The 56,878-nt window shown below is 59.2% G+C and carries 51 protein-coding genes (2 of these 51 running past the window's edge); 28 read left to right on the top strand and 23 right to left on the bottom strand.

The window, feature by feature from the left end:
- Positions 1 to 443, bottom strand: the 5' end (the start) of a protein-coding gene (locus GRI41_RS12005; RefSeq protein ID WP_160605216.1) for a M28 family metallopeptidase. The gene continues 1,225 nt to the left of window position 1, outside the view; only the first 443 of its 1,668 coding nucleotides appear in the window; it begins with the start codon at positions 441 to 443; its stop codon lies beyond the left edge, outside the window.
- Between the two features lie 102 nt (positions 444 to 545).
- Between GRI41_RS12005 and GRI41_RS12010 the strand changes: the two genes are divergently transcribed.
- The 7 genes from GRI41_RS12010 to GRI41_RS12040 all read left to right on the top strand — a co-directional run bounded on the left by GRI41_RS12010 (position 546) and on the right by GRI41_RS12040 (position 9,094).
- Positions 546 to 3,269 carry a bifunctional [glutamine synthetase] adenylyltransferase/[glutamine synthetase]-adenylyl-L-tyrosine phosphorylase gene (locus GRI41_RS12010; protein WP_160605217.1) on the top strand — a complete coding sequence of 908 codons (2,724 nt, stop codon included), beginning with the start codon at positions 546 to 548 and terminating at the stop codon, positions 3,267 to 3,269.
- Positions 3,266 to 3,730, top strand: coding sequence for a peroxiredoxin (locus tag GRI41_RS12015; protein WP_160605218.1), 465 nt, complete (start codon positions 3,266 to 3,268; stop codon positions 3,728 to 3,730). Before GRI41_RS12010 ends, GRI41_RS12015 begins: the two co-directional genes overlap by 4 nt.
- Before the next feature lie 17 nt (positions 3,731 to 3,747).
- The gene (locus GRI41_RS12020; protein ID WP_268893207.1) at positions 3,748 to 4,530 is read left to right on the top strand and encodes a ferritin-like domain-containing protein; all 783 of its coding nucleotides are present in this window, start codon (positions 3,748 to 3,750) and stop codon (positions 4,528 to 4,530) included.
- Positions 4,531 to 4,746: 216 nt separating this feature from the next.
- Positions 4,747 to 5,391 carry a M23 family metallopeptidase gene (locus GRI41_RS12025; RefSeq protein ID WP_160605220.1) on the top strand — a complete coding sequence of 215 codons (645 nt, stop codon included), beginning with the start codon at positions 4,747 to 4,749 and terminating at the stop codon, positions 5,389 to 5,391.
- 138 nt (positions 5,392 to 5,529) lie between these two features.
- A complete protein-coding gene (locus GRI41_RS12030; RefSeq protein WP_160605221.1) occupies positions 5,530 to 7,068 on the top strand; it encodes an acyl-CoA synthetase in 1,539 nt (512 codons plus the stop codon).
- Positions 7,065 to 8,360: a cytochrome P450 gene (locus GRI41_RS12035; protein ID WP_160605222.1), complete on the top strand. Its 1,296-nt coding sequence runs from the start codon at positions 7,065 to 7,067 to the stop codon at positions 8,358 to 8,360. The genes GRI41_RS12030 and GRI41_RS12035 overlap by 4 nt, the downstream gene beginning before the upstream one ends.
- Positions 8,357 to 9,094, top strand: coding sequence for an SDR family NAD(P)-dependent oxidoreductase (locus GRI41_RS12040; RefSeq protein WP_160605223.1), 738 nt, complete (start codon positions 8,357 to 8,359; stop codon positions 9,092 to 9,094). Before GRI41_RS12035 ends, GRI41_RS12040 begins: the two co-directional genes overlap by 4 nt.
- Positions 9,095 to 9,118: 24 nt before the next feature.
- Here GRI41_RS12040 and galU read toward each other — a convergent pair whose 3' ends face one another.
- Positions 9,119 to 10,003: a UTP--glucose-1-phosphate uridylyltransferase GalU gene (gene galU / locus GRI41_RS12045; RefSeq protein WP_160605224.1), complete on the bottom strand. Its 885-nt coding sequence runs from the start codon at positions 10,001 to 10,003 to the stop codon at positions 9,119 to 9,121.
- A gap of 101 nt (positions 10,004 to 10,104) precedes the next feature.
- Between galU and murA the strand changes: the two genes are divergently transcribed.
- Positions 10,105 to 11,388, top strand: coding sequence for a UDP-N-acetylglucosamine 1-carboxyvinyltransferase (murA, locus tag GRI41_RS12050; protein WP_160605225.1), 1,284 nt, complete (start codon positions 10,105 to 10,107; stop codon positions 11,386 to 11,388).
- A gap of 3 nt (positions 11,389 to 11,391) precedes the next feature.
- Here the strand turns inward: murA and GRI41_RS12055 are convergent, their stop codons facing one another.
- On the bottom strand, positions 11,392 to 11,625 hold the full coding sequence (locus GRI41_RS12055; protein WP_160605226.1) for a ribbon-helix-helix domain-containing protein: 234 nt from the start codon (positions 11,623 to 11,625) through the stop codon (positions 11,392 to 11,394).
- 296 nt (positions 11,626 to 11,921) lie between these two features.
- Here GRI41_RS12055 and GRI41_RS12060 point away from each other — a divergent pair, with 296 nt between their 5' ends.
- A complete protein-coding gene (locus tag GRI41_RS12060; protein ID WP_160605227.1) occupies positions 11,922 to 12,689 on the top strand; it encodes a DUF4019 domain-containing protein in 768 nt (255 codons plus the stop codon).
- A gap of 56 nt (positions 12,690 to 12,745) precedes the next feature.
- On the opposite strand, the gene phbB is transcribed toward GRI41_RS12060, so the two are convergent.
- Both phbB and GRI41_RS12070 read right to left on the bottom strand, forming a co-directional pair.
- Positions 12,746 to 13,468, bottom strand: coding sequence for an acetoacetyl-CoA reductase (gene phbB / locus GRI41_RS12065; RefSeq protein WP_160605228.1), 723 nt, complete (start codon positions 13,466 to 13,468; stop codon positions 12,746 to 12,748).
- Between the two features lie 121 nt (positions 13,469 to 13,589).
- Positions 13,590 to 14,357 carry a hypothetical protein gene (locus tag GRI41_RS12070; RefSeq protein WP_160605229.1) on the bottom strand — a complete coding sequence of 256 codons (768 nt, stop codon included), beginning with the start codon at positions 14,355 to 14,357 and terminating at the stop codon, positions 13,590 to 13,592.
- A 388-nt stretch (positions 14,358 to 14,745) separates the two neighbouring features.
- Here GRI41_RS12070 and GRI41_RS12075 point away from each other — a divergent pair, with 388 nt between their 5' ends.
- Genes GRI41_RS12075 through GRI41_RS12090 form a run of 4 tightly spaced genes read left to right on the top strand, consistent with a single transcriptional unit; the run spans position 14,746 to position 19,297 of the window.
- On the top strand, positions 14,746 to 15,198 hold the full coding sequence (locus tag GRI41_RS12075; RefSeq protein WP_160605230.1) for a DUF3576 domain-containing protein: 453 nt from the start codon (positions 14,746 to 14,748) through the stop codon (positions 15,196 to 15,198).
- A 49-nt stretch (positions 15,199 to 15,247) separates the two neighbouring features.
- On the top strand, positions 15,248 to 17,764 hold the full coding sequence (gene leuS / locus GRI41_RS12080; protein WP_160605231.1) for a leucine--tRNA ligase: 2,517 nt from the start codon (positions 15,248 to 15,250) through the stop codon (positions 17,762 to 17,764).
- A complete protein-coding gene (gene lptE / locus GRI41_RS12085) occupies positions 17,761 to 18,255 on the top strand; it encodes an LPS assembly lipoprotein LptE (protein ID WP_160605232.1) in 495 nt (164 codons plus the stop codon). The genes leuS and lptE overlap by 4 nt, the downstream gene beginning before the upstream one ends.
- Before the next feature lie 10 nt (positions 18,256 to 18,265).
- Entirely contained in the window at positions 18,266 to 19,297 is a 1,032-nt protein-coding gene (locus GRI41_RS12090; protein WP_160605233.1) for a DNA polymerase III subunit delta, read from the top strand.
- A gap of 124 nt (positions 19,298 to 19,421) precedes the next feature.
- Here the strand turns inward: GRI41_RS12090 and GRI41_RS12095 are convergent, their stop codons facing one another.
- From GRI41_RS12095 to GRI41_RS12105, 3 genes are read right to left on the bottom strand one after another with little or no spacing between them, the layout of a single operon-like run.
- The gene (locus tag GRI41_RS12095) at positions 19,422 to 19,994 is read right to left on the bottom strand and encodes an LptA/OstA family protein (protein WP_160605234.1); all 573 of its coding nucleotides are present in this window, start codon (positions 19,992 to 19,994) and stop codon (positions 19,422 to 19,424) included.
- Positions 19,994 to 20,659 carry an LPS export ABC transporter periplasmic protein LptC gene (lptC, locus tag GRI41_RS12100; protein WP_160605235.1) on the bottom strand — a complete coding sequence of 222 codons (666 nt, stop codon included), beginning with the start codon at positions 20,657 to 20,659 and terminating at the stop codon, positions 19,994 to 19,996. Before lptC ends, GRI41_RS12095 begins: the two co-directional genes overlap by 1 nt.
- Before the next feature lie 18 nt (positions 20,660 to 20,677).
- The gene (locus tag GRI41_RS12105) at positions 20,678 to 21,301 is read right to left on the bottom strand and encodes a ribonuclease D (RefSeq protein WP_160605236.1); all 624 of its coding nucleotides are present in this window, start codon (positions 21,299 to 21,301) and stop codon (positions 20,678 to 20,680) included.
- A gap of 78 nt (positions 21,302 to 21,379) precedes the next feature.
- Here GRI41_RS12105 and ung point away from each other — a divergent pair, with 78 nt between their 5' ends.
- Positions 21,380 to 22,057 carry a uracil-DNA glycosylase gene (gene ung / locus GRI41_RS12110; protein WP_160605237.1) on the top strand — a complete coding sequence of 226 codons (678 nt, stop codon included), beginning with the start codon at positions 21,380 to 21,382 and terminating at the stop codon, positions 22,055 to 22,057.
- A 16-nt stretch (positions 22,058 to 22,073) separates the two neighbouring features.
- Here the strand turns inward: ung and GRI41_RS12115 are convergent, their stop codons facing one another.
- The 5 genes from GRI41_RS12115 to GRI41_RS12135 all read right to left on the bottom strand — a co-directional run bounded on the left by GRI41_RS12115 (position 22,074) and on the right by GRI41_RS12135 (position 33,115).
- Entirely contained in the window at positions 22,074 to 23,375 is a 1,302-nt protein-coding gene (locus GRI41_RS12115) for a carbohydrate porin (RefSeq protein ID WP_160605238.1), read from the bottom strand.
- A 241-nt stretch (positions 23,376 to 23,616) separates the two neighbouring features.
- Complete coding sequence (locus GRI41_RS12120) at positions 23,617 to 25,053, bottom strand: glutamate synthase subunit beta (protein WP_160605239.1); 1,437 nt, start codon at positions 25,051 to 25,053, stop codon at positions 23,617 to 23,619.
- 5 nt (positions 25,054 to 25,058) lie between these two features.
- On the bottom strand, positions 25,059 to 29,711 hold the full coding sequence (gltB, locus tag GRI41_RS12125; protein ID WP_160605240.1) for a glutamate synthase large subunit: 4,653 nt from the start codon (positions 29,709 to 29,711) through the stop codon (positions 25,059 to 25,061).
- 297 nt (positions 29,712 to 30,008) lie between these two features.
- Positions 30,009 to 31,835: a hypothetical protein gene (locus tag GRI41_RS12130; protein ID WP_160605241.1), complete on the bottom strand. Its 1,827-nt coding sequence runs from the start codon at positions 31,833 to 31,835 to the stop codon at positions 30,009 to 30,011.
- A gap of 38 nt (positions 31,836 to 31,873) precedes the next feature.
- Positions 31,874 to 33,115, bottom strand: a complete 1,242-nt coding sequence (locus GRI41_RS12135; RefSeq protein WP_160605242.1) for a TIGR04063 family PEP-CTERM/XrtA system glycosyltransferase — start codon at positions 33,113 to 33,115, stop codon at positions 31,874 to 31,876.
- Between the two features lie 67 nt (positions 33,116 to 33,182).
- Here GRI41_RS12135 and GRI41_RS14265 point away from each other — a divergent pair, with 67 nt between their 5' ends.
- From GRI41_RS14265 to GRI41_RS12155, 5 genes are all read left to right on the top strand, one after another.
- Positions 33,183 to 33,350, top strand: a complete 168-nt coding sequence (locus tag GRI41_RS14265; RefSeq protein WP_202388802.1) for a hypothetical protein — start codon at positions 33,183 to 33,185, stop codon at positions 33,348 to 33,350.
- Positions 33,343 to 34,737 carry a DUF5935 domain-containing protein gene (locus tag GRI41_RS12140; protein WP_160605243.1) on the top strand — a complete coding sequence of 465 codons (1,395 nt, stop codon included), beginning with the start codon at positions 33,343 to 33,345 and terminating at the stop codon, positions 34,735 to 34,737. Before GRI41_RS14265 ends, GRI41_RS12140 begins: the two co-directional genes overlap by 8 nt.
- 92 nt (positions 34,738 to 34,829) lie before the next feature.
- Positions 34,830 to 35,279 carry a MaoC family dehydratase gene (locus tag GRI41_RS12145; RefSeq protein ID WP_160605244.1) on the top strand — a complete coding sequence of 150 codons (450 nt, stop codon included), beginning with the start codon at positions 34,830 to 34,832 and terminating at the stop codon, positions 35,277 to 35,279.
- A 52-nt stretch (positions 35,280 to 35,331) separates the two neighbouring features.
- The gene (locus GRI41_RS12150; RefSeq protein ID WP_160605245.1) at positions 35,332 to 36,510 is read left to right on the top strand and encodes an acetyl-CoA C-acyltransferase; all 1,179 of its coding nucleotides are present in this window, start codon (positions 35,332 to 35,334) and stop codon (positions 36,508 to 36,510) included.
- A gap of 81 nt (positions 36,511 to 36,591) precedes the next feature.
- Entirely contained in the window at positions 36,592 to 37,203 is a 612-nt protein-coding gene (locus GRI41_RS12155) for a DUF4126 domain-containing protein (protein ID WP_160605246.1), read from the top strand.
- 3 nt (positions 37,204 to 37,206) lie between these two features.
- On the opposite strand, the gene GRI41_RS12160 is transcribed toward GRI41_RS12155, so the two are convergent.
- The gene (locus GRI41_RS12160) at positions 37,207 to 38,442 is read right to left on the bottom strand and encodes a polyhydroxyalkanoate depolymerase (protein ID WP_160605247.1); all 1,236 of its coding nucleotides are present in this window, start codon (positions 38,440 to 38,442) and stop codon (positions 37,207 to 37,209) included.
- 307 nt (positions 38,443 to 38,749) lie between these two features.
- Between GRI41_RS12160 and GRI41_RS12165 the strand changes: the two genes are divergently transcribed.
- The 3 genes from GRI41_RS12165 to GRI41_RS12175 all read left to right on the top strand — a co-directional run bounded on the left by GRI41_RS12165 (position 38,750) and on the right by GRI41_RS12175 (position 43,718).
- Positions 38,750 to 40,480, top strand: coding sequence for an ABC transporter transmembrane domain-containing protein (locus GRI41_RS12165; RefSeq protein WP_235901271.1), 1,731 nt, complete (start codon positions 38,750 to 38,752; stop codon positions 40,478 to 40,480).
- A 161-nt stretch (positions 40,481 to 40,641) separates the two neighbouring features.
- Positions 40,642 to 42,789: a M13 family metallopeptidase gene (locus GRI41_RS12170; protein WP_160605249.1), complete on the top strand. Its 2,148-nt coding sequence runs from the start codon at positions 40,642 to 40,644 to the stop codon at positions 42,787 to 42,789.
- 83 nt (positions 42,790 to 42,872) lie between these two features.
- Positions 42,873 to 43,718, top strand: coding sequence for an undecaprenyl-diphosphate phosphatase (locus GRI41_RS12175; protein ID WP_160605250.1), 846 nt, complete (start codon positions 42,873 to 42,875; stop codon positions 43,716 to 43,718).
- A 5-nt stretch (positions 43,719 to 43,723) separates the two neighbouring features.
- Here GRI41_RS12175 and phhA read toward each other — a convergent pair whose 3' ends face one another.
- Positions 43,724 to 44,662 (bottom strand): phenylalanine 4-monooxygenase, encoded by a 939-nt coding sequence (gene phhA / locus GRI41_RS12180; RefSeq protein WP_235901220.1) that lies wholly within the window; start codon positions 44,660 to 44,662, stop codon positions 43,724 to 43,726.
- 73 nt (positions 44,663 to 44,735) lie between these two features.
- Here phhA and ppk2 point away from each other — a divergent pair, with 73 nt between their 5' ends.
- Positions 44,736 to 45,515 (top strand): polyphosphate kinase 2, encoded by a 780-nt coding sequence (gene ppk2 / locus GRI41_RS12185; protein ID WP_160605251.1) that lies wholly within the window; start codon positions 44,736 to 44,738, stop codon positions 45,513 to 45,515.
- Here ppk2 and GRI41_RS12190 read toward each other — a convergent pair.
- The 6 genes from GRI41_RS12190 to GRI41_RS12215 all read right to left on the bottom strand — a co-directional run bounded on the left by GRI41_RS12190 (position 45,512) and on the right by GRI41_RS12215 (position 50,695).
- Positions 45,512 to 46,366, bottom strand: a complete 855-nt coding sequence (locus GRI41_RS12190) for a MaoC family dehydratase N-terminal domain-containing protein (RefSeq protein WP_160605252.1) — start codon at positions 46,364 to 46,366, stop codon at positions 45,512 to 45,514. The two genes, ppk2 and GRI41_RS12190, sit on opposite strands and share 4 nt — an antisense overlap.
- On the bottom strand, positions 46,366 to 47,598 hold the full coding sequence (locus GRI41_RS12195; RefSeq protein WP_160605253.1) for an acetyl-CoA C-acetyltransferase: 1,233 nt from the start codon (positions 47,596 to 47,598) through the stop codon (positions 46,366 to 46,368). Before GRI41_RS12195 ends, GRI41_RS12190 begins: the two co-directional genes overlap by 1 nt.
- Positions 47,599 to 47,601: 3 nt before the next feature.
- A complete protein-coding gene (locus GRI41_RS12200) occupies positions 47,602 to 48,828 on the bottom strand; it encodes a CoA transferase (RefSeq protein WP_160605254.1) in 1,227 nt (408 codons plus the stop codon).
- The gene (locus GRI41_RS12205) at positions 48,828 to 50,000 is read right to left on the bottom strand and encodes an acyl-CoA dehydrogenase family protein (protein ID WP_160605255.1); all 1,173 of its coding nucleotides are present in this window, start codon (positions 49,998 to 50,000) and stop codon (positions 48,828 to 48,830) included. The genes GRI41_RS12200 and GRI41_RS12205 overlap by 1 nt, the downstream gene beginning before the upstream one ends.
- A gap of 37 nt (positions 50,001 to 50,037) precedes the next feature.
- Entirely contained in the window at positions 50,038 to 50,235 is a 198-nt protein-coding gene (locus GRI41_RS12210; protein ID WP_160605256.1) for a hypothetical protein, read from the bottom strand.
- Positions 50,236 to 50,326: 91 nt separating this feature from the next.
- Entirely contained in the window at positions 50,327 to 50,695 is a 369-nt protein-coding gene (locus GRI41_RS12215) for a hypothetical protein (RefSeq protein ID WP_160605257.1), read from the bottom strand.
- A gap of 146 nt (positions 50,696 to 50,841) precedes the next feature.
- On the opposite strand from GRI41_RS12215, the gene recQ reads away from it, so the two are divergent.
- The 5 genes from recQ (at position 50,842) to asd (ending at position 55,873) form a co-directional block, all read left to right on the top strand.
- Positions 50,842 to 52,635, top strand: a complete 1,794-nt coding sequence (recQ, locus tag GRI41_RS12220) for a DNA helicase RecQ (protein WP_160605258.1) — start codon at positions 50,842 to 50,844, stop codon at positions 52,633 to 52,635.
- Positions 52,636 to 52,709: 74 nt separating this feature from the next.
- Entirely contained in the window at positions 52,710 to 53,603 is an 894-nt protein-coding gene (locus tag GRI41_RS12225; RefSeq protein WP_160605259.1) for an SPFH domain-containing protein, read from the top strand.
- Between the two features lie 20 nt (positions 53,604 to 53,623).
- A complete protein-coding gene (locus GRI41_RS12230; protein ID WP_160605260.1) occupies positions 53,624 to 53,833 on the top strand; it encodes a toxin-antitoxin system HicB family antitoxin in 210 nt (69 codons plus the stop codon).
- A gap of 125 nt (positions 53,834 to 53,958) precedes the next feature.
- Positions 53,959 to 54,930, top strand: coding sequence for a right-handed parallel beta-helix repeat-containing protein (locus GRI41_RS12235; RefSeq protein WP_160605261.1), 972 nt, complete (start codon positions 53,959 to 53,961; stop codon positions 54,928 to 54,930).
- A 115-nt stretch (positions 54,931 to 55,045) separates the two neighbouring features.
- Positions 55,046 to 55,873 carry an archaetidylserine decarboxylase gene (gene asd / locus GRI41_RS12240; protein ID WP_202388804.1) on the top strand — a complete coding sequence of 276 codons (828 nt, stop codon included), beginning with the start codon at positions 55,046 to 55,048 and terminating at the stop codon, positions 55,871 to 55,873.
- Here asd and GRI41_RS12245 read toward each other — a convergent pair.
- Both GRI41_RS12245 and ribA read right to left on the bottom strand, forming a co-directional pair.
- A complete protein-coding gene (locus GRI41_RS12245; protein ID WP_160605262.1) occupies positions 55,870 to 56,373 on the bottom strand; it encodes a GNAT family N-acetyltransferase in 504 nt (167 codons plus the stop codon). The two genes, asd and GRI41_RS12245, sit on opposite strands and share 4 nt — an antisense overlap.
- A protein-coding gene (ribA, locus tag GRI41_RS12250) for a GTP cyclohydrolase II (RefSeq protein ID WP_160605862.1) crosses the window boundary here: on the bottom strand, positions 56,370 to 56,878 show its end. 517 nt of this gene lie beyond the right edge of the window; only the last 509 of its 1,026 coding nucleotides appear in the window; its start codon lies off the right edge, out of view; the stop codon is at positions 56,370 to 56,372. Before ribA ends, GRI41_RS12245 begins: the two co-directional genes overlap by 4 nt.

The following is a 56,878-nucleotide window of genomic DNA, read 5'->3' on the forward strand; positions in this document are numbered from 1 at the left end:
CGTTCCGGCGCGTTGATCCCGTAACCGACAAAAACAAGTTCGCTGTCTTCAAGCGACGTTGCGGCATCTTCGCGATAGGTCACACCGACCCAATCCTTGCGCGCTTCCAGGCTGATTTCCTCATCGCCGCCTTTGATGGTCAGCGGCGAGAAATCCTTCCCGGTGATCTCGACCAGCGGAACTTTCTGGACCCAGCTGTCGCCATTGCCCGGTTTGAGCCCCGCCGCTTCAAACTTCTCGATCAGCAACGCGACGGTTTTTTCTTCGCCAATCGTTCCCGGCATCCGCCCGTCAAACTCGTCCGAAGACAAAGTGCGGGTGATATCGACCATGGTTGCTTCAGAAATGTCGCCGGCTTCAGCATCCGGAATATCGAGCTCGGCGGCAGTATTGCATGCAGCGAGTGTTAGCGCGGCCGAGGCGGCCAGTAATGTGCGGATCATGTGAATTCCTCTTCCTCGCTGCCGGCTCCTCATTCTAGCCGAAAGCGGTTTTGTGATGCGCTTCCATTGCAAACGGAACCGATTGGGGCAAGGGCTATGCCGATGGGCAGCGCGCATTCCTCTCCTGACTGGCAATCGGCACTGGACCGCGCGCGCGCGCATTCGCCCTTTCTGTGCAAGGCATTGGATCGCCAGCCCGAACTGGCCGAATTGCTAGAGCAAGGCCGCAGCGGAGAAGCGATGGACCGCGCACGCGGCCTCGGTGCGCAAAGTGGCGAAACCGGTTCCGATATCGGGGTGGCTTTGCGGCGGGAACGGCTGGCCATTTCAACACTACTGGCAATTGGCGATCTGGCAGGTGCGTTTCCGGTCGAAATGGTAATGGAGGAACTGTCCGATTTGGCCGACCGGGCATTGGACAGCGCGATTACTGCGGCGATGAGGAAGCGGGTTCCCGACTGTGAACCAGGGGGCATGATCGGGATTGCCCTTGGCAAGCATGGCGCGCGGGAGCTGAATTACAGTTCGGATATCGATCCGATTTTGCTGTTTGACCCGGAAACCTTGCCGCGGCGCGAACGCGATGATCCGGGCGAGGCGGCGCAGCGTTATGCGCGAGAAATCGTGCAACTATTGTCCAACAACACGGCCGAGGGATTTGTTTTTCGCGTCGATTTGCGATTGCGCCCCGCTTCCGAAGTGAGCCCCTTGGCGATCCCGCTCGAAGCAGCGCTTTCGCATTACGAATCCTCTGCGCTAGCGTGGGAACGCGCCGCTTTCATCCGGTCACGAGCCGCAGCAGGGGACATTGCCGCGGGCGAGCAATTTTTGACCGCGATACGGCCATTTGTGTGGCGCCGTAGTCTAGACTTTGGTGCAATAGATGAAATCAGCCGCCTGACCGCGCAAATCCGCACCACCTATTCAGGCCCGGGCGAGCCAGGGCCGGGTTTCAATGTCAAACAGGGACGGGGCGGAATTCGCGAAGTCGAGTTCTTTACGCAGACGCATCAGCTGATCCATGGGGGCCGCAACCCCTCACTGCGCGACCGCGGAACACGCGCTGCTCTAGACGCCTTGGCCGATGCGGAGATCATCAAGGCGGACGATGCGCGGGAACTTGGCGAAGCGTACAATAGATTGCGTACTATCGAGCACCGGCTGCAAATGGTTGAAGACCACCAGACGCATACATTGCCAGCGGGCGATGCCTTGGAAAACGTTGCGCGGCTTGGTGGATATACAGATGCAGCCGCGCTGCTTGATGATCTGCGCGGACTAACCGAAACTGTCGCGGGCCGGTTCGACAAATTGATCAATGTTGACGATTCGCAGCCGGTGGCGATGCCCGGCGGCGATGCATTAAAGGACAATCTCGATCAGCTCGGGTTTCCAGACCCCGGCGATCTGTCAAAACGTATCCGTTCATGGTCCGACGGCAAAATACGCGCATTGCGCAGTGCCGCGGCGATCGCGGCGTTTGAGGCAATCCTTCCTGAATTGCTCGAGGCATTGTCGGAAGCAACCGATCCGATGCGCGCATTGCGGCGCTGGGAAGCGTTCCTGACCAAGACGCCGAGCGCGATCAATCTGTTTCGCCTGCTCGAAGCGCGTCCGGGCCTGTTTGACCAATTGGTGCGCGTTCTGACGCTTGCTGACCCGCTGGCTGATGAACTAAGCCAGCGGCCCGAATTGCTCGATAGTCTGATTGATCGCAGCGCTCTCGACCTACCTGGCGAGGTTTCCGAACTGGCTGCTAGCATGGCCCGCAAAGAGGCGGGAGACGATTACGAACGTGTGCTTGACCGGATTCGTATCGTAACCGGTGAAAAGCGCTTCTCGCTGGGCTTGCAGCTGATCGAAGCCACGCATGATCCGCTTGATATTGCCGCTGCCTTGTCGCGCCTCGCTGAAGCGTCGCTTTGCGTCGCGGTCGAGGCAGCGAGCAATGAATTCGCGCAGCTGCACGGACGCATCAGAGGCAGCGAATTGGCGGTGATTGGCCTCGGGCGGCTTGGCGGCGGCGCGCTGACCCATGCTTCAGACCTTGATATCATCTATCTGTTCAGCGGAGCACATTCTGCGGGATCCGATGGAGAGAGACCGCTCGGCGCGACGCTTTATTATAACCGGCTCGCCCAAAGAGTGACTGCGGCGCTCAGCGTACCGACCGCGCAAGGTGCGCTTTATGAAGTGGATACACGGTTGAGGCCGCAAGGTGCGCAAGGTCCGCTCGCGGTAAATATGGAAAGCTTCGCCAAATATCAGCGCGAAGATGCCTGGACGTGGGAACATATGGCGCTGACACGGGCGCGCGTCGTAGCAGGGTCGGGCGATGCGCGGTCAAAGCTTGATACAATCATTGCCTCGGTCCTCGAAAGCGAAAGAGACCCGGTGAAGCTTAGGCGCGATGTGCTGACAATGCGCGAAGACATGGCTGCGCACAAACCCGCCAAAGGTCCGCTCGATGCCAAGCTGCGCCGCGGTGGGTTGGTCGATCTGGAATTTCTTGTCCATTATTTGCAGCTGCGCGAACGGACCGCTTTTTCACCCGATTTGCGGCGCGCGCTGCCTTTGCTGATGGAACAGGACCTGATCCCCGAAGACATCGTGCACGCGCATGATATGCTGACCCGGCTTCTCGTTTCGGCACGGCTGCTCGCGCCCGACCTGTCCGAACCTGCGCGCGGACCGGCAAAGGCGCTTGCCAATGCTTGCAACTGTGCAAGCTACAACGATCTTGTAAGCGCGTTCGATGCCGCGCGCGGCGCGGTGGCCGATTGCTGGCGCAGAACTTTCGATGTGAAACTGGAGACTGACTTATGACCGAAGCCGGAAACGTGATGCCGGATATTGCGATGGAAACACCCGATGGTGGAAGCGTGAAGCCGTCCGATTTCAAGGGAAAGAAACTGGTCCTGTTCTTCTACCCCAAAGACAACACGCCGGGGTGCACCAACGAGGCGAAGGATTTCTCGGCATTGAAAGCCGACTTCGCGAAAGCGGGTGCGGACATTCTTGGCATCAGCAAATGTTCGCCCAAGAAGCACCAGAACTTCATTACGAAGCACGATCTTACAGTTGCGCTGGCGACTGATGCTGAACAGGGCGGGCTGTCGGATGAACTTGGTATCTGGACCGAGAAGAAGAACTACGGACGAACATATATGGGTATGGTTCGCACAACATATCTGATCGGCGAGGATGGCAAGATTGCGCAGGTATGGAACAAGGTTCGCGTGAAAGACCATGCAGCAGAAGTCCTGAAGGCAGCGCAAGCTCTTTGACCGGCGCAAAGCCATCTTTGAGCGGTGCCATCCGCGCCGCATTGCTCACCGCCGATCCGCGAAGCAAAGCGATGGCTGCGCGCGAGGTCGCGCGTAATTGGCGTTTGGGGAAGCTGGATTTCGCTTTCGATGTGCCGATGCCCGACAAGCCGGCCTGGCCTGCTGCCCCGCAGCTGCTGGATCCGCGCAATATGCCGCGCCGGGGCAAGGGTGGATCTGAGAAAGGCCGGTTGGCGCTATGGCATGCGCTCGCGCATATCGAATTTGTCGCCATCGATCTGGCTCTCGATATGGCCGGGCGGTTTGGCGGCGAAATGGGCAAGGACTTTGTCGACGATTTCCTGGCGGTCGCCGCCGATGAAGCCATGCATTTTGCTTTGCTCGACCGGAAATTGCGCAAACTGAGTTCGCATTACGGCGCATTGCCTGCCCATGCGGGCCTATGGGAAACAGCCGAACGGACTTCGCATGATGTCGCAGCCCGTCTGGCGATAGTACCCATGGTGCTCGAAGCGCGCGGTTTGGATGTTACCCCGGCGACTTTGCAGCGTGTCGAGTCGCAAGGCGACAAGGATGGGGCAAAGATCCTTGGCCGGATACTTGACGACGAAATCCGCCATGTCGCGATTGGCACCAAACATTTTGTCGCAGTTTGTGGAAAAACCGGGGAGTCGCCCGAAAAACGTTGGAAATCCTTGGTTCGCGAGCATTTCAGAGGCGGTCTAAAGGCGCCATTTAACGACTCAGCGCGCAATGCAGCCGGTTTATCGCGAGACTTCTACGCGGAACTTGCTTCGTAAATTTTTGTATTCATAACCCACGATTAACGAAGCGAATGGCGATTTCATCCAAGTGGCCGCGCGTTTCTGCTGGCTTTTTCCTGAGGGGGATCGGGTCGGTTTAGAATAGGGATCCTCCAGGTGCGAAGCACCGGAAACAAAGGACGGTTTGTGGTCGTATCAACTATTAAACGTAGTTTGGCAGCTTCGGCGCTTGGTCTTGCGGGTTTCGCATCCATGGCAGCCAGCCCTGCTCTGGCAAATACCAGCGCAACTTCGGCGGATATTCCCGCCCAGATCGAAAATGTCGAAGCCAATTCGGTTACCGGCGGTGATCAGACTTTCAAACAGCTCTTCGCAAAATGGGAAGCGCTGGACGGTGTGCGCGATGCCGGAACACAAACCGAAATCGCCCCGGCGCCGATTTCTGCAGTTTCCATTCCATCGCGGATGCCGCTTGACGGGTCTTACATGAGCAGTGGTTATGGCATGCGTACGCATCCGGTTACCGGAGGCCGTCGCCGCCACAAAGGTATCGATCTGGCAGCGCCCACCGGCACGCCGATCTATGCAACTGCTGATGGCACGGTCAGCCGCGCTTCGCGTTTCAGTTCATACGGCCTCTATGTTTCGATGGAGCATGGCGCAGGTCTGCAGACCCGTTTTGCCCACATGTCGCGGATCGCGGTTGCCGATGGGCAGCGTGTGCGTAAGGGCGAAATCATTGGTTATGTCGGCTCGACCGGACGTTCCACCGGCCCGCATCTCCATTATGAAGTCCGGATCGACGGCAAAGCGGTTAATCCGGTTCCTTACATGGTCGAATCGCAAGCGCAGCAGGCATTTGCGGCAGCCAGAGAAGGCGGCCGCGGCGGTCAGTAAGGCCACGTTACCGGTTTAGACATCGGGAGAGGGTGTCTAATGGGGCTGCGGAGCAATCCGCGGCCCTTTTTCTTTGCGCTTTCCCCTTGCCGCTGACGATTGTGCCAATAGGATAGGTTGCCGAGAGGAACCTATAATATGCACCCGATTCAATTTGCGCAGAGCAAGCCCGACCATCCTGCAGTCATCATGGCGGGTAGCGGAGAAACCGTGACCTATGGCGAATTGGATAAAGCGGCCAACCGCATTGTCCACTGGCTGCGCGGGCAGGGCCTGGGCGATGGCGATGCCTTCGGCGTGCTGATGGAGAACAACGCATATTATCACAAGCTGTTCTGGGCGATGCAGCGCGCGGGCATGGTAATGGTGCCGATTTCCACCCATCTGACAGCCGCAGAAATTCTCTACATCCTCGATGATAGCGACGCGCATCTGATCATCTCTACGCGCAAGTTTGACGGTATATTGGAGGTGATCAAGGAAGAACGCAGCGATCTGGGCATGCTGGTCTTTGGCGGCGAGGGCGAGCTCGATGCGGAAGCCGCCTTTGCGTCGCAATCAGCCGATGCCCCTGTTGACCAAAGCGTTGGCCGGTTGATGCTCTATAGTTCCGGGACGACCGGGCGACCGAAAGGTATCCTTCCCGCACCACCGGAAGATCCGGACGTTCAGGCCGCTAATCCGCTGATGGGCCTCGCGACAATGGGCTTTGCCGTCGATGGGGACGGGAGCTGTGTCTATCTCTCCCCCGCGCCGCTTTACCATGCTGCGCCCTTGGCCTGGTCCACGGTCATTCACCGGCTGGGAGGGACTGTGGTTGTGATGGAAAAATTTGACGCTGAAAACGCGCTTGCCGCGATCGAGAAATACAAAATCACTGCCAGCCAGTGGGTCCCGACGCATTTTGTCCGGATGCTCAAACTGCCAGAGGAGACACGCGCCAAATATGATCTCTCCTCGCTCAAATCGGCGATCCATGCCGCTGCGCCGTGCCCCTCGGACATAAAAAAAGAGATGATCGAATGGTGGGGGCCGGTGATCTACGAATATTACGCGGGTAGCGAAGGCAACGGCATGACCGCTGTGAACAGCGCTGACTGGATGACGCATCAAGGCACAGTTGGCCGCGCGATTCTTGGCACGGTGCATATCTGCGGTGACGATGGTGAAGAGCTGCCGGTTGGCGAAGAAGGCGGCGTCTTCTTCGAAAGCCCCTATCCGTTTCAATACCACAAGGACGAAGCCAAAACGAAGGAAGCAACGCATACAAAGGGGTGGACCACGCTGGGCGATATCGGAAAACTGGATGAGGACGGCTTCCTCTATCTAACCGACCGGCGGACCAACATGATCATTTCGGGCGGGGTGAATATTTACCCGCAAGAGGTGGAAAATCTGCTCATCACGCATGACAAGGTAATGGATGCTGCGGTGATTGGCGCGCCTTGCCCTGAAATGGGGGAAAAAGTCGTCGCGGTCATCCAGCCGGTTTCGATGGACATTGCCGGGGATGAGCTGGAGGCCGAATTGGCTGAATATCTCTCGGGCGAACTGGCGCGGCTCAAAATGCCCAAACTTTTCGACTTCCGAGCCGAATTGCCGCGCGAAGCCAATGGCAAGCTCTACAAGCGTAAGCTCAAAGAGGAATTTTTGGCCAAAGCACGGGAGAGCGCATGATGGCGAGCAACCCGGCAATTCTGCCCGGAGATGTCGCTCGCGAGATTATCGCGCCTGAAAGCTATGCCGCCTGGGATCCACTGCTCGACACTTTCGACCATCTGCGGGACACGATGCCCGTTGCGAAAGTGGTTGCAGAGGATGACGTATTCGAACCGTTCTGGCTGATCACCCGCTATGACGATGTGATGCGGATATCGAAGGACAACAAGACCTTCCTCAACAATCCCAAGCCAGTGGTGTTTGCCACCCGCGAGGCGACAGAGTTTGCGCGCGCGGCGACAGGATCGAACATGCTCGTTGACAGCCTTGTTGTCTTCGACGCGCCGATCCACCCGAAATACCGCAAACTTACGCAAGACTGGTTCATGCCGCGTAATCTGAAGCTGATCGAAGGCGAGATTCGTGCGCTGGCAGACAAGCTGGTTCAGGCGATGATCGACGCAGGTCCGGACGTGGATTTTGTCAAACATGTGGCCGCGCCGATGCCGCTCCACGTCATCATGCAAATTCTCGGTATTCCCGAAGAGGACGAACCGCGCATGCTGATGCTGACGCAGCAGATGTTTGGCGGCCAGGATGCGGATCTATCGGGCAGCGGTATGGAGAACATGACGCCCGAACAAGTGCTTGAATTGGTGTCCGGCGCGGTCAAGAACTTCGAAGAATATTTTGCTGGTATCGCAGCTGAGCGGCGGGCAAATCCGACCGATGATGTCGCCAGCGTTATCGCCAATGCGACTGTCGATGGAGAACCGCTCCCCGATCGCGATATGGCCGGATACTACATCATCATGGCGGCGGCCGGTCATGATACGACCTCTGCAACGATGTCAGGGGCGATGCTCGCTCTTGCGCGCGACCCCGAACAGTTTGCGCGCGTGCAAGCGGACCGCTCGCTTCTTCCCGGGTTGGTCGAAGAGGCGATCCGCTGGACCACAGCGGTCCAGCATTTCATGCGCACCGCGGCACAGGACGTTGAAATAGGCGGGCAGCAGATAAAAAAGGGCGATTGGTTGATGCTCAACTATGTCGCCGCCAATCACGATCCGGCGCAATTTGAGCAGGCGCGCAGCTTCGACGCGAGCCGCAGCCCCAACCGCCACATGGCGTTTGGCGCCGGCGCGCACCAATGTCTCGGACTGCATCTCGCGCGCCTTCAAATCCGCATTCTGTTCGAAGCCTTGCTCGACCGGATTGATTCAGTCGAACTGGCGGGCGATCCTGTGCGTTCGAGCTCGACTTTTGTCGGCGGGCTCAAGACGCTGCCTCTGCGGTTTGCATCGCAATGAACGACCTCCTCGATTTTTCGGGCAAGACAGTGCTGGTGGTTGGCGGCTCCAGCGGCATCGGCAACGGAACGGCACAAGCGTTTCGCGCGCGCGGCGCCGATGTGCATGTCTGGGGAACGCGCCCGAATGCTGCAGACTATGCGGGTGAAGAAGGCTCCGATCTCGCCGGTCTTCATTATGACTGCGTTGATGTTTCCGATCCGGAAGCGGTCGATGCGGCACCGTCTTTCGAGAAACTCGATGTGCTGATCCTGTGTCAGGGTGCAGTACGCTATGGCCGCGCTGAATTCACCCGCGAGGGATGGAATGAAGTGATCAGTGTCAATCTCAATTCGGTGATGGATTGCGCGCGAAAATTCCATCCTGCGCTCAAGCAAGCGGGCGGATCACTCCAGATCATCAGCTCGACTGCGGCCTACCACGCGACAATCGGTAATCCGGCCTATGGTGCCAGCAAGGCGGGCGCCGTTGCTCTGGTGCGTAATCTCGCCGTCGCATGGGCGCGCGATGGAATTCGCGTCAACGGCCTCGCGCCCGGCTTTGTCAAAACCAAGATGACCAAAGTCACTTTTGACGATGAGACGCGGGCCGAACAGGCGGTGCGTAAAATTCCGCTGCGCAGGACTGGCGAGCCATCGGAGCTGGCCAATGCCGCGCTTTTCCTGGCCTCGCCCATGGCGTCCTATATTATTGGCCAGACGATCCCCGTTGATGGCGGATTATCGCTCGGATAAATTCTGCTGTTGGCGGCGCGGGCGCTAGCCGAGCAAGCGCTCCGCAATGGCGCGGACCTCTTCGCCCATATCTTCGCGCTCGAGAGCCAGCGCGAGCGTGGCTTCGACAAAACCGGTCTTGCTTCCGCAATCGAAACGGCGCCCGGCGAAAGTGACCGCATTGAAGGGCTGATTGCCGATCATTTTTGCCATCGCATCCGTCAGCTGGATCTCTCCGCCCGCGCCCTTTTCCTGATTTTCAAGAGTGCGCATGACCTCGGGCTGCAAAATATACCGGCCCGAAACGATCTTGTTGGACGGTGCCTGATCTACCGGTGGTTTCTCGACCAGTCCTTTGACTTCGGTCAATGAACCATCGGTAGCGCCCGGATCGATGACGCCATAGCTTGAGACTTCCTCATGCGGCACTTCGAGCACGCTGATCAGGTTCCCACCGACTTCGTTATAGGCTTCGACCATTTGCTTCATGCAGCCCGGGCCTCCATCTGCATTGGCGACCATCAATTCGTCGGGCAGCAAAATCGCAAAGGGTTCGTCGCCCACGATGGCGCGCGCGCACCAGATGGCATGTCCCAGACCGAGCGGAACTTGTTGGCGCACGGTGATGATATCGCCGGGTGTCGCGCGGGTGGCATCGAGCACGGACATATCCTTGTCGCGTTCGGCCATGGTCGCCTCCAGCTCGAAGGCGACATCAAAATGCTCCACAATTGCGGTCTTTCCGCGCCCGGTGACAAAGATGATTTGTTCGATCCCGGCTTCGCGCGCTTCATCGACTGCATATTGGATCAGCGGGCGATCGACGATGGGGAGCAGCTCCTTCGGGATGGCCTTGGTGGCGGGAAGGAAGCGTGTGCCGAGTCCCGCAACGGGGAAGACGGCTTTTTTGATCGGTTTGCGTTGGCTCATGCCGCTGCGATACGGCGGTCGAGTCAGCACAGTCAACATTGCCGGTTATGAAACCGTGCCGTGACGCTTGCCCCCGCCGTCATTCCGGCTAAACCGCGTGCATGGACAAGATACTTATTCAGGGCGGAAAGCGCCTATCCGGCACGATTCCGATTTCCGGCGCAAAGAACGCTGCATTGACATTGATACCATGCGCGCTGCTGACCGAAGAACCGCTGACTTTGCGGAACCTGCCGCGGCTTGCCGACATCGATGGCTTCCAGCATTTGATGACGCAGTTCGGCGTTTCGACCAGCATTCGCGGAAATCGCCCCGAAGATTTCGGACGGATGGTCACCTATGAGGCAGCGCGGCTTACGTCGACCGTTGCGCCCTATGATCTGGTTCGCAAGATGCGCGCCTCGATTCTGGTGCTTGGCCCGATGCTCGCCCGTGCTGGCGAAGCCACGGTGTCGATGCCGGGTGGCTGTGCGATCGGCAACCGGCCCATCGACCTGCATCTGAAAGCGATTGAGGCAATCGGCGGGGAAATCGAACTGGCTGCGGGATATGTCCGCGCGCATGCTCCCGATGGCGGCTTGCCCGGTGGCGACTTTGACTTTCCCGTAGTCTCGGTGGGGGCGACCGAAAATGCGCTGATGACCGCAGTGCTCGCCAATGGGACCAGCCATTTCAGCAATGCCGCGCGTGAGCCGGAAATTGTCGATCTGTGCAATCTGCTGGTGGCGATGGGGGCAGAGATCGAGGGGATCGGCACTTCGGATCTGACCGTTCACGGGGTGAAGAAACTAAACGGCGCGACTTACAAAGTTATGGCCGACCGCATCGAAGCGGGCTCGTATGCATGCGCCGCTGCAATTACGGGCGGCGAAGTCATGCTCGAAGGCGCGAATGCTGACGAGATGATGGCGACGCTGAAAGCGCTCGAAGCCATCGGGGTTGAGTATGAAGCGGCGAAGAACGGCGTAAGAATCGCAGCCAATGGTCCGCTCAAAGCGACCAATCTGACCACTGCCCCCTATCCCGGTCTCGCCACCGATATGCAGGCGCAATTGATGGCGCTGCTTTGCAAGGCAGAAGGCACCAGCGTTCTTACCGAAACCATTTTCGAAAACCGCTTCATGCACGTGCCGGAACTGGGCCGCATGGGCGCGGATATCGAAACCGATGGGCACAAGGCAGTGGTTACTGGCGTCGAAACGCTGACCGGGGCCGAAGTTATGGCGACCGATTTGCGTGCATCGATGAGTCTGGTCATCGCCGGGCTTGCTGCCGAGGGTGAAACACAGGTCCGCCGCCTCTATCACCTCGATCGCGGTTATGAACGGCTCGAAGAAAAGCTGCAGCTTATTGGCGCAGATATCGAGCGCGTTGGCGACGAATAGCGCCTATTGGTTTCGAGAGACCAACCACACCCTGATCGCGCTCGCCAAGCCGGGCGGTGTGTCCGATTTGATCCGTTCCGCATCAATCCGGGCGACAATTGCATTGATTGGCACGCCTTCCATCTCGGCGGCGTCTCTTAACATATCCCAGAACAAAGGCTCTAGGCTGATCGAGGTCTTGTGACCGGCGATCTGGACCGATCGTTTGACTGGCGGGTGATAGGGAGGCGGTTGCATTATGTGCAAGTTGATAAAGTACATCCTGCGGGCGGCCTAGAGAGAATCTCCATAAGGCGGCCCAAAACGACAAAACCCCGCTCGGACAAGCGGGGTTTTTGGCAAGTGGTTTCTTACGATTTCAAAGAACGGAAAGAGTGTAGCGCGCGAATGGCGTGTAGGAAAACACTTTCGCCTCAAGTCCTGCAGACTGCATTGTGAACAGCCATTGGTTCCAACCACCATTTTTTTGGGGTGGCTGGCAGTAGCGGACGTACCTAGAGTTTGCACTGCGATATTGTAGATGCAGGAGCATAATGACCGACCGGATTTCGGACCTTTCCGATAAAGAGAAAGAAACGCTGCGGCTTATGGTCGGCGGTCACGACGCCAAGTCCATGGCGCGTGCGCTTGGTCTGTCGGTGCATACGATCAACGACCGGCTGCGCTCGGCACGGCGCAAGCTGTCCGTCACGAGCAGCCGCGAGGCGGCGCGACTGCTGCTTGAGCACGAACGCGCAGACCCCGAAAATTCTGCGGGCAAGGAATTGGGGAATGCCTCCGATCCAGTGAACGGTGATGATCAGCCATCGAACGGCCATCAAAGCGATGGTCGATCCGGGCGAATTGCCGTCTGGATGATTGGAGGATTGATTGTCATGTCATTGATTGCAGCTTTAATACTTACCGGTGCACAGCTCGCTCCGACCGCAGACGGGCCCGCCACTGATGCCCCGACCGAGGCGATCGCTGCGCAGGATGCGGAGCTCGAAAGCGCCGCGCGCGATTGGCTGGCGCTTGTTGACGCAAGCGACTGGAAGGCCAGCTTCGAAGCCGCCGGCCGTGCATTCCAGGATGCCAACACAGTCGATGGATGGAAGCAGGCTTCGCAGCAGGCGCGCGTTCCTCTGGGCAATCCCGTTAGCCGCACCGCTGCGGAGTTCGAGTACCTGAACGCTCCGCCGAACGGATACCGGATGGTTCGCTTCCAGACCGATTTCGAGCACCGCAAAGGCGCGATCGAATCGGTGACGCTTGAGCGCGAAGGCGATGCCTTCAAAGTCGTCGGTTATATGATCGACTGAATCGAGTGGTTTGGCTGGCGCGGCGCGGGTGCGCGGCGCACCCGCGCAGCCCCCCATCAATACATATGCTGGCCGCCATTGACGCTCATGGTTGATCCGGTGACGAAGCCTGCCTCTTCGCTGCATAGAAAATCGACAGCGCGGGCGATTTCACCGGCTTGGCCAAGGCGGCCTACGGGGATTTTGGCGACGATCTTTTCGAGCACCGGCTCAGGCACCGCGGCAACCATATCGGTGTCGATATAGCCGGGCGCGATAGCGTTGACCGTGACGCCGGCCCTAGCCCCCTCTTGCGCCAGCGCCTTGGTGAAGCCGTGGATCCCGGACTTGGCAGCAGCGTAATTGACCTGGCCATATTGGCCAGCCTGCCCGTTGATGGAACCGATATTGACGATCCGGCCCCATTTGCGCTCGCGCATTCCGGGGAAGCAGGCCTTGGCCATGTTGAAGCACCCGCCCAAATTGATCCGCATCACTTCGTGCCAATCATCATAGCTCATCTTGTGCAGCACACCGTCACGCGTGATACCGGCATTGTTCACCACAATGTCGATGTCGCCGACTTCTTCTGCAACTTTGGCACAGCCTTGGGCTGCGGCTTCGTGATCGCCGACATCCCATTTATAGGCTTTGATGCCGGTTTCGGCGGTGAAATTCTGCGCAGCCTGATCGTTTCCGCCGTAATTCGCGACCACGGTCACCCCGCTATCCCGCAAGCTTTCGCATATGGCCTTGCCAATGCCTCTTGTACCGCCCGTTACGATTGCCACGCGTGCCATAGAACCTCTTCCCGATTTTCTTGTTTCCGTTACGTCAAGCATTAGGCACGGCAGCGGCGAACACAACAAAAAACCCTGCCGAAGCAGGGTTGTGAATTGCTATTCCGGCATTTCCAGGATGTTAGAAGCGGAACTGTGTTCCGACATACACCGCCTGATCGTCCTGAACATTATCCGTCAGCGGAGCGATCCGGTCGCGGTCCTGCGACAGGCGGACACCTGCGGTCACATCGAGATTGCGCGTCACGCGATAGGCGCCGCCAAGATCGACCGATTGTTCACCCAGCCCTTCGCGAGTGGTGCGCGAACGACCTTCCCTGCCATCATTTTCCAGCGCGATCCGCGGTTCGAACCGGCTTGGCTTACGTTCAGCCGTACCGCTGCTCGGGCGGTATTCGGAAAGATCGGGCATTTCGACCGAGCGGACCCCGGAAGGAACGCTGGTTGCCAGGGCAGGCGCCTTGCCAAAGGTCTGATAGCCCCGTGCCACACCCAGATTGTAGCGTGTGGGCGTGATTGCGATGTTGCGCGCGCCGGGTTTGGCCTGCGCAATATTTGCAGCATTGCGCACCGAAATGGCACGCGCAGTCTGGTCATCGAAGCGAACAGCCACGGTTACCGTCTTGTCGCCGGCAGCGGATGCTCCGGCAGGCGTGAAGCCAATATCGAGGCCCTTGGCGCGGATATTCTCCGCCACGCGGCGCGCCAGTTGGGGATCAACCGTTGCCGGTGTGAAAGGGGCAAATTCGGATTGAATCGGCAGCAGCGACGGCGATCCTTCGCCGACCAGAGCGAGGCCAGCACTGGGCAAAGCAAGGGCGACAGCTGCAGCAGCGGCGAACGCTGCGGCAATCTTGCCATTCCCTGTAATTTGACCCGGCTTCGCCATCAGTCCGTTTGCTTCCTTCGTTTTATTGCCCTGCACATAGTCATCAGGGCCTGAACCTTGCCTGACCTGCCATTCAAGTTGGGGGAATCGCAGTTCACTTGGGTACATTTGATATAGTCAATCAGCCCGTTTGGCCAGCCATTCGCCAAATTGCGTTCGGTCTTGCCGCGCACTGTTGCACGACTCACACAGAATCAAATGGATTAAGCGGCCATTCACCACCGATTCGCTTGAGCAATCCTGCTGGCCGGGCCAAGCGGGCGCGGCGTTTCGTCAGCCGGAAAGACGGGCAATTTGCCTCTATGTCTTGCCGCGTAGCGAAGGCGGGCTATAGAGGCTTGAACGCTGGAACCTTTTACCCGGCAACGGGACATTTTTTGGAATTATCATGAGCGCACAAAATTTCGCCACTTCACGTTTCTCACGGGCACTTCTGGTTACTGCCGCGCTTGGCACGCTGGCTGCTTGTGGCGGGAACGACCGCCCGAGAGCAGATCTGGCGGCGTCGCAACTGACAACGATTGGCGTAAATTCCTATTTGTGGCGTGCATCGCTCGAAACGGTCAGCTTCGCCCCGTTGCTTCAGGCGGATAGCGCAGGCGGCGTGATCGTGACCGACTGGTATGCCAACCCGACCAATCCCGGCGAGCGGGTGAAAGTCACCGTGACAATTCTCGATCAGGATCTGCGCGCCGATGCGTTGCGTGTGGCGGCGAGCCGTCAGGTCGCGCAAGGTGGCGGCTGGGTCGATGCACCGGTTCAGGCTGCCACAGTGCAGAAACTCGAAGACATCATTCTGACCAAGGCGCGCGATCTGCGCCGGCAATCCATCTCAAGCTAAATCCGCGGCCTCGATCGGCTGCACGCGCAATTAGTAGGTCCTGAACTTTATGACCGAGAACCGTTTCGATCCGTCAACCGCGGACGGACGCTGGCAACGCGCATGGGACGAAGCGCGCTGTTTCGAAGCCGATTCTGATAGCGAGAAGCCAAAGAGCTATGTGCTGGAGATGTTCCCCTATCCCAGCGGGCGCATCCATATCGGCCATGTGCGCAATTACACCATGGGCGATGTGCTGGCGCGCTATAAAAAAATGCGCGGGCACGAGGTTCTGCACCCGATGGGCTGGGACGCCTTCGGAATGCCCGCAGAAAACGCGGCGATGGAAAAGGGCGTGCATCCCGGCGGTTGGACGCGCGACAATATCGCCAACATGAAAGCGCAATTGAAGCGGATCGGCTTCGCGCTCGACTGGAACCGCGAATTCGCGACCTGTGATCCCGAATATTACGGCCACGAACAAGCTTTGTTCATCGATATGTTCAATGCGGGCCTCGTCTATCGCAAGGAAAGCGAGGTCAATTGGGATCCGGTCGATAACACGGTGCTTGCCAACGAGCAGGTGATTGACGGCAAAGGCTGGCGCAGCGGTGCGGAAGTCGAAAAGCGCAAGCTCAACCAGTGGTTCCTCAAGATTACCGATTTTGCCGAGGATCTGCTGGCGGGTCTGGACGAGCTGAAAGACTGGCCCGATAAAGTCCGGCTGATGCAGGAAAACTGGATCGGCAAATCGCAAGGTTTGCAGTTCAAATTTGACCTTAGCGATGGGCAGGAAGTGGAAGTCTATTCCACACGTCCCGACACGATTTTTGGCGCCAGCTTCGTTGCGGTCGCGCCCGACCATCCGATTGCGCAGGGTGTGGCTGCCGACAGTGCCGAGGCGCAGGCCTTTATCGAAAAATGCAAAGCTGGCGGGACGACGGCGGCTGAATTGGAAACGGCGGAGAAGCTCGGTTTCGATACCGGCATCACCGCCAAGCACCCGTTCACCGGCACCGATCTGCCCGTCTATATCGCCAATTTTATCCTGATGGATTACGGCACCGGCGCGGTGATGGGCGTGCCGGGGCATGACCAGCGCGACTTCGATTTCTCGACCAAATATGGCCTCCCGATCCTGCGCGTGGTTGCGCCGGAAGGCGCGGATGCCGATGCGCCATTGTCCGAAGCAGAGGCCGGGGACGGTGTGCTGGTCAACTCAGGCTTCCTCGATGGAATGAGCGTCGATGACGCCAAGGCGGCGATCGTCAAACGCGCCGAGGATGAGAAATGGGGCGAAGGCCAGACCGTCTGGCGGCTGCGCGACTGGGGCGTTTCGCGCCAACGCTATTGGGGCACGCCGATCCCGTTTATCCATTGCGATGCCTGCGGCGTGGTGCCTGCCCCTAAAGAAAGCCTGCCGATCGAACTGCCCGAGGATGTCGATTTCAAAGAGCCGGGCAATCCGTTGCTGCGCCATCCGACATGGAAGCATGTCGATTGCCCCAAATGCGGCGCCGCGGCGACGCGCGAAACCGACACGCTCGATACTTTTACAAACTCCAGCTGGTACTTCCTGCGTTTTGCCAGCCAGCCTGCGGATAAGCCGTTCGATGCCGAGGAAGTCGCCAAATGGCTCCCTGTCGAGCAATATATTGGCGGGATCGAGCATGCGATCCTGCATTTGCTTTATGCCCGTTTCTGGACGCGCGCGCTCAAATCTATGGGCCAGCTCGATTTCGGCGAGCCCTTCGCCAGCCTGTTTACGCAGGGGATGGTCACGCATGAAACCTATTCGCGCCGCGAGGATGGCCGCGAGGTTTTCTTCACGCCGGGCGAAGTCGAACGCGGCGGAGAAAGCGCGGTTCTGAAATCGGATGGTCAGCCGGTCGATATTGGCCGCGTTATCAAAATGTCGAAATCGAAGAAGAATGTCGTCGATCCCGATGATATTATCGAGACTTACGGCGCTGATGCGGTCCGCTGGTTTATGCTCAGCGACAGCCCGCCGGAGCGCGATTTGCCATGGTCCGAAGCGGGGATCGAAGGCTGCTCGCGCTTCGTCCACCGGCTGTGGCGTTTGTTCGGCCAGTTCGATGCCGATGCTTCGGGCGAAGACAAACCTCTTGCGCGCAAGGTGCATCAAACCATCGCGGCGGTTGCCGATGATATCGAAGCGCTGTCTTTCAACAAGGCTGTCGCGCGGCTTTACGAGCTGACCGGCGCGACCGAAAAAGCCGAACCGTCCGCCTCGCGCAATGAAGCGATCCGCACCATCCTGCTGCTCGCTTCCCCGATGATGCCGCACTTGGCTGAAGAGGCATGGGCGCAGATGGGCGGCGAAGGGCTGATTGCCGAGGCGTCATGGCCCAAAGTCGATGAAGCGCTGCTGGTCGATGACGAGGTCACCATTGCCATCCAGCACAAAGGCAAGTTGCGCGATACGCTGACGGTCGCAAAGGGCCTGCCTAAGGAAGAGATGGAAGCGCTTGCTTTGGCGAGCGAGAAGGTCCAGCGTTCGCTCGATGGAGCGGAGGTTCGCAAAGTGATCGTAGTGCCCGACAGATTGGTCAACATCGTCACATGATACGCGCTGCATTCGCCTTCACGCTGATGCTGTCGCTGGCCGCCTGTGGCGGGCTGCGGCCGATGTATGCGGGCGGAAGCGAGGGCGCGGTCGCGCAAGGGCTGGGCGCTGTCGAGGTGGCACCCATCGCCGGTCAATCGGGCTGGCTTATGCGCAACGCGCTGCGTGACCGGCTCGGTGTGGCAGGCGATGTCGCAACGCGGTACCGTCTCGAAATACGGCTTGATGACCGGCTCGAAGGGCTGGGCGTGCTGGGCGATGATACGATTGGCCGCGAACGCCGTATATTGCGCGCGCGCTATCAATTGGTCGATCTGGCCGATGGCAAAATCATTCTCGATGCCACCGCGGGGTCGGATGCCGGTATCGATGTTGTCTCCAGCGAATATGCGACGATTGCAGCCGAGCAAACCGCGCTGGAAAATCTTTCGAAAGAAGTCGCTGACCAGATCGTCAGGCAGGTTTCGCTGACTCTGCGCGAAGCATCCTGATGGCGTGCCCGTGAAAGCGACGCAGCGAGATTTCGATTCTGCCGTTGGTCGTGCGGCCAAACAATGTTCGGTGTTCTATTTCTGCGGCCCCGATGAAGCCGGGGCCAGCGCAGCGGCCAGGAAGACAATATCGCTGCTCGATGATCCGGGCGAATGTGTTGAACTCTCCGGCGCGGCGCTCAGGAAAGACCCGGTGCTGCTGGGCGATGAGGCGCGCTCGGGCTCGCTCTTCGGCACATCCAAACATATATTGGTGCGTGCATCGGGTGATGAAGCGCTCGACGCGGTGGGCAATCATTTGCTGGGCTCCGGCGATGCGTGCCCGGTGCTGATTGTAGCGACATCCGCGACAGACAAATCGCGAACCGCCAAATTGCTCGCAGATCGTGACGATGCGATGGTCGCGATGTTCTGGCCCCCTGACCTGCGTTCGGTATCGGGCTCGGTACGGATGATGGCCGATAGTGCTGGCCTGCAGCTCAATGGCGACATTGCCGAACGGATCGCGCGCGCGGCGGGGTTGGATGTGCGCCTGGCGCAGTCCGAAATCGACAAGCTGGCGCTCTATCTCGATGCGTCTCCCCAATCACCGCGCAATGTCGATGTTGACGCGCTGGAGGCGATTGGCGCGAAAGCCGAAGATGACGGCTTTATGCCCGTGGTCAATGCGGTGCTGGCCGGCGAAACCAACAAGCTGCAGGCTGAACTGGTGCGGGTGCGCGAGCTCGCGATCAATCCGGTTGGATTGCTGCTCGCATTTGAACGCCGCGCAGCACAATTGGCGCAGCTTTCCGCCAAGATTGGCCCGCGCGGCGATATCAATGGTGTGATCCAGTCCGAAAAGCGCGCGCGGCGTATTTTCTGGAAGGACGAACGCGATCTGTCGATCCAGTTGCGGCGCTGGCGGGGCAAGAAGCTGGACCGGCTGGTGGCCAAGCTGGTCGGGATGCACCGCGATCTGTTGTCAAACAGCCAATCGGCCGATTTGTTGCTGACGCAGGGGCTGACCGAAATTGCCCGCGCCGCTGCGCCTAGGCGTTGATCTTCAAGACCTTCGCTTGCCCTGAGCTTGTCGAAGGGCTGTACGTCACTTTTGGCACCGGCCCGCAAGAAAAGTGGCAACCCTTCGACAGGCTCAGGATGAGCGGAATTAGGAGGACTGGGTTCTAGTTCTGCGGAACGGTAAAGCTGCCGGTCACGCGGCCATTTGAATTTGTCGTCGTGCCCGGCTCTCCGGTTACCGAAGATGATCCGCTTGCCCTGCCATCGACGCTCGACACGCCGCTTTGCAAATCGATCACCAGTCGCCCGCCATTCAAAGTATCGCCGCCGCGCCGCAAGCGGACATTGCCCGCCATGGTGATAATCCGGCGGTTAAAGTCATAAACCGCAACATCGCCGCTGGCGGCCTCGTTACCGCGTGTCACCTGTACACCGCCTGTGGCGGTCAAGCGCTGTATCTGCAGCGCGCCTGCATCGCTGTAATTGATCAGCATGCGGCTGGAGCGGACGGTCAAACCGGCCTGCCTGACAATCACATTGCCCGACAGCGTCACCCGGTTCTGCTTGTCTTGCAGCTCGATCCGCCCGGCGTCAAAATCGACCGGAGCGCGCGAATTGTGGCCCGCAATCGCCTGCGCATGCAGTTGCATTCCGCCCAGCGCAGCGACGGTCAAAGTGAAGCCTGCCGCGGCAAATCCTGCCGCTTTGCGAATTTTGGTGCGGAGCGTTTGAGGCATCAGGGCATCCTTAGTTGGCCGGGGACCATACGTAATTTGGCATTTCCTTCGAGCGTGACAACACGCTGGGAAAGATCGACTTCGAGGCGGTTGGCAGAGAAACTGCCGGCCGGCACGGTGCCTTCCACACCGCCTTCACCGACAAGCTTCTTGGCGGCAAGGTCCAGCGATACGCCGCGCGCGGTCATGCGGTAGCCATCGGCAGCGGTGAGATTGATCTCTCCGGGTACCGCGACGATTTCGTTGTCGAGCGTGTAAGTACCGGCTTCCGCGCCGATTTTTGCGGGCCCTTCGGGCAGCAAAATACGCGCGACCAAGTCCTTCATCCGTACAATGCCTTCCGCGCTCGATTTCTGCACCGCTTCACCGGCTGTTAGCGAGAAAGGACGGCTTTGATTGTCCTGCCCGCGATACAATGCATTATCGACGCGCAGGCGCTCGTCGATCATGGCCACCTTGTTGCGATCGAGCAGAAAGCTGACTTCTCCGCGCGGAGAGAGCGGCGTAATGACCATGAGCGCCGCGAGCACGCCAACGCCCATGGGCAGCACTTTGCCCAGCAGGCTCACGAGCTTGTCATGCAGACCACCGGGCGCAGCAAAATCTTGCCGCGCGCCGCGCAGCTCCTTTGCTTCCTGCGTCTCGATCCGTCTTTGCTTGCCCATCGGGCGGTACTGGCCTCTCTATGCTGAAGCGTGGCTGAAAATGTCGTGATCCGCCCAACCGGCCAGATCAAGCCGCGCACGCGTTGGCAGAAAATCGAAACACGCCTGCGCCATTTCGGTGCGGCCTTCGCGCTCCAGCCTTTCGACCATCACGTCGTGCAAGCGGTGGAGGAAGCGGACATCAGAGGCGGCGTAATCGCGCTGCGCCTCATTGATTTCCGGTGCGCCCCAATCGGAACTTTGCTGCGCCTTGGAAATCTCGCCGCCGAGCAATTCGACGACCAGATTCTTCAGCCCATGGCGATCGGTATAGGTCCGCGTCAATTTGCTGGCGATCTTGGTGCAGAACACAGGCGCGGCCATAACGCCGACGTAATGTTCGATCGCAGCAAGATCGAAACGCGCAAAATGGTATAGTTTGAGCCGGCCAGGATCGGCGAGCACTTTCTTCAGATTGGGTGCGTCGTACGAACTGCCGACTTTGAAACGAACCAGATGTTCATCCCCCTGCCCGTCGCTGATTTGCACGACGCACAGCCGGTCACGCGCTGTGACCAGGCCCATTGTCTCGGTGTCAACGGCTATCGGCCCGGGCGCAAGAACGCCATCGGGTAAATCTTCTTCGTGAAAATGCACTGTCATGCGCGCTCTTTAGTCGGGTTGGGGATTAAGGGGAAGGGTTTGCTGGCGAGTGCGCGGCGGAGAGATTAAGCTTCGCCCATGTCCGATCAGATCCCCGAAAGCTGGCGCGAGGTGTTGGAACCGGTGCTCGCGACACCAGAAGCGCGACAGCTTGGCGGATTTCTGAAAGCGCAAGAGGCCGCAGAACAACAGATTTACCCGCCGCGCGGCCAGCGCTTGCGGGCTCTGGAACTGACCCCGCTTGACGAAGTGAAAGTCGTCATCCTCGGGCAGGACCCCTATCACGGGCCGGGGCAGGCGCACGGGCTGTGTTTTTCGGTGCCAGAGGGCGTCAAAGTGCCGCCCTCACTCGACAATATTTACAAAGAACTGAACGATGATCTGGGCGTGACAATTCCCGGTCACGGCAATCTGGAGCATTGGGCCCGGCAAGGGGTGCTGCTGCTCAACAACTCGCTAACGGTGGAGGCGCATAAGGCGGGCAGCCATGCGAAGATGGGTTGGAGCGCGATCACCGATGCGGTGGTTTCCGCCGTGGCTGATCGCGCCGAGCCGAGCGTCTTTATCCTGTGGGGCAGCCATGCGCAGGGCAAGGCCGCGCGTATTCCGGAATTGGCCAACGCAGACCGCCATCTGATCCTGAAAAGCGTCCACCCCAGTCCGCTTTCCGCCTATCGCGGGTTCTTCGGCTCCAAACCGTTCAGTCAGGCCAACACATTTCTGCAGAAAAACGGGCGCGAGCCGATCCGGTGGTGAGGATGCGCGATGATTGTCAGAATGACGCGGATAGCCGCAGCCCCGTTGTCACCCCGAATTTTCGCGTGGCAATCCCCGAATCGACCGCCTGGATATTCGCGGTGAGCCGGAATGTGTCCGACAGGCCCAGCGTATAATAGGCTTCGACGCCTTCCTCATCCTCTATCGCCACGCGGTTTTGCAGAGCTTCGATCAAGCCATCGGTCAAGGAATACCGGAAATAGGCAATGCCGAAACGGTCTTGCGGGCGCGATTTGGGATTGCCGCCAAGGCCGATAAAGCCTCTGGCATCAAGGAATGTCGGGTCGCCGGTCGAAACGAATAGCTGGCCGAATATACCGATACCATTGCCGGGATTTGCAGCGTCTTCGCTCAGGAATTGTTCGAAAGCAAAGACCGCGCCGAATTCACCGCTACCATTGCCAAATCCCGACCCGGGGGCAGGAACCAGAGCGGGCGGAAGTTGGTCAGCGGCAATTTCATCGCGGGTAGAGCCTGCCAGCTTGATTGCATAAAAGCCGCGCTTTCCGCCAATCTTCACCGGGAATGTTGCCGATGCCAGAACGCCCACACCGCTGGAAAACGGGTCTTCCAACCCGCTGCGGCGCGATTGCAAATCGGGATCGTAGACGATGACACGAAAGAACACATCTTCGGTCGTAACGTCCAGCTGCGCGCCGGTGACCGAAGCGGGCACGATCGCGCTTGGCGGGATGGCGACGGCGATATTCTGGAACCCCTCATGCCCGCCGCCGCGTTGGATCGGGCTTCGCGTAGCCAGGTCGAGGACATTGATCTTGCCCACCGTTAACGAAGCCCCGCTGTTCCAGCGTTTGGTTATGTTGACCGAAAGGTCGAACACATCACCATCGCCGGGATAGAACAGCTGCGTGCTGGCCGGAAGAACGCCGATCAGGCCATTGCTGCTCTCGCCATATTTGAATTCGGGGTGGATATGGATCGAGATGCTATCATCCAGCCCGATTGCGCTGCCTTTGACATCGACAAAGCCATCAATTTTGCCGCCATAGCGCAATGTGCTGTCGGCATCGCCCGACACAGGGATATCGGCAAATTGGGACCAGACCAGTTTGGTCGATATTTGATCGGGATGGTGTTCTTTCGCGGTTTCTTCGGCCAGAATTTCTACCGGCAAAGGTGCTTCGCCAGCCTGAAGTTCCTGCTGATCGGGCTGCTCAACCGGATCGGCGAGCGCGGCGGTGGGGGCACACAAGACGAGCGCTGCACATACGGCTCCGCCCAGATGGCTGCCGATCGCAAATTTGACTGGAGTTTTTGATGAAGCGGGGGCGTTCATATGGCTATGTCCGCGACGAAAACATCATTCCTCGCCGCAGAGGATTCTCTCCCTACACAATCCCGCATGCGTCCCCTCATGTCGGGCTGATTTTTTCTACGCTATTCAGGAGAAGTACGAATTTCACAAGTAAAACATTGCACTATTTACATCCGTTTTGGCTGCCACCCCGCGACCAAGTGCAAAGCAGTTGGAAGTGGCCCTGATCTATGCAGTCCGGCGCGAAGCAGAAGCGCCGCTGCTATCGGGGAAGTTCGCTAGAGCCCATCAAGGCTTCATCGACCGCGCGCGCGCATTGGCGTCCTTCACGAATTGCCCAAACAATCAGCGATTGACCCCGCCGCATATCACCGCAAGCGAATACGCCGGGTTCGCTGGTCGCGTAATTTTGGGTGTCCGCCGCGACATTGCCGCGCGCGTCGAGTTCTACTCCCGCGCGTTCGAGCAGTCCGCGCCGGCGCGGGCCAACAAAACCCATCGCCAACAGGATCAAATCCGCTTCGAGCGTGAACTCGCTGCCTTCAACTTCGACCATTTGGCGATCCTGCCATTCGACCCGGACGCATTCGAGGCCGGCGACCTCGCCGTCTTTTTCGATCACGCGTTTGGCGAGCACCGACCAGTCGCGATTGGCGCCTTCTTCATGGCTAGACGATGTGCGCATCTTGAGCGGCCAATCGGGCCAGGTCAGAGCCTTGTCCTCTTTTTCGGGTGGCTGCGGCATGATCTCGAGCTGGGTGATGCTTTTCGCACCCTGGCGCTTGGAAGTCCCGACGCAGTCACTGCCGGTATCACCGCCACCGATCACAATCACATGCTTGTCTTTGGCGGACAGTGTCCCGCGCGGTGCCGCGCGCACTTCGTCATCGCCGGCATTGCGCTTGTTCTGCTGGGTCAGGAATTCCATTGCTGCGCGAACGCCGTTCAGTTCGGCGCCGGGAATATCCAGCATGCGCGGTTCTTCCGCGCCGCCCGACAGGACCACGGCATCAAAATTTTCCTGCAATGCTTTGAAACTGACTTCCACGCCCACTTCGGCAGAGGTTTTGAAAGTCACGCCTTCAGCTTCCATCTGCACGCAGCGGCGATTGATCAGATGCTTTTCCATCTTGAAGTCGGGGATGCCGTAGCGCAGCAGCCCGCCGATCCGGTCGCTTTTTTCAAACAGTGTCACCGCGTGGCCGGCGCGCGCCAATTGCTGGGCACAGGCCATTCCGGCGGCTCCCGATCCGATCACGGCGACAGCTTTGCCGGTTTGCTTCTCGGCCACTTGCGGCTTGATCCAGCCTTCTTCCCATCCGCGATCAACAATCGCGCATTCGATGCTTTTGATCGTGACCGGCTGGTCAATGATATTGAGCGTACAGCTTGCCTCGCACGGGGCAGGGCAGACGCGGCCGGTAAATTCGGGAAAATTGTTGGTGGAGTGGAGAACCTCCAGCGCGTTCTTCCAATCGCCTTCGTAAACCAGATGGTTCCAGTCGGGGATGATGTTGTTTACCGGGCAGCCATTGTGACAGTACGGAATCCCGCAATCCATGCAGCGCGATGCCTGATCCCTAAGCGCGCTTTCTTCGTGCGGAACGACAAATTCCTTGTAGTTCTGCACCCGGTCGGACGGATCAAGATAGTCGCGGTCGCGCCGGTCGAGTTCGAGAAAACCTGTTGTCTTACCCATGTCTCTTACTCCGCCGCTTCCATTGCTGCCTCATTGCGCTCGGCCTCTAGCTGGCGCAGCGCGCGGGCGTAATCGCGCGGCATTACTTTGACGAATTTTGTCAACGTGTTGTCCCAATCATCGAGCATCCGCTGCGCCTTGGCAGAGCCGGTATGCAGCAAGTGCCGTTCGATCAGAATCTTCAGCCGTTCTGCATCGTGGCGCAGCATATCGCCCATGCCGAAATCAGTGACGCCGGTTCCGCGCTGTTTGGGGCGCCCGGTTCCTTCATCCGCATCTGCTTCAGCAGACAGAGGAAGCAGATCGACTTGCGCCAGATTGCACCGCTGATCGAAAGTCCCCTTGGGGTCGTAGACGTAAGCAACACCGCCGCTCATACCCGCGGCAAAGTTGCGTCCGGTGCGGCCCAGCACGGCCACCACGCCGCCGGTCATATATTCGCAGCAGTGATCGCCCGCACCTTCGACCACGGCAATCGCACCGGAATTGCGCACGGCAAACCGCTCTCCTGCGACGCCTTCGAAATAGGCTTCGCCAGCGACCGCGCCGTAAAGGACAGTGTTGCCGACAATGATATTCTGGCCCGGATCGCGATCAACGCCGTCCGGCTGGCAAACAATCACGCGCCCGCCCGAAAGCCCCTTGCCGACATAGTCATTGGCATCGCCGGTCAGTTTGAGCGTGACCCCATGCGCCAGCCATGCGGCAAAGCTTTGCCCCGCAACACCGGTCAGATTGATCCGGATCGTGTCCGGAGCGAGGCCCGCATGACCATGCGCCTTGGCGATTTCGCCCGACAGCATGGTGCCAACGGTGCGGTTGGTATTGCGGATTTCCATATCCAGCTGCACTGCCTTGCCGCTCTGAATCGCAGTTTGGCATTTGGCGATCAGTTCATTGTCCATCGCCCCGTCGAGGCCGTGATCCTGCCCTTCGGTGTGGAACAGTTTCTTGCCCTCACCAAGCTGGACTTGGTGCAGCACGCCGCCCAGATCAACCCCGTCGGCTTTCCAGTGGCGGTCCACCCGCTTGGTATCGATCCGGTCAACGCGGCCGACCATTTCTTCGACCGTACGGAAGCCCATCTCGGCCATGATCTGGCGGAGCTCTTCGGCAACGAAGAAGAAGTAATTGATGACATGTTCGGGCGTTCCGGTGAAACGCTTGCGCAGAACCGGATCCTGCGTCGCAACGCCGACCGGGCAGGTGTTGAGATGGCATTTGCGCATCATGATGCAGCCCGCCGCGATTAGCGGTGCTGTCGCAAATCCGAATTCGTCCGCGCCCAGCAATGCGCCGATCGCAACATCGCGCCCGGTGCGCAATCCGCCATCGACTTGCACCGCGATGCGGCTGCGCAAATCATTGAGCAGCAGCGTTTGCTGTGTCTCGGCGAGGCCGATCTCCCACGGGCTTCCCGCATGGGTCAGGCTGGTGAGCGGCGATGCGCCGGTGCCGCCTTCGTAACCGGAAATGGTAACATGGTCAGCGCGCGCTTTGGAAACGCCAGCGGCCACAGTGCCAACGCCAACTTCGGATACGAGTTTGACCGAAATGCGCGATTGCGGCTGCACGTTTTTGAGGTCGTGAATCAGCTGCGCGAGGTCTTCGATCGAATAGATGTCGTGGTGCGGCGGGGGCGAGATCAGGCCCACGCCCGGGGTCGAATGGCGCACCGCGCCGATCCGTTTGTCGACTTTGTGGCCGGGCAATTGGCCGCCTTCGCCGGGCTTTGCGCCTTGCGCCATCTTGATCTGGATATCGTCCGAATTGACCAGATATTCGGTGGTAACGCCGAACCGGCCAGAAGCGACCTGTTTAATCCGGCTGCGCATCGAATCGCCATTTGCCAGCGGGGTGAAGCGTTCCACTTCCTCGCCGCCTTCGCCGGTGTTCGATCGTCCGCCAAGGCGGTTCATCGCAATCGCTAGCGTGCTGTGCGCTTCGTGGCTGATAGAGCCGAAGCTCATCGCGCCGGTGGAGAACCGCTTCACGATTTCCGCAGCGGGTTCGACTTCGGAAATATCGAGCGGGTCGTCAGCGGATTTGAGTTCCATCAACCCGCGAATGGTCAGCAGCCGTTCGGACTGCTCATTCACCGATTTGGCAAACTCTTGGTAATTCTTGGGATCGTTGCCGCGCACCGCGTGCTGCAGATTGGCGACATTGCCCGGCGTCCATGCGTGGTCCTCGCCGCGCAGGCGATATTGGTAGATGCCGCCAACATCGAGCATGCCTTTGTAAAGCGGATTATCGCCGTAAGCGATGGCATGGCGGCGCACGGTTTCCTCGGCTACTTCCTTCAGGCCGATGCCTTCGATGGTGGTTGCCGTGCCTTTGAAATAGGCTTCGATCAAATCGGTACTCAGCCCGACAGCATCGAAGATCTGCGCGCCGCAATAGGATTGGTAAGTCGAGATGCCCATTTTGGACATGACTTTGAGCATACCTTTGCCGACCGCATTGATGTAATTTGCCTCGGCTGCGGCCGGTTCCAGATCGGGCAAGCGCTCCGCCCGCAATTTCTCGATCGTCTCTAGCGCAAGGTAAGGATTAACCGCTTCCGCGCCGTAACCTGCAAGGACGCAGTAATGATGCACTTCGCGTGCTTCGCCGGTTTCGACAACCAGCCCGGTCTGCATCCGCAGGCCCTGGCGGACCAAATGATGATGCACCGCCGCCGTCGCCAGCAGTGCGGGCATAGCGATCCGGTCCGGGCCTTGGGTGCGATCCGAAAGAACCAGAATATTGTGATCCTGCAGAACCGCCTCGGTCGCGGCCCAGCACATTTCCTTCAGCGCCAGCGCGAGCCCGTCCGCTCCGGTCGAGGCATCCCATGTAATGTCGATAGTCTCGGTGCGGAATGCGCCGTCGAGTGCGGATTCGACAGAACGGATTTTGGCCAGATCGTCATTGGTCAGGATCGGCTGGCTGACTTCGAGGCGCTTATGCGTACCCGCATCGCGGCCGAGCAAATTGGGGCGCGGGCCGACCATCGACAGCAGGCTCATAACCAATTCTTCGCGGATCGGATCGATCGGCGGATTGGTCACTTGCGCGAAGTTCTGTTTGAAATAGTCGTACAGCAAACGGCTCTTGTCTGAGAGCACGGCCAGCGGCGTATCGGTGCCCATCGATCCTATCGGGTCACCGCCATCGCGCGCCATCGGCTCGAGGAATTTGCTGACATCCTCTTGCGTGTAGCCAAACGCCTGCTGCGCTTGCAGCAGCGTGGGCGTGTCCTGGTTTTCGTCTTGCGGCAGCTCGGCAAATTCGGGATCGACGATGGTCAGATCTTCGAGCTTATACTGCGCCTGATCGAGCCACTGGGCATAGGGATGCGCTTTGGACAGGTCGGCCTTGAGTTCCTCGTCCTCGATAATCCGGCCTTCTTCGAGATCGATCAGCAACATCTTGCCGGGCTGCAAGCGCCATTTGCGCGTGATGTCTTCCTCGGCAAAGGGGAGAACTCCGCTTTCCGAGGCCAGGCAGACGATATCATCCTTGGTGACGCAGAAGCGCGCCGGGCGCAGGCCATTGCGATCGAGCGTTGCGCCGATCTGGCGGCCATCGGTAAAGGCCACCGCCGCGGGGCCATCCCATGGCTCCATCAACGCCGCATGATATTCGTAAAATGCGCGCTGCGCCGGGTCCATCAGCGTGTTCTTGCCCCATGCTTCGGGCATCAGCATCATCATCGCATGGGCAAGGCTGTATCCGCCGGCCAGCAGCAATTCGAGAGCATTGTCGAGACAGGCCGTGTCCGATTGCCCGTGCGGGATGAGCGGCCACATCTTGTCGAGGTCCGAACCAAGAAGCTCGCTCTCCATCGTCCGGCGGCGGGCATTCATCCAGTTCACATTGCCGCGCACGGTGTTGATCTCGCCATTATGCGCGATCAGGCGGTACGGGTGGGCCAGCCGCCAGCTGGGGAATGTGTTGGTCGAGAAGCGCTGGTGCACCAAACCGAGCGCAGAGACGCAATCTTCGTCGCGCAGGTCATCGTAAAACGAACCAACTTGGTTCGCCAGCAGCAATCCTTTGTACACAATGGTTCGGCTGGAGAAGCTGGGAATATAGCTCTTGGTCAGATCCGGCAGGTTGTGCTTCTCGGCCAGTTTGGCCAGCGGATTGAGCGTCTGCTTGCGAATCACAATCAGCTTGCGCTCGAACGCGTCCTGATCGCTGCAATTCTCGCCGCGCGCGATGATGCATTGCTGCATTACCGGCATCGATTCGAGAACCGCGTCGCCCAATCCGTCGAGCGTGGTGGGAACATCGCGCCAGCCGACCAAGACCTGGCCTTCCTTGGCAACAAACTTTTCGAGCTGCTCTGTGACAAAGGCGCGCGACGCGTCGTCTTGCGGCATAAAACACATCGCCACGCCATAATCGCCGGGTGCGGGCAGCGTTTTGCCCGCGCCGTCTGCCCATTTGCGGAAAATCGGGTCCGGGATCTGCAGCAGAATTCCGGCGCCATCACCCAGCAGCGGGTCCGCGCCCACCGCGCCGCGATGGTCGATATTGTTCAGAATCTCGAGCGCTTGGGAGACAATCGAGTGGGACTTTTCGCCTTTGATATGCGCGACCATACCGACGCCGCAGGCGTCATGTTCATTGCGCGGATCGTACAGCCCCTCTGGCGCAGGGTATCCCATTCAAAAGTCCTTGTCTGTCAGGTGCCGAATCACAGGCTCCCTAGGCCAATTTCGGCAATAATGCGCTTTCTCCATGCCCGTGGGCACAAAAAAATGTCGCGAAACCTGCTATTGCCGACCGGAAGTGGCTTTTGCAACTCAAGCGAGGCAAGATATCGTATGCACGGTAATAGTTTGGCATGGCGCGGTCTGCGTTGACGCTACTGCAAGCATGGCAGCGCATCTAAGCGCGACATAAAAAAGGGCCCGCCGGTTTGCGCCGGCGGGCCCCTCTGTTTGGATTTAAGCGCTTGAAACTTAGGCCGCGCCGCTCATGCGTTGCAGCTTCTCAAGAGCTTCGCGGAGCGCCCGTTCGGTCTCGCCCGAATTGGGTTTGGGCGATGTTGCCGACGGATCGTGGGCAGTGCCGTTGGCGGGCGCGGTACCGGGCGCATCGAATGGGCGCGGCGCCGGCGCGTGGTCCGCTTGGGCTTCCTGAATTGGATCGCGGCTCGGGCCGTCCGATGCCGGAACCGCACGTTGCTCCGATCCCGGGAAAATAACCGCGGGTTCGACCGATCCGTCATTCTCTTCAACTTCATCGACCCGGACAAATTCCTGTCCACTAGCGAACGGGCTCTTCATCGCCAGCAGCGAGCTATACTCGTCACCATCGGAATTGCTTTCCGAATGCTCGCCCTGCTCATCGGCTTCTGCCGCTGCAAATGTCTCCGCCGGCTCCTCCGATGCTCCATAGGTTGGTTCCGCCGAAGGGGCAGGTGCATTCTGTGACATTGCGAAGGAAAGCGACAGGCTCGGCGCTTCGCCGTCATCCTCGTCCTCATCCTCGTCCAGACCCAATGGCCGCAAAGCCGCAGGAATTACCGGAACCGGTGGAGCGGGCTCCGCTTCGGCGGCTGGCGCTGCGGGCTGTGCCGGGCTGGGGGAAGTTCCAAAAAACTCGGCGACGGCTGCTCCGGCCTCGTGCGGTTCGGACGGTGCGAAAGGCGCGGCGGCTTCTTCTGTGGCAGCGCGGCGGAACACGAGTGGTGTGCTTTCCTGCTCAGCGGCGGCCTGCGCCGTTGCTTCGATTTCTGCCTTGGCTTCCGCCTTGCGCTGCAACGCCAGAGCAAAGCGGTCGACCAACTCAACCATGCCAAGCTCGTGAAGGCCTTTGCTGCCCGTTGATTCCGGGGTTTGCGAAGGGGCCACATCGTGGTGGATTGTCTCTTGGAATTCTTCGGCAACAGCCGCCTGCGGTTCAGCGAAGGGTGCAACCGGAATGGCCGGTTCAACCGGTGCCGTGGCTACGGGTTCTTCCGCAGGTGCCGCAACCGGCGCTGCAAATGGCGGCTGGCCGAACTGGGCAGGCGATTCTGGTTGATCGGTCATGGTTCCTAGTTCCTTACGCAAAGCAGCGACTCTTTCGTCTGCCGCCTGTCGAATACTGTGTTCAGGGATGTCGGTTTCAGATGCATAGGTGGCGGTGTTGCCAAGCTGCGCCTGGATATCTTCGAAAGTGCCCGCATGCTGGTCTTCCGCATCGGGCTCCTCGGTGGCGAGTTCGAGCAATTCGAACGGTTCGGCTTCTTCCGGCTGCTCGTCCTCGGGCAAATCCATTGCTGGTTCTCCGCCGGGTAGAGGGGCCGACTCGAAATAATCGCTCGGGCCGCTATCATCGGTAACCGCGAGCGCGCGGCGCCTACCAGAATAGGCAGGCCCGTTTTCGGGCATCTTGGCGACCGGCTCATCCAATCCTTCTGCGCCCAGCTCTTCATGCGCCGAAATGGGCTTAACGCCGTGGTCACTATTTGCCTGATTGCGTCCGGCAACCACCGGTGCGGGCTGGCTGGCCGCCTGTGCACTGATGACCTTGCGCGCGATAAACAGTCCGGCGCCAGCGCCGGCGATCGCCGCGAACAGGGCAATTGCAATGCGTGTGGTTGTTCCGATGGGCGCCTGAAAGGCTGCGACCATCGAAGCGAGACCCGTAGCGGCAAAAAGGCGTTCGAACACGGCAACCGGGATGACCAGGCTGCCCAGTCCCAGCAATGCGGCAAACCAGATCGCAACAACCGCCGGAAACAGCGGATGCGCGCTGATGGGCCCCTGCTTTGCTGATGCGCTCTTCTTACTCGTGAACATTCGTTCGTCCCTGTTGCGTTTAGGGCGTCTCGCTATGCCTAGGCAGCAGCGGTGATGTCCCTATCAGCGTTAAGAGCTAGCAAATGATGGTAAACAGATTGATAACGATGAATGTTCTGCGCCCAATCGTGATTGGTGCCAACATGGGCGCGGGCGCGGGTCTTCATCGCTTCCCAATTTTCGCGGTCTTCGATCAGATCCGAAAGCGATGATGCCATCCCGATCGGGTCGTCTGCGGGAAACAGAACGCCGCTGACGCCGTCTTCGATCAATTCCCTGTGTCCGCCAACATCCGATGCCGCGACAATCCTGCGCTGGGCCATCGCCTCAAGCGGTTTGAGCGGCGTTACAAGGTCGGTCAATCGGCTGTGTTTGCGAGGGTAGGCCAGCACGTCGATCAGTGAATAGTATCGTTCAACTTCGGAATGCGGAACGCGGCCGGTAAAATGGATCGACGCCGAAGCCTGCGATTGAGCCGCCTGCATCCGCAATGCTTCATCGCGCGGGCCGCCGCCGACCAGCAACAATTGCGCGTCGGGCTGAAGCTTTCGCAAATGATCCATCGCCGCGATCAGATCATCGAGACCTTCATAGTCATAGAAGCTGCCGATAAATCCGATGACCGGGCCCCCTTGCTCGTTGGCGCCCAGCCCGATTTGGTTAGCCAGATCTTCATCGCGCGGCGGCGGATCGCCGAACAAAGAAAGATCGACGCCATTGGGCGATATACCGATCTTGCCGCCGTCAAAGCCGCGCGAGACCAAATCGTTGCGAAGCCCTTCGCAGATAGTGAACACCGCATCTGCGCCAGCAACAACATGGTTCTCCAGCGCGCGGGTCAACCGGTATTTGAGCGAATTGGCCGTTCCCGTGCCGTTGCCCACCGCCGCGTCTTCCCAGAATGCGCGTATTTCATAGACCAGCGGGATCCCGAGCGTTTTGGCGGCGCGCAGTCCGGCGTGTCCGCAAAGAGCGGGCGAGTGCGCGTGCAGGATATCGGGCCTCCATTCGTCCGCCACGCGCTCGATGGTTTTGGCCAGCGCGCCAATTTCGCGCCACTCGCGCACGCCGACCGGGCCATCGGCTTGACCCGGTGTGCGGTGGAAGGTGAGGCCATCGGCCTCCTCCACCGCTGGTCCGTCTGCGGCGTGACGCTGTCCGGTTACACCGCGCACTTCCAGGCCAGCCGCTTGCTGGCTTTTCAGGATTGCGCGCGTGCGGAATGTGTAGCCGCTATGCAGTGGCAGCGAATGGTCGAGAATGTGGAGTATCCGTGTCATCGCCAATCGCATTAGCGCGGTAAACTTAACGCGGCGTCAACCAACCGCTGATAATGCACGCGCCGGAATGATTGACTATTTCGCCCTCGCTATGACGCATGGATTGATCCTGCTTGCGCTTATTCGCATTGCGGGCAAGGCCGAACTGGATCGGGAACCTGAACTGGATCGCGATCGCAAATTCGGCCGATCCGGCCGCGCGTCTCCGCAGGGTCAGGGCGCCGACGATGCTTGATCTCGCGCTGTTCGGCTTCATTCTGCTGGTGATCGCGATCGGCTTTCGCAGGCCGTTCGTATGGGTGCTCGCCTATCTTTATGTCGACATTCTGGCTCCGGGGAAAATGGGCTATACGATCATGCCCGCAATCCAGATATCGCTCATTACATTTTGCGCGGCCTTTGCCGGGTGGATGATCGCGGACCCCAAGAAGGGCGCGCGCTTCACACTGCGGCAGGGCATCATGGTGGCGCTGCTGTTCTATTGCTGGTGGACCACATCCAATGCCGATTTCCCGGTTGAAGCGGGCGAGAAATGGGAATGGGTTTGGAAAGCGATGTTCTTTGCAATTTTCCTGCCGCTGACCATTACCACCAAGCTCCGGTTGGAGAGCGCGCTGCTGGTGATGCTGCTCAGCGTGGCGGCGATTGTTATCAGCGCCGGGATAAAGATTGTGCTTGGCGGCGGCGGCTATGAAAACAAGCTGTTCTTCGTAAACGACAATAGCGGCATCTACGAAAGTTCGACGCTGGCGACTGTCGCCATTTGTAGCATTCCGATCATAATCTGGTTCACCAAACACGGCACAATCTTTCCGCCCGATTGGCGGGTCAAGCTGTTTGCAGTAGCGCTGATATTCGCCTGTCTGCTTATTCCCGTCGGCACCGAAGCGCGTACCGGTCTGGTCTGTATCGCGGCTTTGATGATGTTGGCGCTGCGCGATGTGAAGCGGCGGCTGACCTTCATTGTTGCAGGCGCCACGATGGTATTCGTTGCGCTGCCGTTCCTCCCGCAAAGCTATTACGAACGGATGGCGACGCTTGGCAGCACCGATGGCGACGAGTCTGCTTCAACGCGCCTGGCCGTTTGGGGCTGGACGCTCGAATATGCTGCAGAAAACCCGACCGGTGGCGGCTTTGATGCCTTCCGCGGCAACAGGTTCACCTATGATCTTCCGGTGCGGCAGGAACAGGGCAACACCACCGCTGTCGAATATCAGGAAGTGGTTGATGAAGGCCGCGCCTACCATTCGGCTGTTTTCGAAATGCTGGGCGAACAGGGCTGGCCGGGATTGTTCCTGTGGCTGTGGCTCCATGCTCTGGGCCTGTGGCACATGGAACGGATCCGGCGGAAATGGCGCAAGAAGCAAGGCAATGGATTGGCGGATGGCGAAGAATGGGTCGCGCCGCTCGCAACCGCGCTGCAATATGCGCAGATCATCTACCTGATCGGATCGCTGTTCCAGGGCATTGCCTACCAACCCTATGTGCTGATGCTGATCGGCCTGCAATGTGCATTGTGGAGCTATTGCAAACGGCTCGATTCGGCGGCGATCGCCAAGACGCGCGCGGGGTTGGAGGATCGCAAGCCTGCGCTCGACGCCGCCTCTCCTGCGATGCCGTAACGGCAGGTTGACGTTTACGGAAACCTCGTTGCGCTAGGCTCCGATATGCTCCATGGTGCGCTGCAAGATCACGCATTCAGATGGAGAGATTTATGACCCCTCAGGATATCGCAGCCAAGGTTGGCGAAGTCATCGGCACCAGCGAATGGGTCGAGATGACCCAGGACAAGGTGAACATGTTCGCCGATGCCACCGGCGATCACCAGTTCATCCATATCGACGAAGAAAAAGCCAAAATGACGCCGTTTGGCGGCACCATTGTGCATGGCTTCATGACCTTGTCGATGATCCCCTATCTGGGCGCAAACAGCTCGACTCCCAAGATCGATGGCGTCAAAATGGGTGTGAACTATGGCGGCAACAAAACCCGCTTCATCAGCCCTGTCCGCGTCGGCAAGCGCATCCGCGGTCACTGGAAACTGCTGGAAATGAACGAAAAACGCCCAGGCCAATGGCAGCAGACTTGCGAGATCACGATCGAGATCGAAGGCGAAGAAAAGCCAGCGCTGATCTGCGAATGGATCACCCAGATTTTCGTATAATCCTCCTCCCCCAGGGATTAATTCGAACCACAAATAATTTAAGGAGTTCGCCATGCGCGACGCAGTAATCGTATCCACCGCCCGTACCCCCATTGGCCGCGCCTATAAGGGCGGCTTCAACGCCACACCGGGCGCAACACTCGGGTCCTATTCGCTGGCACCGGCAATTGAGCGCGCTGGCATCGACGCCGGCGAGATTGACGACGTTGTTTGGGGCACGGTTCTCACCCAAGGCACCCAGGCAGGCAATATCGCCCGTCAGGTCGCGCTGCGTGCGGGCTGTCCTGTCAGCGTCGCTGCGCAAACCATCGACCGCCAATGCTCATCGGGCCTGATGGCGATTGCGACCGCGGCGAAGCAAATCGTGGTCGACAATATGGATATCGTTGTTGGCGGCGGTCAGGATTCGATCTCGATGGTCCAGACCCCGGAAATGCGCGTTGCGCCCGATCCGTCGCTGATCGCAATGCACAAAGACGTCTATATGCCGATGCTCGGCACCGCTGAGACGGTGGCTGCGCGCTATGGCATCAGCCGTGAAGCGCAGGATGAATATGCGCTCCAGTCGCAGCAGCGCACCGCGGCTGCACAGGAAGCCGGCAAGTTCGATGATGAAATCGTTCCTGTCACCACCACCATGGCGGTGAAAGACAAGGAAACCGGCGAAATATCGATGGTTGAAACCACCATCACCAAAGACGAAGGCAACCGCCCTTCAACCACGCTTGAAGGCCTGTCATCGCTCAACCCGGTAATGGGCCCTGATGCGGTGATCACCGCGGGCAACGCGTCGCAGCTTTCCGACGGTTCGTCGGCATCGATCCTGATGGAAGCGTCTGTCGCCGAGAAGAAAGGCCTTCAGCCGCTGGGCCGCTATGTCGGCATGGCTGTTGCCGGCACAGAGCCTGACGAAATGGGCATTGGCCCGATCTACGCGATTCCGAAATTGCTTGAGCAAACCGGTATCAAGCAGGACGAAGTCGGATTGTGGGAACTGAACGAGGCATTTGCCGTGCAAGTCCTCTATTGCCGCGACAAGCTGGGCATCGACAACGAGATTCTGAACGTCAATGGCGGCTCGATCTCGATCGGCCACCCTTACGGTATGACCGGCGCACGCTGCGCTGGCCACGCGCTGATCGAAGGCAAGCGCCGCGGTGCTAAGTATGTGGTTGTCACCATGTGCGTCGGCGGCGGCATGGGCGCAGCGGGAATGTTCGAGGTTCTCTAGAACCCCATTCCAGGCTCGCAAACGCGAACTTGCCAAACCAAACGAAGCGGCCCATTCTCCGGCGCAGGAGGATGGGCCGCTTTGGGTATAATGGAAATTATCGGAATTGCTGGCAGCGTCAGCTTGCTGTCCGGTTGGCGGCTCTATTTGTCGGTGCTGGCAACGGGCATTGCGATGCGCGCGGGCGTGGTGCCATTGCCCGAACATCTGGAAAGCTTGCAAGTGCTGGCCAACCCATGGGTGATGGGCGCCGCGGGCATTGCGGCCATTTGCGAATTTTTCGCCGACAAGGTGATGTGGCTCGACAGCATCTGGGACACGATCCACACGCTGGTTCGCCCGGTTGGCGGCGCATTGCTCGCGCTGGCGATTGTCGATCCATCGGACCCGGCCACGCAGGTTATTGCCTTCATTCTCGGCGGCGGCGGAGCTTTGCTGGCGCATGGCGGCAAGGCCGGTGCGCGCGCGGTGGTCAATACCAGCCCGGAACCGGTTTCGAATATGGCAGTCTCTACCGCAGAAGATGTGGCGACAGTGGGGCTGCTCTACGCCGCCTATGAATACCCCTATTGGGCGGCAGGAATCGCCATTGTGTTGCTGGCCTTAACAGTGTGGCTGCTGATGCTGGCGCGGCGGATCATCAAACAGATTTTCAGTTTCGGACAGACGCCGAAGGAACTGCCGCCCGAATAGCAATCACCCGTGCTCGGCAATAAATTCTTCGACCACCGGCGCGATCTTGGTGCGCCATTTGCTGCCGTTGAAAATTCCGTAATGGCCCGCACCTTCGGCCATATAGTACCGCTTCTTCTTCTCGCTTAGCTTGTCCGCCAGCTTGAGCGCCGCCTTGGTCTGGCCGAGGCCCGAAATATCGTCCCGTTCGCCCTCGATCGCCAAAATCGCGGTGTCGGTGATTTCGTGCAGATCGACCACTTTCCCGCGATGGACGAAAGTCCCGTTGGGGATAGAGTGTTTCTGGAACACTTCTTCGACCGTTTGCAGATAGAATTCCGCGGTCATATCGCAGACCGAGCGATATTCGTCGTAGAAGTCCTTGGTGTTCTGGGCGCTGTCATCATCGCCTTTGATCAGATGCTTGAACATCTCGTAATGGCTCAGCATGTGGCTGCCCAGATTCATGCTCATAAACCCGGCAAGCTGCAGGAAACCGGGGTAAACCCGGCGTCCGGCCCCCTTATATTGCATCGGAACCGTTGCGATCACCGTTTCGCGGAACCACGCAATCGGGCGCTCCATTGCCAGATCGTTCACCGTGGTCGGGCTTTCGCGCGTATCGATTGGCCCGCCCATCATGGTCAAAGTCTTGGGGGTACATTTATGGCCATCGCGATTCATGATCGCGGTTGCGGCAAAGGCGGGAACTGACGGCTGGCAAACGGCCATCATATGCGCGCCGCCTTTTTTGCCTTGGGGCCCGATAAATTCCATGAATTCAATCAGGTAATCCATGTAATCGTCGAGATCGAATGTGCCTTCGCTGGCCGGGACCATTTTTGCGTCGGCCCAATCGGTGATGTATACTTCATAATGGTCGATCATCCGTTCGACCGTACCGCGCAGCAGGGTTGCATAATGCCCGCTCATCGGCGCGACGATCAGCAATTTGGCCGCATCTTCGGGCAGATCTTCGCGCACGAAGCGCAGCAGATCGCCGAACGGCTTGGTCATCACGCGCGATTCGGTAACGGCGAATTCCTCGCCATCGACGGTGACAGTTTCGATACCGAATTCCGGCTTGCCATAGGGCGCGGCCGCATGGGCAAAGACTTCCAGCGCAGAGGCCATTTGCGGGCCCATTCCCATATATCCCAGAGGCAGGCTGGGGTTTGACAGCATCTCGGCCCCGATAGAGGCCCAAGCGCTTGCGCTGGACAGCCATGCGCGCTGCATTTCGTAGGCGTTATAAAGCAATGCGGATCCCCTGCGACAAAGTGGATTGGGCCTTTTCGGTCCGATATTGTGCAATGCAACATGACGCGGAAAGCGCCGCAGCGCAACGTATCATTTGGGGTTGTGCCACTTTGCCCGTGTTTTGTGGTGGCCAGCGGTAGCTTTTGCTCGCTGGAATACCTATTTCGGCCCCATGGACGCGGATCAGAACTCTCCCGAACTTGCCGGATCGCGCGCGTCAGGCCCGCTTTTCGGGCGCAAGAAGGATAAAAAGGGCAAGGATAAGAACCGCGATCCCAAACCGGCCAAGACGCTTGGCCCGCTCAAGATGATATGGGCAGAACTGGCCAAATATCCCAGCAAGGTTTTGCTTGCCTTCATTGCGCTGATCATCACCGCGGCTGCAACGCTGGCCATCCCGGCCGGCTTCAAGCTCATAATCGATGATGGATTTGCTAGTGGCGGCGATCCCGCGCGGATCGGCATGCTGTTCAAAGGGTTGCTGGCGGTTGTCGGCGTTCTTGCAGTGGGGACTGCCCTGCGTTTCTATTTCGTGAGCTGGCTCGGTGAACGGGTCGTCGCAGACATCAGGCTGAAGGTGCAGAACAACCTGTTGCGCCTTGCGCCCGGTTTTTACGAAGAAAACAGCCCGAGCGAAATCGCCAGCAGGATGACAGCCGATACGGGTCTGATCGAACAGGTGGTGGGGACCACAGTATCGGTGGCTCTGCGCAATACGCTGATGGGGATTGGTGGCACGGCTTACCTGTTCTACCTCGCGCCGCAGCTGACCATCGGACTGGTGATAGCCATTCCCCTGATCATGCTGCCGATCATGTATTTCGGGCGGCGCGTTCGCAATGTCTCGCGCACCAGTCAGGATCGGGTCGCCGATGTTGGCTCCATGGTGGCGGAAACGCTGGGCGCGATGAAAGTGGTTCAGGCTTTCAATCAGGAGCATCGCGAAACCGGCCGCTTTCAGGATGCGGTCGAACTGATTTTCAAAGTGGCCAAGAAACGCATTCTGCTGCGCGCATTGATGACGTCCATCATCATCCTGTTTATCTTCGGATCGGTTACGATGATTATGTGGCGCGGCGCGCTGGGCGTGTCGACCGGCGAGATTAGCGGCGGAACAATCTTCGCCTTTGTCTTCACCGGTGGTCTGGTGGCCGGCGCCTTTGGCTCACTGACAGAGGTCTATGGTGATTTGCTGCGCGGGGCAGGCGCGGCAAGCCGTTTGAACGAGCTGCTGACAGCGAAACCGGCCATTGCCGCTCCCGAACGGCCGCAGGCTTTGCCCCAGCCACCGCGCGGCAGCCTGTCGTTCAGAAATGTCACTTTCCGTTATCCCACGCGGCTCGAAAAGGCTGCGCTCAAGGACTTCAATCTCGAGGTCGAGCCGGGCGAGACGGTTGCGATTGTCGGCCCGTCCGGAGGGGGAAAATCGACGATCTTCCAGCTTGTCGAGCGGTTTTACGATCCCCAAGCGGGATCAATCCGCATTGATGGCGTGCCCTTGACCAGCGCCGATCCCGCAGAAATCCGCAAGCGAACCGCGTTGGTGCCGCAGGAAGGAACGCTCTTTTCCGCCAATGCCCGCGACAATTTGCGTTATGGCAATTGGGAGGCGAGCGACGATCAGATCTGGGAGGCGGCGCGCGCTGCCAATGCGGAGAAATTCCTTCGTGACCTGCCCCAAGGTCTGGATACCTATCTTGGCGAAAGCGGGACGCGGCTTTCGGGCGGGCAGAAACAGCGGATTGCCATCGCCCGCGCATTGCTGCGCGATGCGCCGATCCTGTTGCTAGACGAAGCGACCAGCGCGCTCGACGCGGAAAGCGAACAATTGGTCCAGCAAGCGCTGGACCGGTTGATGGAAAGCCGCACCACTCTGGTCATTGCCCACCGCCTTGCAACCGTGCGTGCTGCCGACCGGATTGTGGTGTTGGAAGCGGGCCGGATAATCGAACAGGGCACCCATGCTGAATTGTCCGATGCGGGCGGGCTCTACAGCCGTCTTGCCGCGCTGCAATTCGGATCAACCGAGGCTGCCTGATCGGCGGCCACTGCGCGCAGAAACGCTTGCTCGCAGCGGCTATTTTCGACAAAGTTGCAATTGAAACCGATGAAGGGCGCCACAGCGCGGCGGTGCCCAGTATGACATCGGAGTCGCACAGCCCGCCAACAGGGGCCACCGCGCAATGGGAGCAATGACTGATGATCCGTAGAACTTGTATCGCTGGCGCCAGCGCATTGGCGCTTATCGTCGCCACTCCGGCTTTGGCTGATGACCACGCAGACCCGGCAGAAATGGCCGAAGAAGAAGCCGCCACTCCGACCATGAGTTTCGGTGAATGGGGTGTCGATCCCGAATTGCTGTCCGAAGACATCGATCCGGGTGACGACTTTTTCGCCTATGCCAACCAGAAATGGCTCGATGCCAACCCGCTGCCGCCGGAATTCTCACGCTTTGGCGCTTTCACGCTGCTGCGCGAAAAATCGACGTCGGATGTGAAGACGCTGGTCGATGAACTGGTTGCGAAAGATGCAGCGGATCTGACGGGCGACGAGAAACGCATTGTCGATGCCTATAACGCCTATCTTGATATCGGCGCGATCGACGCCGCCGGTCTTGACCCGGCGAGGCCTTATCTGAATGAAATTGCACGCGCGACGACGCTTGATGGTCTTGCCAAGCTGTGGAGCACCTCATCCTATCCCGCCCCGGTTGGCGGGTTTGTCAATGTCGATGCCAAGCAGTCCGATCAATATGCGGCATACCTCTTTACCGGAGGTCTCGGCCTGCCCGACCGCGATTACTACACCGATACCAGCGAAAAAGGCGTCCAGATCCAGGAAGCTTACAAAGAGTATCTGACCTTCCTGCTGGGTGAGGCCGGATATGCCGATCCTGCTGCTGCTGCTGCTGCGGTCTATGCTTTTGAGGACCGTCTTGCGCGCGAAGTAATCTGGGACCGCACGGTCAGCCGCAATCGCGATCTGACCTATAACCCGCTGACGCGCGACGAACTGATTGCGATTGGCGGCGATTTTCCCATTGCCGACATGCTCCGTCTCACCGGTTTCGATGCCTCCCCCAAATTCATTGTCGGTCCGATGCCGCCGACCGACGAAGAAGTGGAAGAACTCGGCCTGACCGACGAGGTTTTGGCCAAAATCGGCACCGGTCTGCCGGGCATGTTCAAAGTGATCGGCGAGACGCCCGTGCCGAATTTGCAGGCGTGGACGATCAAGAGCTTCCTCTCCAGCAATGCCAGCGTGCTGCCGAGCCGGTTCGATGAGGCCAATTTCAATTTCTATGGCAAGCTGCTGAGCGGAACGCCCGAACAGCGCCCGCGTTGGAAACGCGCGATTTCCGCGACTGAGGGCGCATTGGGTGAACTGGTCGGTAAATCCTATGTCGAGCGCTATTTCCCTCCGGAAAACAAGGCCGCGATGGATCAGCTGGTTGCCAATCTGCGCACCGCCATGGCGCAGAGCATCGACGAAATCACTTGGATGAGCGATGCCACCAAGGTCGAGGCGCGCGGCAAGCTCGCGACGTTCGATCCCAAGATCGGCTATCGCGACAATCTCGAGACCTATGATGGTCTGGAAATTTCGGGCAACGACCCGCTCGCCAATTCGCTCGCCGCCAATGATTGGCAATTCAAAGACAATGTTGCCAAGTTGGGCAAGCCGATTGACCGTACCGAGTGGTTCATGACGCCGCAGACAGTCAATGCATACTACAATTCGACCAAGAACGAGATCGTGTTCCCCGCGGCAATACTTCAGCAGCCATTCTTCGGCATCGGCGCAGATCTGGCGGTCAATTACGGCGCCATTGGAGGCGTGATCGGCCACGAGATCGGCCACGGCTTTGACGATCAGGGCTCCAAATCGGACGGCAAGGGAGAGCTGCGCAATTGGTGGACCGATGCCGACCGCGAAGCGTTCGATGCGCGCGGCGACAATCTGGCGGCGCAATATGACAAGTTCTGCCCGCTCGATAATGGCGAGACATGCCTCAATGGCCGCCTGACGCTGGGCGAAAATCTCGGCGATGTGGGCGGGCTCAGCCTGGCTTACCGCGCCTATAAGATTGCAACGGCGGGACAGGATGTGCCGGTGATCGATGGCTTGACCGGTGACCAGCGATTCTTCCTTGGCTGGGCGCAAGTCTGGCGCGCGCAAAACCGCGAAGAAAACATTCGCCAGCGTCTCCGCGTTGGGCCGCACAGTATCGAAACCTATCGCGTCAACGGTGTCGTGCGGCAGATGGATGCATGGTACGAGGCCTTCGGGGTCACCCCTGATCACGCAATGTACATCCCGCCCGAACAGCGCGTTCGCGTCTGGTAAGCGAGGGTCTCCCCAATGAAAATTGCCATGGGCGGTGCAGGTCGGCTTGACTTGCGCCGCCCTTGCTTCATGGAGCGCTGGCTATGACATTTTTGCAGCTCCTGTTGATCGCAGTGGTACAGGGAATCACCGAATTCCTCCCGATATCCTCATCGGGTCATTTAATCCTGATACCCAGCATGACCGATCTGCCGGACCAGGGGCCGTTGATCGACGTGGCGGTGCATGTCGGATCGCTTCTCGCCATCATTGTCTATTTTTTCAAAGATGTAGTGGTGCTCGCACGCGGTGGCTTTGCCACTATTGGTATCGGCAAAGCCCCTGCCGAACGGCGCCTGTTCTGGTGGATCGTTTTGGGCACGATCCCGGCGGTGCTGTTTGGCCTGTCGATCAAGATGGGCGCTTTCAACGGCATAGCGGAAAGCTGGTTCGGCGTTGAAGTGGTTGATGGCGATCTGATGGGATCGATCCGTTTTACCGAGCTCGTGGCGTTCAATCTGATTGTCTACGGCATCCTGCTGGGCATCGCCGACTGGATCGGCAAAGAGGTGAAAGCGTTCGAGGACATGTCGTGGCGCGACGGCCTGATTGTCGGCTTGGCGCAAGCTCTGGCGATCATTCCGGGAACCAGCCGGTCGGGTGTTACCATGACCGCGGCCCGCGCGCTGGGATATAGACGGGTCGAAGCCGCGCGGTTCTCTTTCCTGCTGTCGATCCCAGCGGTTGCGGGCGCCGGGGTGCTGATCGTGCCGGAAATATTCGATGCTGGCGCGACGCTGGCATGGGATGCGCTTGTCGCGGGCGTGCTAACCTTTATCGCAGCCTTTGCGACAATGGCATTTCTGATGAACTTCCTGAAGAAAGCATCGATGCTGGTGTTCGTGGTCTATCGCGTGGCTTTGGGCTGTGCGCTGCTGGTGTTTTTCTGAGGCCGTTAGACCGGCGCTGCCCCGCTACCCCGACCGCCGCGCAGCAGATATTCCTGGCTGCCGCGATGCAGCACATTGTCAACATCGATGACCGCTGAATTGGCGTAAGTGAAGGCCGGCGAAAGATTGCGATAGAGCCGGTCGAAATCGCGCTCCACCGTCTGCCGGTAAAGGTCTTCGAAACTCTCGATCACGAAATAGGTCGGCTGCAAATCGCTGATCACATAGTCCGTCCGCATCACCCGATCGACATTGAGCATGATCCGGTTGGGGCTGGCGGCCTTGACTGAGAACACCGCCTCGGTCGGGCCGGACAGTATACCCGCGCCGTAAGCGCGCACGTCATCGCCTTCCAGAATTAGCCCGAACTCCACTGTGTACCAATAGAGCGCGCCGAGCGCTTTCAGGCGGTTATACTTCATCGCTTTCCAGCCAGCTTTGCCATATTCCTGCATGTAATCGGCATAGGTCGGGTCGGTCAGCATCGGAACATGGCCGAACACATCGTGGAACACGTCGGGTTCCTGGATGTAATCGAATGTCTCGCGCGTGCGGATGAAATTGCCCGCCGGGAAACGCCGATTGGCGAGATGCCAGAAGAACACATGGTCGGGGATGAGCATCGGCACAGGGACCACCGACCACCCGGTCAGCTTGTCCAGTTCCTCGCTGATCCGCGCAAAATCAGGAACGCCGCCGCGCCCCAGATCAAGCTTCTCGGTCCCGCGCATGAAAGCGCTGGCGGCCAGTCCGGGGAGCACATCCATCTGCCGGTTGAACAAATCATCCCAGATTGCGTCTTGCGCGCTATCATAGACGGCCTGCGCCGGCTCAAGCCAGTCCTCGCCAAGATGGCCGGGCTTTTTTAACGGTGCGGTAAAGACATCTGCCGGCATTTCGGGCAGCGTGGTAAAATCGCTTTCGGTATCAGTGGCTGTGACCATAGTTTCTTTTGATACCATTTTACTGGCCAAAGGGTAAAGGACGAAGGTTAAGTCAGGTTTGGAAGGGGCCGCAATGGGTAAGCTGAAGCGCAAGGAATATGACGATCTGATAGAACCGCTGGAGGAAGAGCTGGTCCGCATGGCGCGTTGGGCGCGGCACACCGGTGCGCGGATTTGCGTGATTTTTGAAGGCCGCGACACGGCGGGCAAAGGCGGTGCCATTCGCGCCGTGGGAGGCCGCCTCAACCCGCGCCAATGCCGGACCGTGGCGCTGTCCAAGCCCAACGAGACCGAAATGACGCAGTGGTATTTCCAGCGCTACGTTCAGCATCTGCCCGCGGCTGGCGAAATCGTGCTGTTCGACCGCAGCTGGTACAACCGTGCGGGTGTCGAGAAGGTAATGGGCTTCACCGACGACGCCAAAGTCCGGCAGTTTCTCGAAGAAGCGCCCAAGTTTGAAAAGATGCTGACCGATGATGGCATCTTGCTGTTCAAATATTGGCTCACCACCGATCAGGTCAATCAAGAGGAACGGCTGCGCGAACGGCTTGAAGACCCACTCAAGCGCTGGAAACTCTCCCCCATCGATCTGGCTGCGCGCGAAAAATATGAAGCTTACACAGAGGCGCGCGAGGCGATGCTGAAAGCGACCCACACGGATCATGCGCCATGGACCCTGATCGATTTCAACGACCAGAAACGCGGCCGTTTGACATTGGTGCGCGATTTGCTTGACCGGCTACCCGATACGCATGTCGAGCCGCCCGAGCTGGACTTCCCCGCGTTGGGGCATGATCCCATTGCGGAAAGTTACACAGTGCTGAAACCGATCGCCGGTTTTCCTGTCGACTAGGCCAGCGTCGCGCTGGCTTTCAGCGTTTGCCGGCCATCATCGGCAAAGGCGCCCAATTCGATTCTGTCGCCGCTCTGCCGCATTGCGATATTGAGCGGTTCTCCGGCAATTGCCGGGCTGACCGCGCGGAATTCGAATGTCGCCAGCGCATTGTGTCCATGCGTATCGGCAATCAGCTGCATCAGCCGCGAAGCGATCAACGGGCCATGCACGACTAGACCGCGATAGCGTTCGACATCGCGTGCATAGGGCAAATCATAATGGATCCGGTGTGTGTTGAAAGTCAGCGCGGAAAAACGGAACAGCAGCCTGGGATCGGGAACGAAGGTAGAGCTGGCATCCCACTCGTCATGATCGAAAGTGGAAGGGCCCGGTTCGGGCGGAGTAAGCGGGGTATCGCCCGGTGCTGCTTCACGATAGACCAGCGTTTGTATCTCGCGGATCGCCTCGGCCCCGTCTGCGGTCCACAGATGCATCAGCTCCAGAAAAGCCAGCTTGCCGGTGCTGCCTTCCTTCTCGGCAATCGATTGAACACTTGTCGTCCGCTCGACACGCTGCGCTGACTGGAGCGGGGCGACAAAGGTGATCGAGCTGGACGCCCACATCCGGCGCGGCAACGGGACGGGCGGAAATATGCCCGCGCCATCATTGTCCCGCCGGGGGTGGCCGTCTTCACCCAAATTGGCAGTCGGTGCCTCGGGCGTGCACAAACAGAAATGCAGCCCGTTCGGCAGCGTCGCCCCGGACGGCTTTTTCTGGTCAAATGTCGCCAGCCAGCGCTTTACCAAGGCGCTGTCGATCAGGTCGGTTTGTGTTTCTGAGCGCCCGACCCAATCAGACCAATCGCCCATCAGGCCGCGCGCTCGAACAATGCGGCAATCCCTTGCCCGCCGCCGATGCACATTGTCTCCAGCCCGAAGCGCGCTTCGCGGCGATGCATTTCATAAGCCATGTCGGCCAGAATACGCCCGCCGGTCGCGCCTATCGGATGGCCGAGCGAAATGCCCGATCCGTTGACGTTGACGATATCGCGGCGGCTGTCGTCCTCGCTCCAGCCCCAGCCTTTGAGCACCGCCAATGCTTGCGGTGCGAAAGCCTCGTTCAGTTCAACCAGATCGACATCGTCCCAACCTTTGCCCGTTCGCGCGAACAGCCGTTCCACCGCAGGCACCGGCCCGATCCCCATTCGCGCCGGATCGCAGCCTGCCGCCGCCCACCCTTCGAACCACAACATCGGGGTCAGGCCCAACTCTTCGACCTTGTCTTCCGCGACAACAAGGCAGGCCGCCGCCGCATCATTTTGCTGGCTGGCATTGCCGGCGGTTACCACAGCGTCGGGATTGGTTTTGCTTTCGAGTGCGCGCAAAGCGCCGAGCGATTCCATCGTTGCATCCGCGCGGTATCCTTCATCTTTGGCGAAACGCACCGGATCGCCGCGCCGCTGCGGAACATCGACCGGCACCAGTTGCGCATCGAACTTGCCCGCTTCCCAAGCCGCAGCCGCATTTTGGTGGCTGCGCACCGCGAAAGCATCGGATTGTTCACGGGTAATCGCGTAATCCTTGGCGAGATTTTCTGCGGTTTCGATCATTCCGGTGATCACACCAAAGCGTTCGATTGGCTGGCTCATAAGCCGCCCGCGCGTCAGCCGGTCCCACAGTACCATGTCCCCCATCCGCGCGCCGCCGCGCGCCTTGGTGGTATAATGTTCGACATTGGACATGCTCTCCACCCCGCCCGCGACCACGCAATCGGCCGCGCCGGTTTGCACCATCATGGCCGCGTTGACGATTGCCTGCAGGCCTGACCCGCAGCGCCGGTCGACTTGATAGCCGGGGACTTCGAGCGGCAAATCCGCTGCGAGCCAGCTCCAATGCCCGATACAGGGCGCTTCACCGCTGCCGTAACCCTGGCTGAAGATCACATCATCGACGCGCTCGGGATCGAGCTTGCTGCGCTCGATCAGCGCTTTCAGAATGATCGCGCCCAGCGGCCCGGCTTCGAGCGGCGCGAGTGTGCCGCCAAATTTCCCGACCGGGGTACGCAGGGGCGTGCAAATGGCAACGCGGCGAAGCTGGGTCATATTCTATTCCTTATCGCTCAAAGCTACTGTGCCGGCGTCGACCAGTTTCCCGATCGCGCCCGAACTCAGGCCCAATCGTTCGGCAAGCACTTCCTCGCTGTGCTGCCCGAGATAGGGTGCGGGCGCCGGTTCCCCGGCTTCCTGCTGGGGGATATTGGCGAAACTGCGCGGCGCCGGATATTCAAAACCGCTGGGGTTGTTGGCTGTCCGCGTGAATAGCGGGTTTTCGTCTATCAGTACCGGATCATTGGCCGCTTCATGCGCGGTGCGGTAACGTTCGAATGTCGTTCCCGCCGCGGACAGGCGCTGCTCCAGATCGTGATAATCCATCGTGCCTGCAACCGATTGGAACAGATCGAACAGCGCCTTGCGATGTTCGAAACGCGGACGGTCCCCGGCGGAAAAATCGGCGCCGACTTCGGCCTCAAGCGCGGCTATGCGTTCGGCAATTCCGAATGCTTCGACCAGCCCGGTCCATTGCTTGGGCGTCAGCGCAGCAACCATGAAGCGCTTCCCGTCGCGGCTTTTGAAATCGCGCCCGAATGCGCCCCAGATGGCGTTGCCCAACCGCTCGCGGTCACCGCCGCGAAAAAGCATTTCGGCCATTGTGCCGCTATTGGCAAAAGTGCCGATTGCCACATCGCCCAATGGTACGCGCAATTCGGCGCCTTTGCCGGTTGCGCTTCGATGATGGATGGCGGCCATCATCGCGAAGGCGCAATAGGCGCCGGTAATGAAATCCCATGCGGGCATAACCTGGTTGACCGGCGGCGCGGTGGCCATGTCCCATTCTTCCGGCCCGCACATCAGCGGATATCCGCTGGCAGCGTTGACGGTGAAATCCATCGCCTGCCTGCCATCGTGCCAGCCCATGATCCGAAGGCTGATCATATCGTCGCGGTCTTGAGCGACGGCAGCATGGCTCAGAAAGCTTTGCTCGGGCAGATTGGTGATCAGCTGGCCGGTCGTGTTGGCCAGTTCCACGCATAATTCGCGCCCTTCGCCGCTGCGCAAATCCAACGCCACGCTCTTCTTTGCGCGGTTGAGATTTTCCCAGCTGAGCGAACGGCCTTCCTTGGTCAGCATATAGCGGTCGTAATCGAGCCCGCCGGTCTTGTGATCGACGCGGATGACTTCCGCGCCCATTTGCGCGCAATAAAGGCCCGCAGTGGGCGAGGCGACAAAGCTGGAGACTTCGATGATCGAAAGGTCGTTCAGCAATTGGTACATCAGGCAGGGATCCCCGCAGAAAATTCGCGCAGCATGTTTTTCGCGATGACCAATTGCAGGATCTGCGTGGTGCCTTCGTAAATCGTGTAGATCCGGCTGTCGCGATAGAAACGTTCGGCTTCATATTCGGCCAGATAGCCCGCGCCGCCATGGATCTGGACGCAGCGATCCGCCACGCGGTTGCACATTTCCGAAGCGAACATCTTGGCGCTTGCGGCTTCGATAATCGCTTTGCCTTCATTTGCCTTTGCCGCGGCATCGCGCAGCATGCATTCGGCCGCATAGAGTTCCGCCTGGCTGTCGGCGAGCATGGCCTGGATCAATTGGAACTGGCTGATCGGTTCGCCAAAGGCCTTGCGCTCGGTCGCATATTTGATCGCTGTATCGAGAATCCGCCGGGCATAGCCGCAGCTCGCCGCGGCAACTGACAAGCGTCCATTATCAAGGCTTTGCATGGCGGTGGCGAAGCCTTTGCCTTCTTCGCCGCCGAGCAGGGCATTGCCCGGGATTTTCACTTCGTCGAGATAGATGTCGGAAATCTGGCTGCCGAACTGGCCCATTTTCTTGTCGGCTTTGCCAACGCTTACGCCGTCGGTGTCCATCGGCACCAGAAATGCGCTGACATGCGCGTTTCTCGGCAAGGCCTCGTCATTGGTGCGCGCCATGATCAGCGCCAGCTTGGCCTGCGGCGCGTTGGTAATATAGCGTTTGCTGCCATTGAGGATGTAACCATTGCCATCGCGCTTGGCGGTGGTCGCCATAGCTGCGCTGTCCGATCCCGATCCGGGTTCGGTGAGGCCAAAACAGGCAATCTCACCCGCGGCGATGCGGGGCAACCATTCGTTCTTTTGCTCGTCAGTCCCCGATTTGGTCAGAGCCGAGCAGACCATGCCGAGATTGATCGATGCGATCGAGCGGAACGCGGGCATCGCATAGCCGAGCACGCGGATCGTTTCGATATATTGCGGGACATTCATTCCCGAACCGCCAAATTCTTCGGGTGTGGTCAAGCCGAAAAGCCCCATTTCGCGCATTTCATCGACCAGCGGCTCGGGAATGGAGTCATTGGCAAGGACTTCCTCTTCCGCGGGGATCAGCCGCTCGCGGACATAGCGTTCGAGCTGCTCGATAAATTGCGTGAATACTTCTGGGTCCATTCCCGAATTGGCCATTCGATCATCCTTTTTGGCGCTTAGACGTAATGTGTGATTATTCTTGCGGCTGCGTGTCCGCTTCCGGTTCGGTTTCCGGTTCTTGCTGGGGAAGGCGTTTTGCTTCGACCATTTCCGCCGCTTCGTCGAGCGCGCGTGCTTCACCCACGCTCACGCCGCCGGGTCCCGGATCATTGTCCGCACTGCCGCAGGCAGTCAGCAGGATTGCGCTGAAAATCGGGAGAATCATCTTCATCGGGCCACCATACCCACATGCGCCCAAAGGAAAAGCGGGCGAATCGCATAAACGAACCGCCCGCTCCGGAAAAAAGGGCTTTGTGCCGTGGTTACTCGGAAACTTCTTCCTCGACGGTTTCGGCCATCTGATCTGCCTGATCGCTTGCAGCGCTTTCGGCAGCGGCCTGGATATCTGCCACATCTGCGGCGGCAGCAGCGGCGGCTTCTCCGGCGCTATCGGCTTCGGCGGCGACGGCTGCCGATGTAGCTGCAGACGGTGCTTGTACGTCTTCGCCTTCGCTGTCGGCCGCGGCAGCCGCGTCTTCAACGGGCTCTTCTTCGACTTCGGCAACGGCTTCTTCAGCGACAACTTCTACATTTTCCGCTTCTGCATCGTCAGAGGCATCGTCGGCGCTTCCGCATGCAGACAAGGCCAAGGCAGCAGTCGAAGCGAATGCGACATATGCGAGTTTTTTCATAAGAGTGTTCTCCTGGAAATTCGTGTTTCCCGGGCCTTGCGCACCGGGCGACTCGTCAATCTTAACCATCCAGTGGCGGCATCGCAAAGGGCAAAGCTGTGGAAACGGCATTTGCGCAGAGATGCGGCTCTGCCAATAGGCAAGTGATGGCTACATTGACCGACACTCCGCCCACTCTCGAAGCCGCAGCCGAACGGATGCGCATGCTGTTCGGGTTTAGTGAATTTCGCGGGCGGCAGGCCGATGTGATCCGCCGTGTGCTCGACGGCCAATCGACCTTGGCGGTTATGCCCACGGGCGCGGGGAAATCGCTGACCTATCAATTGCCCGCGGCCATGCTCGATGGAACCTGCGTGGTCATATCGCCGTTGATTGCGTTGATGCATGATCAGCTTCGGGCCGCACGCGCCAATGGCATTCGCGCGGCAACCTTGACCAGCGCCGACGCAGATTGGCGCGAGACGATGGACGCTTACCGCGCTGGCGAGCTTGATCTTCTCTACGTCGCGCCCGAGCGCGCGAGCCAGCCGCAATTCTGCGACTTTGTGACCGCTGCCCCGATTGCGTTGTTTGCGATTGATGAGGCGCATTGCGTGTCCGAATGGGGGCATGATTTCCGCCCTGACTACCGCCAATTGCTGCCATTGATGGAACGCTTTGCCGAGGTTCCGCGACTGGCGCTGACCGCTACGGCTGACAAGCGCACGCGGGCCGATATTCTGGCCCAGCTTGGCATCCCGAAAGAGGGATTGGTGCTTGCCGGATTTGACCGGCCCAACATCACCTATGCCATCCGCCATCGGGACAATCCGGTGCGCCAGATTGCGACCTTGATGGCAGAGCAGCCGGGGCCCGGCATAGTCTACGCGCCGACACGCAAGAAGGTGGAGGATCTCGCGCAGAAACTTGCCGCGGCCACGGGGCGGCCGGTTTTGCCCTATCATGCGGGCCTTCCGCCGGAAGAACGCGCGGCCAATCAGGCGGGTTTTGTGGCTTCGGAAGATATGGTGATCGTTGCGACGATTGCCTTCGGAATGGGGATCGACAAACCCGATGTCCGCTTTGTTGCGCATGCGGGCATCCCCAAGTCGATCGAAGCCTATTACCAGGAAACGGGCCGGGCGGGGCGCGACGGTGATCCGGCGCAGGCAATCATGTTTTGGGGGGCAGGCGATTTTGCCCAGGCTCGCCAGCGACTGGCTGAATTGCCAGAGGACCGCCGCAGTGATGAACGCGCGCGGCTGGATATGCTCGCTGGTCTGGTCGAGACATCGGGCTGCAGGCGCGCGGTCCTGTTGCGGCATTTCGGCGAAGAGCCGGAGGAGATTTGCGGCAATTGCGACAACTGCCAGTCACCGCCAAAAGTCACCGATGCGACCGAAACGGCGCGCAAGCTGCTTTCCGCCGCCTATCGAACCGGGCAAAGCTTTGGCTTCGGTCATCTGCAAAAGGTTCTGACCGGCGCGCGCGACGCGCGGATCGAGCAACGGGGCCATGACCGTTTGAGCGTTCACGGAATTGTCGAGGGCGAGGAAGCGGGCCTGCTGCAACCGGTATCGCGCGCTTTGCAGGCGAGGGGCGCATTGGTTCCAACCGAACATGGCGGCTTGGCGCTGGGCGGCGATGCACCGAAAATACTCAAAGGCGAGCAATCGGTCGAGATCGTCATCCCGCCGAAACGGGCACGCGGGAACAGGCGCGCAGACCGGACGCCCAATCCGGTAGGCGATCCCTTGTTTGACGCTCTGCGCGAGTTGCGCCGCGAACTGGCGGCGGAGGCACAAGTGCCGCCCTATGTCATTTTTCACGATGCCACTTTGCGCGAAATGGCGTCATCGCGCCCCTCCAGCCTCGAAGAACTTGGCGGCATTGTGGGTGTCGGAGCGAAAAAACTCGCCGCGCATGGCGATGCATTTCTGTCGGTGATCCGCCAGTATTGACATTTTCCCCTGCTGATATAAATATGATATCATAATTATATCGGAGGAAGCACATGTCTGACAGATCGGTTGGAATGAAAATAAGCCGGGAAACCCCGGCCAGTACCTATGGCGGCTACATCATGCTGCTGGTCATGGTGGCCATCACGGCATTTGCCGTTTGGATGGTGTCGAGCATGGTGCCCGATGGCGGCGCGGCCAAGGCTGAGAAAATCATGTTTGTTCTCAGCCTGGTCGGTTCCTTGCTGGCGCTGGTCTTTGTCTCGGTCGGATTCTTCATGATCCAGCCCAACCAGGCGGCGGTCATCACCTTGTTCGGCGAATATCGCGGATCCGAACGGACCGAGGGATTGCGCTGGATCTGGCCGTGGATGATGCGCCGCAAAATCAGCGCGCGTGCGCATAACATCCATTCGGAACGGGTGAAGATCAACGATCTGCGCGGCAATCCCATCGAAATTGCCTGCAATGTTGTGTGGCGCGTGGCGGATACCGCGCAAGCCAGCTTTGACGTCGATGATTACAAGGAATTCGTGAATATCCAGATCGAGGCAGGATTGCGCACGGTCGGCTCGCGCCACCCCTATGATGATTTCGAAGGCGAAGAAGTGACACTGCGTTCGGGCGGTGAAGTGATAAATCGCGAATTGCTGGAAGAGCTCAATGACAGGCTCAAAACCGCCGGTATCGTTGTCGACGAAGCCGGGCTGACGCACCTTGCCTACGCATCCGAAATCGCCAGCGCCATGCTCAAACGCCAGCAAGCCGATGCGATCATCGCAGCGCGCGCCAAGATCGTGCTCGGCGCGGTCGGCATGGTCGAAGATGCCCTGACAAAGCTGAGCGCCGACAATATCGTCGAGCTTGATGACGAAAGGCGGGCGTCGATGGTGTCGAACCTGCTGGTGGTCCTGTGCGGCGAGCGCGAGGCCCATCCGGTCGTCAATGCGGGAACGCTGTACCAATAGGCGCATTGAGGGCGTAAGCCATGGCCAAACCTTCCAAGAAAGCTTTCGCGCTCCGGCTCGATTCTGCGGTGCATTCGGCGGTCGAACGGCTGGCTGCGGGCGAACTTCGATCCGCCAATGCGCAGATCGAAATGCTCTTGCGCGAAGCTTTGGAAGCCCGGGGAATAAGTGTGCAAATATCGCCCAAGCCGCGGCGCGGCCGCCCGCCCGCAAAACCAAAAGACGCGTGAGGATACTGCGCTCATTCGTCGGCCCCGGATACCGGATTGCGCGGACGATGCGCGTGGGTGCTTGGGGGCGGCCATATCGAAAAGTGTTAGCAGCGCGTTAACCCTTTTCGGCTAAACGCGGGCGTATGAAAAACCATGCTCACGCTCGCCCTTCTCCGAAGATCACCGCGCTCGCCGCTGCGTTCGCCGTTGCAACGATCCCCGCTTCGGCGCCTTTTGCCCAATCGGGAAGCGCTTTTACCGTTGTAGAATCGGGTCGCGGGTTTGACCGTTTGCAGGATGCCGTCAATTCGATCGGCAATGGCAACGGGACAATTGCCGTTGCTGCCGGAACGCACCGCCAATGTGCCGTGCAGGAAGGCGGTTCAATCTCCTATATGGCAGCGGTTCCGGGCAAAGCGATTTTTGACGGTGTCACCTGCGAAGGCAAAGCGGCTCTGGTTCTTCGCGGACGTTCGGCGAATGTATCCGGCCTGGTGTTCCGCCGCATGGCTGTGCCTGATTTCAACGGCGCAGGCATCCGTTTGGAACAGGGCAATCTGACCGTCGCACAAAGCTGGTTCCTCGATAGCCAGCAGGGCATTCTCTCCGCCAATGACGCCAATGGCCAGATCGTCATCGACAAATCGACATTCTCCGGCCTTGGCACCTGCGAAGGCGGCGGCGGATGCGCGCATTCGATCTATATTGGTGATTATGGACATCTGCGCATTACCCGCAGCCGTTTCGAACGCGGCACGGGTGGGCATTATGTCAAAGCGCGGGCTACGCGCGTCGATGTTGCATCGTCCAGCTTCGATGATTCCGCCGGACGCGGGACCAACTACATGATTGATCTGCCCGCCGGTTCGGTTGGCCAGATCACCAATAACTGGTTCGTGCAGGGGCAGAACAAAGAGAATTACTCGGCCTTTATCGCAGTGGGGGCAGAAGGCCGCCTGCATACCTCGAACGGTTTGCAAATCGCCGGCAACGATGCGCGTCTTGCGGCATCGGTCCGCCGCAACACCACTTTTGTCGCCGACTGGTCGGGCGATCAGCTTTCGATCATGGACAACAATCTCGGCCAGGGCCTGAAGAACTTCGAGCGGCGCTGAGATTTTCGCCGCTGGCGTCCATGACGCTGCGCTGATAATGCGGGCCATCGATTGATCGACGGCTTCCGGAGCGCAGACCATTTCTTTTCAGCCCTTTATCTGGCTCCAACACATATTGCCGCAGCACCTCTTGTCGCGGCTGGCAGGCGCGATTGCGCGTAGCGAGAGGCCGTGGCTGCGCGACCGGCTGATCCGCCGCTTCGCCAAGGCGTATAATGTCGATATGGATCAGGCCGAGCGTCCGCTTGGTGACTATCGCAATTTCAACGACTTCTTCACGCGTGCGCTCAAGCCCGGAATGCGTCCGCTCGCGGATGGCGGCACTGACGTGCTTTGCCCTGCAGACGGGGCGGTGAGCCAGATCGGCCTGATCGCAGATGGCCGGATCGTCCAGGCCAAGGGGCAGAGCTACACCGCTGCCGAGCTGCTTGGCGGCGATGACGCGCTTGCCAAGCGGTTCGAAGGCGGCAGTTTCATCACCATCTATCTCTCGCCCAGCGATTATCACCGCGTGCATATGCCGGTGGACGGGACGTTGCAGCAGACCGCCTATATCCCCGGCGATCTGTTTTCGGTGAACACTGTCACCGCAGAGAATGTGCCGCGGCTTTTTTCGCGTAACGAGCGTCTTTCCAGCGTGTTCGATACACCGCTTGGTGCGATGGCCAGCGTGATGGTGGGGGCCATGATTGTGGCCAGTATCGAAACGGTGTGGGGCGGCTTGGTCAAACCGCACCAGAAGCAGATCGTGCGCACATCGTTTGGGCAGGGCGAAAAGGCCGCACCACAATTGCGCGCGGGCGACGAAATGGGCCGCTTTCTTCTCGGTTCGACCGTAATCCTGCTGTTCGAGCCGGGAAAAGTGCAGTGGGCAGACGATCTGAAACCACTCAGCGTTGTGCGCATGGGCCAATCGCTTGGCCGGATCAGCGCGTCCCGCTAGCCAAATCCGGGCGCATATTTGACCACGCCTGTGGGCGCATCGCCTTCCAGAACCAGGCGCTGGAAATATTCGGGCGGCGGCCCGGGATAGGCGAGCTGCGGATCATGTTCGAACCCGAAACGCGGATAATATTCATTGCTGCCAAGCAGGACGATGCCCTTCGCACCAATCTGGCGCATATCGGCAATGCCGCGTTCGATCAGCGCGCCGCCAATGCCGGTCCGCTGGTTCAGCGGGATAACCGAAACGGGGCCGAGGCCGTACCAGTCCCGGGTTCCATCTGAGATCGTCACCGGCGAGAAAGCAATATGGCCGATGATCGCCCGGTCGAGGCTTTCAGCAACAAGCGAGAGTGTCAGATCGCCATCCGCGCGTAGCTTGTTGATCACCTGGGGCTCGTCACCGTCGCTAAATTCCATGTCGCGGAATGCCGCCTCTGTCAGCGCGTAGATGGCATTTTCGTCACCTGGCTGTTCGGGGCGAATGGTGATGGCGCTCATATTAGCAGATGTCCTGAACGGTCGCGTTTGGTTGCGAGATAGCGGCGATTGTGCGGATTGTCTGGCAGTTGATGCGCGACGCGCTCTTCGATGACAATACCCGCCTTCTCCAGAGCAGACACTTTTTCCGGATTGTTGGTCATCAGGCGGATCGACTTCGCCCCGATCAGCTCGAGCATTCTGGCCGCGACCGGAAAATCGCGCGCTTCATCGGGCAGGCCGAGCCGCTGATTGGCATCGACTGTGTCAAAGCCCTGATCCTGCAATTGATAGGCGCGCAATTTGTTGACCAGCCCGATTCCGCGCCCTTCCTGCCGCATGTACAGGAGAATGCCCCATCCCCCCTTCTCGGACTCCCCGGCCATCGCGTGCAGCGCCGCATCCAATTGCGGGCCGCAATCGCATTTCAGGCTGCCGAGGATATCACCGGTCAAACATTCGGAATGGAGCCTCACCAGAGGCTGCTGCTCGCTGCTCTGCTTCCCAATAACCAGCGCGACATGTT

The organism is Pontixanthobacter aquaemixtae (genome assembly GCF_009827395.1).
Taxonomy (GTDB): domain Bacteria; phylum Pseudomonadota; class Alphaproteobacteria; order Sphingomonadales; family Sphingomonadaceae; genus Pontixanthobacter; species Pontixanthobacter aquaemixtae.

What these genes read in the sequence shown, in the direction of transcription:
- GRI41_RS12165 (WP_235901271.1), top strand. Translation starts at nt 38,750, where the DNA reads ATGATATGGGCAGAACTGGCCAAATATCCCAGCAAGGTTTTGCTTGCC.
- gltB (WP_160605240.1), bottom strand. Translation starts at nt 29,711, where the DNA reads ATGGGATACCCTGCGCCAGAGGGGCTGTACGATCCGCGCAATGAACAT.
- GRI41_RS12200 (WP_160605254.1), bottom strand. Translation starts at nt 48,828, where the DNA reads ATGTACCAATTGCTGAACGACCTTTCGATCATCGAAGTCTCCAGCTTT.
- ung (WP_160605237.1), top strand. Translation starts at nt 21,380, where the DNA reads ATGTCCGATCAGATCCCCGAAAGCTGGCGCGAGGTGTTGGAACCGGTG.
- GRI41_RS12105 (WP_160605236.1), bottom strand. Translation starts at nt 21,301, where the DNA reads ATGACAGTGCATTTTCACGAAGAAGATTTACCCGATGGCGTTCTTGCG.
- GRI41_RS12035 (WP_160605222.1), top strand. Translation starts at nt 7,065, where the DNA reads ATGATGGCGAGCAACCCGGCAATTCTGCCCGGAGATGTCGCTCGCGAG.
- GRI41_RS12215 (WP_160605257.1), bottom strand. Translation starts at nt 50,695, where the DNA reads ATGAAAAAACTCGCATATGTCGCATTCGCTTCGACTGCTGCCTTGGCC.
- GRI41_RS12025 (WP_160605220.1), top strand. Translation starts at nt 4,747, where the DNA reads ATGGCAGCCAGCCCTGCTCTGGCAAATACCAGCGCAACTTCGGCGGAT.
- GRI41_RS12245 (WP_160605262.1), bottom strand. Translation starts at nt 56,373, where the DNA reads ATGAGCGCCATCACCATTCGCCCCGAACAGCCAGGTGACGAAAATGCC.
- GRI41_RS12030 (WP_160605221.1), top strand. Translation starts at nt 5,530, where the DNA reads ATGCACCCGATTCAATTTGCGCAGAGCAAGCCCGACCATCCTGCAGTC.
- GRI41_RS14265 (WP_202388802.1), top strand. Translation starts at nt 33,183, where the DNA reads ATGATTGACTATTTCGCCCTCGCTATGACGCATGGATTGATCCTGCTT.
- GRI41_RS12235 (WP_160605261.1), top strand. Translation starts at nt 53,959, where the DNA reads ATGAAAAACCATGCTCACGCTCGCCCTTCTCCGAAGATCACCGCGCTC.
- GRI41_RS12140 (WP_160605243.1), top strand. Translation starts at nt 33,343, where the DNA reads ATGCTTGATCTCGCGCTGTTCGGCTTCATTCTGCTGGTGATCGCGATC.
- GRI41_RS12210 (WP_160605256.1), bottom strand. Translation starts at nt 50,235, where the DNA reads ATGAAGATGATTCTCCCGATTTTCAGCGCAATCCTGCTGACTGCCTGC.
- galU (WP_160605224.1), bottom strand. Translation starts at nt 10,003, where the DNA reads ATGAGCCAACGCAAACCGATCAAAAAAGCCGTCTTCCCCGTTGCGGGA.
- GRI41_RS12205 (WP_160605255.1), bottom strand. Translation starts at nt 50,000, where the DNA reads ATGGCCAATTCGGGAATGGACCCAGAAGTATTCACGCAATTTATCGAG.
- GRI41_RS12135 (WP_160605242.1), bottom strand. Translation starts at nt 33,115, where the DNA reads ATGACACGGATACTCCACATTCTCGACCATTCGCTGCCACTGCATAGC.
- GRI41_RS12195 (WP_160605253.1), bottom strand. Translation starts at nt 47,598, where the DNA reads ATGACCCAGCTTCGCCGCGTTGCCATTTGCACGCCCCTGCGTACCCCG.
- GRI41_RS12175 (WP_160605250.1), top strand. Translation starts at nt 42,873, where the DNA reads ATGACATTTTTGCAGCTCCTGTTGATCGCAGTGGTACAGGGAATCACC.
- GRI41_RS12230 (WP_160605260.1), top strand. Translation starts at nt 53,624, where the DNA reads ATGGCCAAACCTTCCAAGAAAGCTTTCGCGCTCCGGCTCGATTCTGCG.
- GRI41_RS12115 (WP_160605238.1), bottom strand. Translation starts at nt 23,375, where the DNA reads ATGAACGCCCCCGCTTCATCAAAAACTCCAGTCAAATTTGCGATCGGC.
- GRI41_RS12095 (WP_160605234.1), bottom strand. Translation starts at nt 19,994, where the DNA reads ATGCCTCAAACGCTCCGCACCAAAATTCGCAAAGCGGCAGGATTTGCC.
- GRI41_RS12055 (WP_160605226.1), bottom strand. Translation starts at nt 11,625, where the DNA reads ATGCAACCGCCTCCCTATCACCCGCCAGTCAAACGATCGGTCCAGATC.
- lptC (WP_160605235.1), bottom strand. Translation starts at nt 20,659, where the DNA reads ATGGGCAAGCAAAGACGGATCGAGACGCAGGAAGCAAAGGAGCTGCGC.
- GRI41_RS12120 (WP_160605239.1), bottom strand. Translation starts at nt 25,053, where the DNA reads ATGGGTAAGACAACAGGTTTTCTCGAACTCGACCGGCGCGACCGCGAC.
- GRI41_RS12070 (WP_160605229.1), bottom strand. Translation starts at nt 14,357, where the DNA reads ATGGCGAAGCCGGGTCAAATTACAGGGAATGGCAAGATTGCCGCAGCG.
- GRI41_RS12145 (WP_160605244.1), top strand. Translation starts at nt 34,830, where the DNA reads ATGACCCCTCAGGATATCGCAGCCAAGGTTGGCGAAGTCATCGGCACC.
- phbB (WP_160605228.1), bottom strand. Translation starts at nt 13,468, where the DNA reads ATGGCACGCGTGGCAATCGTAACGGGCGGTACAAGAGGCATTGGCAAG.
- GRI41_RS12075 (WP_160605230.1), top strand. Translation starts at nt 14,746, where the DNA reads ATGAGCGCACAAAATTTCGCCACTTCACGTTTCTCACGGGCACTTCTG.
- murA (WP_160605225.1), top strand. Translation starts at nt 10,105, where the DNA reads ATGGACAAGATACTTATTCAGGGCGGAAAGCGCCTATCCGGCACGATT.
- GRI41_RS12010 (WP_160605217.1), top strand. Translation starts at nt 546, where the DNA reads ATGGGCAGCGCGCATTCCTCTCCTGACTGGCAATCGGCACTGGACCGC.
- GRI41_RS12060 (WP_160605227.1), top strand. Translation starts at nt 11,922, where the DNA reads ATGACCGACCGGATTTCGGACCTTTCCGATAAAGAGAAAGAAACGCTG.
- ppk2 (WP_160605251.1), top strand. Translation starts at nt 44,736, where the DNA reads ATGGGTAAGCTGAAGCGCAAGGAATATGACGATCTGATAGAACCGCTG.
- lptE (WP_160605232.1), top strand. Translation starts at nt 17,761, where the DNA reads ATGATACGCGCTGCATTCGCCTTCACGCTGATGCTGTCGCTGGCCGCC.
- GRI41_RS12015 (WP_160605218.1), top strand. Translation starts at nt 3,266, where the DNA reads ATGACCGAAGCCGGAAACGTGATGCCGGATATTGCGATGGAAACACCC.
- GRI41_RS12225 (WP_160605259.1), top strand. Translation starts at nt 52,710, where the DNA reads ATGAAAATAAGCCGGGAAACCCCGGCCAGTACCTATGGCGGCTACATC.
- GRI41_RS12130 (WP_160605241.1), bottom strand. Translation starts at nt 31,835, where the DNA reads ATGTTCACGAGTAAGAAGAGCGCATCAGCAAAGCAGGGGCCCATCAGC.
- GRI41_RS12170 (WP_160605249.1), top strand. Translation starts at nt 40,642, where the DNA reads ATGATCCGTAGAACTTGTATCGCTGGCGCCAGCGCATTGGCGCTTATC.
- GRI41_RS12150 (WP_160605245.1), top strand. Translation starts at nt 35,332, where the DNA reads ATGCGCGACGCAGTAATCGTATCCACCGCCCGTACCCCCATTGGCCGC.
- phhA (WP_235901220.1), bottom strand. Translation starts at nt 44,662, where the DNA reads ATGGTCACAGCCACTGATACCGAAAGCGATTTTACCACGCTGCCCGAA.
- recQ (WP_160605258.1), top strand. Translation starts at nt 50,842, where the DNA reads ATGGCTACATTGACCGACACTCCGCCCACTCTCGAAGCCGCAGCCGAA.
- leuS (WP_160605231.1), top strand. Translation starts at nt 15,248, where the DNA reads ATGACCGAGAACCGTTTCGATCCGTCAACCGCGGACGGACGCTGGCAA.
- GRI41_RS12190 (WP_160605252.1), bottom strand. Translation starts at nt 46,366, where the DNA reads ATGGGCGATTGGTCTGATTGGGTCGGGCGCTCAGAAACACAAACCGAC.
- GRI41_RS12040 (WP_160605223.1), top strand. Translation starts at nt 8,357, where the DNA reads ATGAACGACCTCCTCGATTTTTCGGGCAAGACAGTGCTGGTGGTTGGC.